The organism is Microcystis protocystis FBCC-A270 (genome assembly GCF_050500235.1).
Lineage (GTDB): Bacteria > Cyanobacteriota > Cyanobacteriia > Cyanobacteriales > Microcystaceae > Microcystis > Microcystis ichthyoblabe_A.
Genome location: NZ_CP191407.1, coordinates 4,728,812 through 4,786,482 on the forward strand (window position 1 = coordinate 4,728,812; position 57,671 = coordinate 4,786,482).

The 57,671-nt window shown below is 41.7% G+C and carries 48 protein-coding genes and 2 pseudogenes (2 of these 50 running past the window's edge); 29 read left to right on the forward strand and 21 right to left on the reverse strand.

Going from position 1 to position 57,671, the window contains the following annotated elements:
* From ACQY1X_RS23125 to trpE, 3 genes are all read left to right on the forward strand, one after another.
* A protein-coding gene (locus ACQY1X_RS23125) for an ABC transporter permease (protein WP_002739216.1) crosses the window boundary here: on the forward strand, nucleotides 1-940 show its 3' portion. It extends 698 nt beyond the left edge of the window; 940 of the gene's 1,638 nt are visible here — the last part of the coding sequence; its start codon lies beyond the left edge, outside the window; its stop codon occupies nucleotides 938-940.
* Between the two features lie 168 nt (nucleotides 941-1,108).
* Nucleotides 1,109-1,534, forward strand: a complete 426-nt coding sequence (locus ACQY1X_RS23130; protein ID WP_002738785.1) for a photosystem I reaction center subunit II PsaD — start codon at nucleotides 1,109-1,111, stop codon at nucleotides 1,532-1,534.
* Between the two features lie 397 nt (nucleotides 1,535-1,931).
* Nucleotides 1,932-3,452, forward strand: coding sequence for an anthranilate synthase component I (trpE, locus tag ACQY1X_RS23135; protein ID WP_002738459.1), 1,521 nt, complete (start codon nucleotides 1,932-1,934; stop codon nucleotides 3,450-3,452).
* A gap of 55 nt (nucleotides 3,453-3,507) precedes the next feature.
* Here the strand turns inward: trpE and ACQY1X_RS23140 are convergent, their stop codons facing one another.
* Together ACQY1X_RS23140 and ACQY1X_RS23145 are read right to left on the reverse strand one after the other, a co-directional pair.
* Nucleotides 3,508-4,287, reverse strand: coding sequence for a PulJ/GspJ family protein (locus tag ACQY1X_RS23140; protein WP_430015188.1), 780 nt, complete (start codon nucleotides 4,285-4,287; stop codon nucleotides 3,508-3,510).
* 189 nt (nucleotides 4,288-4,476) lie between these two features.
* Nucleotides 4,477-4,608 carry a hypothetical protein gene (locus tag ACQY1X_RS23145; RefSeq protein WP_256094043.1) on the reverse strand — a complete coding sequence of 44 codons (132 nt, stop codon included), beginning with the start codon at nucleotides 4,606-4,608 and terminating at the stop codon, nucleotides 4,477-4,479.
* 101 nt (nucleotides 4,609-4,709) lie between these two features.
* Here ACQY1X_RS23145 and gloA point away from each other — a divergent pair, with 101 nt between their 5' ends.
* The gene (gloA, locus tag ACQY1X_RS23150) at nucleotides 4,710-5,120 is read left to right on the forward strand and encodes a lactoylglutathione lyase (protein ID WP_002738911.1); all 411 of its coding nucleotides are present in this window, start codon (nucleotides 4,710-4,712) and stop codon (nucleotides 5,118-5,120) included.
* A gap of 10 nt (nucleotides 5,121-5,130) precedes the next feature.
* Entirely contained in the window at nucleotides 5,131-5,598 is a 468-nt protein-coding gene (locus ACQY1X_RS23155) for a CYTH domain-containing protein (protein ID WP_002738505.1), read from the forward strand.
* A 24-nt stretch (nucleotides 5,599-5,622) separates the two neighbouring features.
* Here the strand turns inward: ACQY1X_RS23155 and nusB are convergent, their stop codons facing one another.
* Nucleotides 5,623-6,276 (reverse strand): transcription antitermination factor NusB, encoded by a 654-nt coding sequence (nusB, locus tag ACQY1X_RS23160; RefSeq protein ID WP_193978597.1) that lies wholly within the window; start codon nucleotides 6,274-6,276, stop codon nucleotides 5,623-5,625.
* Between the two features lie 137 nt (nucleotides 6,277-6,413).
* Complete coding sequence (locus ACQY1X_RS23165) at nucleotides 6,414-7,877, reverse strand: DNA phosphorothioation system restriction enzyme (RefSeq protein ID WP_430015189.1); 1,464 nt, start codon at nucleotides 7,875-7,877, stop codon at nucleotides 6,414-6,416.
* Nucleotides 7,878-7,901: 24 nt separating this feature from the next.
* Between ACQY1X_RS23165 and ACQY1X_RS23170 the strand changes: the two genes are divergently transcribed.
* Nucleotides 7,902-8,114, forward strand: coding sequence for a hypothetical protein (locus ACQY1X_RS23170; protein ID WP_002739415.1), 213 nt, complete (start codon nucleotides 7,902-7,904; stop codon nucleotides 8,112-8,114).
* A 103-nt stretch (nucleotides 8,115-8,217) separates the two neighbouring features.
* Here ACQY1X_RS23170 and hemJ read toward each other — a convergent pair whose 3' ends face one another.
* On the reverse strand, nucleotides 8,218-8,805 hold the full coding sequence (hemJ, locus tag ACQY1X_RS23175; protein WP_002739167.1) for a protoporphyrinogen oxidase HemJ: 588 nt from the start codon (nucleotides 8,803-8,805) through the stop codon (nucleotides 8,218-8,220).
* 291 nt (nucleotides 8,806-9,096) lie between these two features.
* Between hemJ and ACQY1X_RS23180 the strand changes: the two genes are divergently transcribed.
* Complete coding sequence (locus ACQY1X_RS23180) at nucleotides 9,097-9,954, forward strand: IS5-like element ISMae4 family transposase (RefSeq protein WP_420065461.1); 858 nt, start codon at nucleotides 9,097-9,099, stop codon at nucleotides 9,952-9,954.
* A gap of 736 nt (nucleotides 9,955-10,690) precedes the next feature.
* Here the strand turns inward: ACQY1X_RS23180 and ACQY1X_RS23185 are convergent.
* Both ACQY1X_RS23185 and ACQY1X_RS23190 read right to left on the reverse strand, forming a co-directional pair.
* Nucleotides 10,691-11,641 (reverse strand): hypothetical protein, encoded by a 951-nt coding sequence (locus ACQY1X_RS23185; protein ID WP_430015190.1) that lies wholly within the window; start codon nucleotides 11,639-11,641, stop codon nucleotides 10,691-10,693.
* Between the two features lie 7 nt (nucleotides 11,642-11,648).
* Nucleotides 11,649-13,013, reverse strand: coding sequence for a UDP-N-acetylmuramoyl-tripeptide--D-alanyl-D-alanine ligase (locus ACQY1X_RS23190; protein ID WP_430013636.1), 1,365 nt, complete (start codon nucleotides 13,011-13,013; stop codon nucleotides 11,649-11,651).
* 421 nt (nucleotides 13,014-13,434) lie between these two features.
* Here ACQY1X_RS23190 and purD point away from each other — a divergent pair, with 421 nt between their 5' ends.
* The 4 genes from purD (at nucleotide 13,435) to ACQY1X_RS23210 (ending at nucleotide 18,815) form a co-directional block, all read left to right on the forward strand.
* Nucleotides 13,435-14,700 (forward strand): phosphoribosylamine--glycine ligase, encoded by a 1,266-nt coding sequence (gene purD / locus ACQY1X_RS23195; RefSeq protein ID WP_430013637.1) that lies wholly within the window; start codon nucleotides 13,435-13,437, stop codon nucleotides 14,698-14,700.
* Between the two features lie 196 nt (nucleotides 14,701-14,896).
* Nucleotides 14,897-16,123 (forward strand): glycosyltransferase family 4 protein, encoded by a 1,227-nt coding sequence (locus ACQY1X_RS23200; protein WP_271939482.1) that lies wholly within the window; start codon nucleotides 14,897-14,899, stop codon nucleotides 16,121-16,123.
* Nucleotides 16,124-16,301: 178 nt separating this feature from the next.
* Complete coding sequence (locus tag ACQY1X_RS23205; protein WP_271939480.1) at nucleotides 16,302-17,858, forward strand: CPBP family intramembrane glutamic endopeptidase; 1,557 nt, start codon at nucleotides 16,302-16,304, stop codon at nucleotides 17,856-17,858.
* A gap of 246 nt (nucleotides 17,859-18,104) precedes the next feature.
* Nucleotides 18,105-18,815: a Uma2 family endonuclease gene (locus ACQY1X_RS23210; protein ID WP_271939478.1), complete on the forward strand. Its 711-nt coding sequence runs from the start codon at nucleotides 18,105-18,107 to the stop codon at nucleotides 18,813-18,815.
* Nucleotides 18,816-18,825: 10 nt separating this feature from the next.
* On the opposite strand, the gene sufR is transcribed toward ACQY1X_RS23210, so the two are convergent.
* Nucleotides 18,826-19,464 (reverse strand): iron-sulfur cluster biosynthesis transcriptional regulator SufR, encoded by a 639-nt coding sequence (sufR, locus tag ACQY1X_RS23215; RefSeq protein WP_016514657.1) that lies wholly within the window; start codon nucleotides 19,462-19,464, stop codon nucleotides 18,826-18,828.
* A gap of 223 nt (nucleotides 19,465-19,687) precedes the next feature.
* Here sufR and sufB point away from each other — a divergent pair, with 223 nt between their 5' ends.
* The 6 genes from sufB to rpsU all read left to right on the forward strand — a co-directional run bounded on the left by sufB (nucleotide 19,688) and on the right by rpsU (nucleotide 26,897).
* Nucleotides 19,688-21,130, forward strand: coding sequence for a Fe-S cluster assembly protein SufB (gene sufB, locus ACQY1X_RS23220; RefSeq protein WP_002738588.1), 1,443 nt, complete (start codon nucleotides 19,688-19,690; stop codon nucleotides 21,128-21,130).
* A gap of 87 nt (nucleotides 21,131-21,217) precedes the next feature.
* Entirely contained in the window at nucleotides 21,218-21,988 is a 771-nt protein-coding gene (sufC, locus tag ACQY1X_RS23225) for a Fe-S cluster assembly ATPase SufC (RefSeq protein WP_002795094.1), read from the forward strand.
* Between the two features lie 160 nt (nucleotides 21,989-22,148).
* Nucleotides 22,149-23,474, forward strand: a complete 1,326-nt coding sequence (sufD, locus tag ACQY1X_RS23230) for a Fe-S cluster assembly protein SufD (protein ID WP_430013641.1) — start codon at nucleotides 22,149-22,151, stop codon at nucleotides 23,472-23,474.
* Between the two features lie 55 nt (nucleotides 23,475-23,529).
* A complete protein-coding gene (locus ACQY1X_RS23235; RefSeq protein WP_430015191.1) occupies nucleotides 23,530-24,792 on the forward strand; it encodes a SufS family cysteine desulfurase in 1,263 nt (420 codons plus the stop codon).
* Between the two features lie 34 nt (nucleotides 24,793-24,826).
* Complete coding sequence (locus ACQY1X_RS23240) at nucleotides 24,827-26,332, forward strand: pseudouridine synthase (protein WP_430015192.1); 1,506 nt, start codon at nucleotides 24,827-24,829, stop codon at nucleotides 26,330-26,332.
* 382 nt (nucleotides 26,333-26,714) lie between these two features.
* A complete protein-coding gene (gene rpsU, locus ACQY1X_RS23245) occupies nucleotides 26,715-26,897 on the forward strand; it encodes a 30S ribosomal protein S21 (RefSeq protein WP_002738938.1) in 183 nt (60 codons plus the stop codon).
* 169 nt (nucleotides 26,898-27,066) lie between these two features.
* Here rpsU and ACQY1X_RS23250 read toward each other — a convergent pair whose 3' ends face one another.
* Nucleotides 27,067-29,694: a glycoside hydrolase family 10 protein gene (locus tag ACQY1X_RS23250; RefSeq protein ID WP_430013644.1), complete on the reverse strand. Its 2,628-nt coding sequence runs from the start codon at nucleotides 29,692-29,694 to the stop codon at nucleotides 27,067-27,069.
* A gap of 156 nt (nucleotides 29,695-29,850) precedes the next feature.
* Nucleotides 29,851-31,200, reverse strand: coding sequence for a UDP-N-acetylmuramoyl-L-alanine--D-glutamate ligase (gene murD / locus ACQY1X_RS23255; protein WP_002795100.1), 1,350 nt, complete (start codon nucleotides 31,198-31,200; stop codon nucleotides 29,851-29,853).
* Nucleotides 31,201-31,371: 171 nt separating this feature from the next.
* On the opposite strand from murD, the gene ACQY1X_RS23260 reads away from it, so the two are divergent.
* The 5 genes and pseudogenes from ACQY1X_RS23260 (at nucleotide 31,372) to ACQY1X_RS23280 (ending at nucleotide 34,838) form a co-directional block, all read left to right on the forward strand.
* Complete coding sequence (locus ACQY1X_RS23260; protein WP_002739380.1) at nucleotides 31,372-31,632, forward strand: ribbon-helix-helix domain-containing protein; 261 nt, start codon at nucleotides 31,372-31,374, stop codon at nucleotides 31,630-31,632.
* A gap of 2 nt (nucleotides 31,633-31,634) precedes the next feature.
* A pseudogene (locus tag ACQY1X_RS23265) lies at nucleotides 31,635-31,934 on the forward strand (type II toxin-antitoxin system RelE/ParE family toxin).
* Between the two features lie 203 nt (nucleotides 31,935-32,137).
* On the forward strand, nucleotides 32,138-33,250 hold the full coding sequence (locus ACQY1X_RS23270) for a DUF3747 domain-containing protein (RefSeq protein ID WP_430013645.1): 1,113 nt from the start codon (nucleotides 32,138-32,140) through the stop codon (nucleotides 33,248-33,250).
* Nucleotides 33,251-33,389: 139 nt separating this feature from the next.
* A protein-coding gene (gene prfB / locus ACQY1X_RS23275; RefSeq protein WP_192575066.1) for a peptide chain release factor 2 occupies nucleotides 33,390-34,515 on the forward strand; the annotation gives its coding sequence in 2 pieces (ribosomal slippage) (nucleotides 33,390-33,461 and nucleotides 33,463-34,515; 1,125 coding nt in all).
* 71 nt (nucleotides 34,516-34,586) lie between these two features.
* A complete protein-coding gene (locus ACQY1X_RS23280; protein ID WP_002739055.1) occupies nucleotides 34,587-34,838 on the forward strand; it encodes a hypothetical protein in 252 nt (83 codons plus the stop codon).
* Nucleotides 34,839-34,933: 95 nt separating this feature from the next.
* On the opposite strand, the gene hemH is transcribed toward ACQY1X_RS23280, so the two are convergent.
* Nucleotides 34,934-36,097, reverse strand: coding sequence for a ferrochelatase (gene hemH, locus ACQY1X_RS23285; protein WP_002738693.1), 1,164 nt, complete (start codon nucleotides 36,095-36,097; stop codon nucleotides 34,934-34,936).
* A gap of 119 nt (nucleotides 36,098-36,216) precedes the next feature.
* Between hemH and ACQY1X_RS23290 the strand changes: the two genes are divergently transcribed.
* The 3 genes from ACQY1X_RS23290 (at nucleotide 36,217) to ACQY1X_RS23300 (ending at nucleotide 39,385) form a co-directional block, all read left to right on the forward strand.
* Nucleotides 36,217-36,840, forward strand: a complete 624-nt coding sequence (locus ACQY1X_RS23290; RefSeq protein WP_002738717.1) for a class I SAM-dependent methyltransferase — start codon at nucleotides 36,217-36,219, stop codon at nucleotides 36,838-36,840.
* Between the two features lie 116 nt (nucleotides 36,841-36,956).
* Nucleotides 36,957-37,511, forward strand: coding sequence for a YqeG family HAD IIIA-type phosphatase (locus ACQY1X_RS23295; protein WP_002756104.1), 555 nt, complete (start codon nucleotides 36,957-36,959; stop codon nucleotides 37,509-37,511).
* An 878-nt stretch (nucleotides 37,512-38,389) separates the two neighbouring features.
* A complete protein-coding gene (locus tag ACQY1X_RS23300) occupies nucleotides 38,390-39,385 on the forward strand; it encodes a LysR family transcriptional regulator (protein WP_002747787.1) in 996 nt (331 codons plus the stop codon).
* Between the two features lie 40 nt (nucleotides 39,386-39,425).
* On the opposite strand, the gene ACQY1X_RS23305 is transcribed toward ACQY1X_RS23300, so the two are convergent.
* Together ACQY1X_RS23305 and ACQY1X_RS23310 are read right to left on the reverse strand one after the other, a co-directional pair.
* Entirely contained in the window at nucleotides 39,426-40,091 is a 666-nt protein-coding gene (locus ACQY1X_RS23305; protein WP_002778352.1) for an ImmA/IrrE family metallo-endopeptidase, read from the reverse strand.
* 5 nt (nucleotides 40,092-40,096) lie between these two features.
* Nucleotides 40,097-40,453, reverse strand: a complete 357-nt coding sequence (locus ACQY1X_RS23310; protein ID WP_002738811.1) for a helix-turn-helix domain-containing protein — start codon at nucleotides 40,451-40,453, stop codon at nucleotides 40,097-40,099.
* Nucleotides 40,454-40,628: 175 nt separating this feature from the next.
* On the opposite strand from ACQY1X_RS23310, the gene ACQY1X_RS23315 reads away from it, so the two are divergent.
* From ACQY1X_RS23315 to ACQY1X_RS23325, 3 genes and pseudogenes are all read left to right on the forward strand, one after another.
* Nucleotides 40,629-41,420: a PD-(D/E)XK nuclease family protein gene (locus tag ACQY1X_RS23315; RefSeq protein WP_130756330.1), complete on the forward strand. Its 792-nt coding sequence runs from the start codon at nucleotides 40,629-40,631 to the stop codon at nucleotides 41,418-41,420.
* A gap of 3 nt (nucleotides 41,421-41,423) precedes the next feature.
* Nucleotides 41,424-43,667 carry a Piwi domain-containing protein gene (locus ACQY1X_RS23320; protein ID WP_430015193.1) on the forward strand — a complete coding sequence of 748 codons (2,244 nt, stop codon included), beginning with the start codon at nucleotides 41,424-41,426 and terminating at the stop codon, nucleotides 43,665-43,667.
* 70 nt (nucleotides 43,668-43,737) lie between these two features.
* Nucleotides 43,738-44,321 (forward strand): annotated as a pseudogene (locus tag ACQY1X_RS23325) (hypothetical protein); the annotation flags it as partial.
* Nucleotides 44,322-44,396: 75 nt separating this feature from the next.
* Here ACQY1X_RS23325 and ACQY1X_RS23330 read toward each other — a convergent pair.
* The 8 genes from ACQY1X_RS23330 to ACQY1X_RS23365 all read right to left on the reverse strand — a co-directional run bounded on the left by ACQY1X_RS23330 (nucleotide 44,397) and on the right by ACQY1X_RS23365 (nucleotide 56,850).
* On the reverse strand, nucleotides 44,397-45,398 hold the full coding sequence (locus tag ACQY1X_RS23330; protein WP_430015194.1) for a hypothetical protein: 1,002 nt from the start codon (nucleotides 45,396-45,398) through the stop codon (nucleotides 44,397-44,399).
* A 266-nt stretch (nucleotides 45,399-45,664) separates the two neighbouring features.
* Entirely contained in the window at nucleotides 45,665-45,847 is a 183-nt protein-coding gene (locus ACQY1X_RS23335; protein ID WP_002747805.1) for a hypothetical protein, read from the reverse strand.
* Between the two features lie 162 nt (nucleotides 45,848-46,009).
* A complete protein-coding gene (locus ACQY1X_RS23340) occupies nucleotides 46,010-48,676 on the reverse strand; it encodes a hypothetical protein (RefSeq protein ID WP_430015195.1) in 2,667 nt (888 codons plus the stop codon).
* Between the two features lie 95 nt (nucleotides 48,677-48,771).
* Entirely contained in the window at nucleotides 48,772-50,823 is a 2,052-nt protein-coding gene (locus tag ACQY1X_RS23345) for a hypothetical protein (RefSeq protein ID WP_430015196.1), read from the reverse strand.
* Nucleotides 50,824-51,039: 216 nt separating this feature from the next.
* Nucleotides 51,040-52,857 (reverse strand): hypothetical protein, encoded by a 1,818-nt coding sequence (locus tag ACQY1X_RS23350; RefSeq protein ID WP_430013651.1) that lies wholly within the window; start codon nucleotides 52,855-52,857, stop codon nucleotides 51,040-51,042.
* Nucleotides 52,858-52,922: 65 nt separating this feature from the next.
* Nucleotides 52,923-54,764, reverse strand: a complete 1,842-nt coding sequence (locus ACQY1X_RS23355; RefSeq protein ID WP_430015197.1) for a hypothetical protein — start codon at nucleotides 54,762-54,764, stop codon at nucleotides 52,923-52,925.
* A 547-nt stretch (nucleotides 54,765-55,311) separates the two neighbouring features.
* The gene (locus tag ACQY1X_RS23360; RefSeq protein ID WP_002789552.1) at nucleotides 55,312-55,728 is read right to left on the reverse strand and encodes a DUF29 domain-containing protein; all 417 of its coding nucleotides are present in this window, start codon (nucleotides 55,726-55,728) and stop codon (nucleotides 55,312-55,314) included.
* A 336-nt stretch (nucleotides 55,729-56,064) separates the two neighbouring features.
* Complete coding sequence (locus tag ACQY1X_RS23365; RefSeq protein ID WP_002738520.1) at nucleotides 56,065-56,850, reverse strand: hypothetical protein; 786 nt, start codon at nucleotides 56,848-56,850, stop codon at nucleotides 56,065-56,067.
* A gap of 537 nt (nucleotides 56,851-57,387) precedes the next feature.
* Here ACQY1X_RS23365 and ACQY1X_RS23370 point away from each other — a divergent pair.
* Nucleotides 57,388-57,671, forward strand: partial view of a glycogen debranching protein gene (locus ACQY1X_RS23370; protein ID WP_430015198.1) — the beginning only. Its footprint extends 2,092 nt past the window's final position; only the first 284 of its 2,376 coding nucleotides appear in the window; the start codon lies at nucleotides 57,388-57,390; the stop codon falls past the right edge of the window.

Consider the following 57,671-nt stretch of genomic DNA (forward strand, 5'->3'; position numbering starts at 1 on the left):
TTATAATACTTGGTTCGGTATGGGCGATCGCATAGCAGCGGGACAGTTATCCACAGTTTTAATGGTATTTATCCTCGTTTTAGTTTTCCTTGAACAATCCTCCCGTCGTCAAGCTCGTTACTATGAAATGACCAATCGTTTCCAGTCACCGACTAAGTACGAACTAGGATTTGTTCGCAGTTTTTTGGCAATGATCTCCTGTTTTGTGCTGGTATTTCTGGGGTTTATTGCCCCTGCTTTTTATCTAGCTTATCTAGCCTTTAATCATGCCCAAGAAACTTTTAATAATGACTTTTTTAGTTTGTCACTAAACAGTTTTTTTCTGGCTAGTTTAAGCGCAATTATTGCGGTAGTTTTAGCTTTAATTCTCGCCTACGGGGAAAGACTTAATCCGAATAAAACTCTTAAGGGTTCTGTGCGGATTGCGGCCGCTGGTTATGCTATCCCCGGCATTGTTATAGCCGTGGGGGTTTTAATTCCTCTCGGCCAATTAGATAACTTTTTCAATCAAGGATTAAATATCAATTTAATTCTGAGCGGCACGATTTTCTGTCTAATTTTTGCCTATATTGTCCGGTTTTTAGCCGTAGCTTTTTCCACGTTAGAATCGAGCTTAAGTAAAATTAAACCTAGTTTAGATGATGCTTCCCGCAGCCTTGGCTATGGCACTGGTGCCACTTTAATTAAAGTGCATATTCCTCTTTTGTCGGGGGGATTATTGACGGCGGCTATGTTAGTTTTTGTCGATGTGATGAAGGAATTACCTGCTACTTTGGTCTTAAGACCTTTTAATTTTGATACCCTAGCGGTGCGCGTTTATCAATACGCCAGTGATGAACGTTTGGTGGAAGCAGCAGCCCCGGCCCTGGCCATTGTCCTAGTGGGATTAATTCCAGTAATTTTTTTAAGTTGGCAAATTTCCCGACGGGCGATCGATTAAAGTGGTGGTCGATTCCTAGACCAGTTGGCGATCGGCCAGCAGCTTAGTTCTATAGTCTAGTACAAAATAATGTTACAGTTCTTGACAAGACTACTAGAGAGGGGGGGTGTCAGTGATAGGATTCCCTAAAACCCCTTTTCTTTATTTGTGTAGAGAGAACAACATCCTATGACAGAACTTTCTGGAAAAGCTCCCAAGTTCGGTGGCAGCACGGGCGGTTTACTCGCCAAAGCCGATCTGGAAGAAAAGTACGCCATCACCTGGACAAGCAGCAAAGAACAAGTCTTTGAAATGCCCACCGGTGGCGCCGCTATCATGAACGAAGGCGAAAATCTCCTCTATTTGGCCCGCAAAGAACAGGCGCTCGCTCTTGGTACCCAATTCCGGACGAAATTTAAGCCCAAAATCGAAGATTACAAAATCTATCGGATTTATCCCAGTGGTGAAGTGCAGTATCTCCACCCTGCTGATGGTGTCTTCCCCGAAAAAGTTAACGCTGGTCGTGAATTTTTCGGCAAAAAAGACCGCAATATCGGCAAAAACCCCGAACCAGCGACAATTAAGTTCTCTGGTGTCACTCCCTACGAAGCATAAATAAACCCTAAAATCGAGAGTGGGGAGTTAGATTTAGAAGCTATTTAGCCCCAAGATTTGACTTCCGACTCTCGATTTCTCTGATCGCAATCAATTGCTAGTTAGGGTTTGCTGAAAAAGTCTTTCTTGGGGTTAGGGGTCAGTATTCAGGAGATTGCTTTTATTTATTCTCCTAAGTAGCTGGTTATAATTAAATTAAACATGGATTTTAGATTCGATCCCCCCTGCCCCCCTTGATAAGGGGGGTGCCGATCCCCCCTTAATCCCCCCTTGATAAGGGGGGTGTCTGACAACTTTTAACACCTACCTACTTATCTCCCCTGATCCCCACTCCTTCATAATTCATAATTCATAATTCATAATTCATAATTCCTTCCGTTTCCTGAACCATCAAAATATGATCTTCCCCGACTTCGATCGCTTTCGTGAACTGGCTGGCCAAGGTAACTTTATTCCTGTCTATCAAGAATGGGTCGCTGACCTAGAAACACCCGTTTCGGCCTGGTATAAAGTTTGTGCCGATCAAGCCTACAATTTTTTATTAGAGTCGGTGGAAGGGGGCGAAACCTTGGGACGCTACAGCTTTTTAGGCGGCGATCCCGTCTGGGTATTGGAAGCGCGGGGAAACACCACCACCCAAACTTTTCGCAATGGTTCTCAAGAGATTTTTTCGGGGGATCCTTTCGAGATTTTAACCCAATGTTTAGCCCCGATTGTGCCGGTTAAATTGCCGCAATTACCCGCAGGAATAGGGGGTTTATTTGGTTTTTGGGGTTATGAATTAATTAATTGGATTGAACCGCGAGTGCCTATTTATCCCGCTACGGATGCGGATCTACCGGATGGTATTTGGATGCAGGTGGATAATCTGATTATTTTCGATCAAGTTAAACGGAAAATCTGGGCGATCGCTTATGCCGATATCCGGGGTAATAATCCCGATTTAGCAGCCGCTTATCAAGCGGCCTGCGATCGAGTGACACAGTTAGTTCTGAAGTTACGATTACCGCTACCAACTAATGCCAAAACCCTAGAATTATTACCAGTTGGTCAGGGAAAAGAATTAGTTTATGAAAGCAATACAACTCAGGAAAAATTCTGTCAAAATGTCCTAAAAGCCAAGGATTATATCAAAGCGGGGGATATTTTTCAGGTGGTTATTTCCCAGCGTTTAAATGCCAATTATCATGGTCATCCCTTCGATTTATATCGTTCCTTGCGTCTGATTAATCCTTCTCCCTACATGGCTTTTTATAACTTTAAGGATTGGCAAATTATTGGCTCTAGTCCTGAAGTGATGGTTAAGGCAGAACGGGACGAATTAGGTAAAATAAGAGCCACTGTCAGACCAATTGCTGGCACCCGTCGCCGGGGACAAAACTTCGGTGAAGATCAAGCTTTAGCAATAGATTTATTGCAAGATCCCAAAGAAATTGCCGAGCATATTATGTTAGTGGATTTGGGTAGAAATGATCTAGGCCGGGTGTGCGATCGAGGTACGGTCAAAGTGGATGAATTAATGATAATTGAACGTTATTCCCACGTTATGCACATTGTTAGTAATGTGGTGGGGGATTTAGCAACCAATAAAAGTGCTTGGGATTTATTAAAAGCTTGTTTTCCGGCGGGAACTGTCAGTGGGGCCCCGAAAATTCGCGCTATGGAAATTATTCATGAATTAGAACCCTGTCGTCGTGGTCCCTATTCAGGGGTTTATGGTTACTACGATTTCGAGGGACAGTTAAATAGTGCCATCACAATCCGCACTATGATTGTTCGTCCCCAGGGTAATCAAAATTATCTGGTTTCTGTGCAAGCGGGAGCGGGGTTAGTAGCCGATTCTGAGCCGGAGAAAGAGTATGAAGAAACCCTCAACAAAGCCAGGGGTTTATTGGAGGCAATTCGCTGTTTAAGTTAGATTTTTTAGCCCAGGATCGTCCTTCTCTATTTAACCTCATGAGGAGGAAAAATATTTAATCGGTAGCTCTAGGGGAAACTCTGGTACTGACAGAGTATTTAACTTTATCTTTATCGGTATCTCCAGTAGTCAGATTTACCTCAGCGTTGGCATTCAAAATCACTTGACCACCACCGTTGCGAACACAGGCAAAAAAACCGTCCACATCGCCAGGATCCGCGGCGATTAGTTCAAAACCCTCATGGTCATCACAAAAATTGGGGTTATTAGCAGTCGCTGCTAACATATCGGTGACGGGGGAAGGTTGCCAAGTAGCAATATTGTCGGGGGTGATGTAGTTGCCATCTTCGTCCAAGTTTGGACCATAGCGCCACAAGACTAGACCGGTCAAGCTATCTCCAGTCTGACTGTTTTGGGTATAGTAAACGATCTGGTCGGGGAGCAGCTGACTGGGATTGTTGGGGTCGGGAATTTGGAAAGCAAGAACTGGTCGCGCTCCTGCTGCTCGCGCTTGGGGTACTTTAGTCGTCACGATATTAGCTTCAGTCTCAACGATAATTCTTGCCCGTTTCACGTCGTCTGAAACAAACTCTAGAGTCCGATTAAGATTATTTTGGATTTCAGTACCAGCATTAGCTCGATAGTTACTTCTGAGCAGGTTAGTTACGCCAATTCCCGCCACCGAGATGGCAATCAGCATCATCGAACTTGCTAGTAAAACCTCTGTAATTGTAAAACCTGCTTGTCGAACCAGTTGGTGAGCTTGTCGAACCAACCGAGCGGATTTTTTTGGTAAACGGCCTAGGTGATTGATGTACCCTAAATAAAAACGCATAGTTTTAACCCGTGCCAATTTCTCTGTTCTGTACCCCCCTAAATATTTGGTATTTATTGCAGTCACAGAGGTTTTATTCAACTATCGGTCAATCAACTCAAAAGGTGTTTTCGGAAACCACTGAAAACTTACTACCACCTACTGCCTTCAAAATTTCCCTAGAAAACTCCCGATCAAAAATTTCTTGACCTAACTAACTTCACCACTAACCACATCATAGCCTAAAAAAATCCCATAGATAGTAATTGAAGTATGGCCAGAGAGCTGATTTTGTTCACAGCTATTATGGGAGTAAGTGGTTTTACAGCTAATTCCGTACATTTGTATTAGTATAATTGTTGACCCTCAAGGAGATAAGAGGGCCCAAGGACTGGTTACAATCAAGGATAGGTAATTTTTCGATCGATGTCATCTAAATAATCATGCGTCTCTTACACACCATGCTCCGGGTCAATAACTTGCAGGAATCTCTACAATTTTACTGCGATGTGCTAGGAATGAAGTTATTGCGCCAGAAAGACTATCCCAATGGTCAATTTACCCTCGCTTTCGTCGGTTATGGCGATGAGGCTAATCATGCTGTCATCGAACTGACCTATAATTGGGGAGTCGATCGCTATGAGGTCGGTAATGCTTACGGTCATATTGCCCTAGGCGTGGATGATATCTATAGCACCTGTGAGAAAATTCAATCTCTTGGTGGCAATGTCACCCGGGAACCAGGCCCGATGAAACACGGTTCTACGGTGATTGCTTTCGTGGAAGATCCTAATGGCTACAAGATCGAGTTAATTCAACTAGGAACCCAGGGTGCTGCCGTGACTACGGCTTAATCAAAAACTTATGTCTGTTGAAATTGAACGGAAATTTCTGGTTAAAGGGGATGACTGGCGATCGCTTGCTCCTGGCAAGTTGTATCGTCAGGGATATATTCCTACCCAAGATGGATTGACAACTGTGCGGGTTCGTGTGGTTGGAGAGCGGGGTTATTTAACCATTAAAGGCAAGACTGAGGGCATTAGTCGTCAGGAATTCGAGTATGTAATTCCCCTAGAAGATGCGGCGCTCATGTTAGAAAACCTCTGTAAAAAACCTTTAATTGAAAAGATTCGTCATCGCATTTCTCTGGATAATTTAACTTGGGAAGTTGATGAATTTTTGGGAGATAATCAAGGTTTGATTATGGCTGAAATTGAGTTAGAACAAGAGGATCAAGTCATTACTATTCCCGATTGGATCGGCGAAGAAGTCACGGGAGATGAGCGATACTACAATAGCAATTTACAGAAATTTCCCTATAAAATGTGGTGATTGTAGTATTAATTTTCTCCCAGTTTAACTCTGGGTAGATAGGGCTTTTTCTGCTTCGTTTAGCTTATTCGTTACCCGTCGGAGAACGCCATTAATAAAACGATAACCTTCATCATCAGAATAACGTTTGGCTAATTCGATCGCCTCATTAATTGCTACTTTTTGAGGTATATCGAGATAGAGCATTTCTGCCACGGCAATTTGCAGGATATCTCGATCGATTCTTGGTAAACGATGCAGTTGCCAATCCACTAAAGCACCGGTTAATTCCTGTTCAATTTCCGCACGACGACGATAGACTGTACCGATTAATTCTAGGGCATATTCCCGCACTTCGTACTGACTAGATAACTGGACAATTTCGGGAAAATCTATCACGGTTCCTAAACGATTAATGGCATTGTGGGTAAGAGAAATTGCCTCTTTTACCATAGTTTGGGCGCTTTTTAGATTTGTTGCCTTAGTATCACTAGCGAGAATCCGTTCATTACCACGACTAATTTCAGCAGCAGCGGTTTCTAAGGTTTCTTGAATTTCTAGGGTTAAGGTTCTAACTGCGACTAAAATTAAATCGTTTAAAGTTTGCTGTTCTAGGTTTTCAGGATTGCCTTTAATCTGACTTAAACTCAAAAGGGCAAGTTCTCGAGCAATGCGACGGGGTTGTTGACGGGGAGGCATAGAAGTTTAGAAGGAGAGGAAAGAAAATTATACAACTTTATCGATCGCTATCTGGTTAGGTTGATTTTTCTCGGCGATCAATTCTTGTCCAACTTCTATTTTAGCATAAAAGCTGCCAAGATTTAACTTTTCAAGTTTTAATTAGATAAAAGACAATATCTATCTTGAATCTCCCCTAATTTAGTCTCAGCTTCTTGAGCATTAATAGCTAATTGAGCAAACTCTAGAAAGCGTTTTAATTCCTTGCGTAATAAATTCCTTTCTACTTCCCAGGTTTCTCGATCTAAGGTGGGTGGCATAATGATCATATCAAATAAAGTGGCCTGTTTTTTATCGGGATGGGGGCGCAATATTCGCCCGCGACGCTGAATAAATTGGCGAGGATTACCACTACTAGCCAGAATGACTGCGTTTTGAATTGATGGTAGATCTACTCCCTCATCTAAACATCTAATTGCCACTAATCCTTGCAGATAACCCTCCTCAAATTGTTGGCGAATTTTTTCTCGTTCTTCTAGGGAAGTTTCTGCGGTGTAGGTAGCAACTCGATAACCTAATTGATTGCCTAATAAATGAGTAACTGCCTCTACCTGACGACGATAATTAGCCGTATAATTTTCTACATAACCATCCCCACAATAAAATAAAGTATGATCCGTATCTAAACGCTCTTGCATCAATTGTTGTAAAGCCTGTAATTTATTACTCGCTGAACCAATTAATCGCGATCTTTGCATTAGCAATGCTGTTAAATTTTCATTGCCATTTAAATTACTATTTTTCTGCAAAGTCCAGCCGATTTTCTGGGTCAATTTTGCGTATAATAAAGCCTCATTATCGGTTAATTCAACCAAGACTGGATGATAAAAATAATTAACTAAAGCACCTTTGCTAATAGCATCAGCTAGGGTAAATTCTGGTTGTAGAATTTGCCCAAAATAATCAAGAATAGCGTCGGTTCCTTCCTCATCAAAATATCTTTCAGGAGTGGCGGATAAAGCCAATCTTAGACCTAAAGAACGGGGTAATAATTCTTCTAATCGGGGGGAACCTAAATTATGGGCTTCATCACCAACGATTAAAGTTTTATCGGGAAAAAATTTAATTTGTGATTGAAAACCCTCGCTAATAAAAGTTGAGTTAGTAGTTAAAATAGTGACAAATTTTTGATTACCCGCTTGCACATTATATAATTCTGTCGATAGTTGACTTTGCCATGTGTGGACACTTTCGTAGGCTAAAATCGGTTTAAGATTAAATTTTTCCGCTTCTCGTTGCCATTGATTGACTAGGTGACGATAGGGACAAATTACTAATAATACCTGCAGTTCTATCGCTTCGTAAAGTTCCATGGCAATAGCTAAAGCAGTAATGGTTTTACCGCTGCCGGTGGCCATTTTTAAAGTTCCTCGTCCCCGATTACGAAACCAACTGATAATCGCTGTATTTTGGTAGTCTCTCAACTCTAAATTGGGAGGAATTCTAGGAATACCAGAAGGATTGACTCGATAGAATCCTCGCAATTCAGCAACTTGCTTGATTTTGCGGGAACCGAGAAAATCCCTAGTTATTTTTTCCCAATCTATCCAGCAACTATTCATAGGACCTCTTGTAAAAATCAAAAATTGTTGTTAGGGTTAGTAGTCGGTCGTCAGGAGATTGTTTTTATTTATAGCGTTTCCTGTTCGCAAGAGGTTTATAATACTAAATCCTGTTTAAAAGGTATAGGATGGTGGGAAGTGGGAGAAACAATCCATAGCTTGGCAGTTCATCACAGTATTATAAATAGTTTTGGTATAAGTTTAAAAATAGCAAAAAGTCAAAAACCTAAAAACTAAAGGTTGCTCCCTATACAATTGGGATGGACTAAAAAGACCATCCCACAGCTATCAAACCAATCTTAACTGTTATCCTAGAAACCTAGGCAATTATTAGGATAATTTACCTGGTCGCTACTTCTTCTTTTTGGGGAGTATTTTGCCGAAGTTTTTCTTGATCTTGGCGACGTTTTTTAGCATAAAGTTGGATTGTCACTGCCATTAATACCACTAAAGCTACAATTAACCAAGTGGTCAAATCGAGGGGTAATTGATTCTTAAATACTGCCAAAAGGACAATAACTACCAATAACAGGGTTGGTGCTTCATTTAAGGCCCGAAATTGCTGTCCCGTCCAATTACATTCCCCTTTTTCTAGCTTTTTCATGATGCGACCACAGTAGAAATGATAGAGCAGTAAAAGAGCCACAAAGGATAATTTAATATGTAACCATCCCGATTTTAAAATTTCTGGTTCTGTGGAGATTAAACCGATCGCCATCGCCACGGTGACAATCATCCCCGGTGTGGTGATGATATTGTAGAGTCGCTTCTCCATGATCTCGTATTGTGCTTTCAGAATAGCTTGTGCGGGTTCCGTTTGTGTTGCTGCCTCCGCATGATAGACAAACAACCGTACTAAATAAAATAGTCCCGCAAACCAAACAACTACCCCAATCAGGTGAAATGCTTTAAACCAATAGTAAGCCATAGTCTATATTGTGATGTGAGTCCCGAATTAATTAGTCTAAGAGTTATCCATGCTTTCCCAGACCATCCCTATACAAAAGTTTAGACGGAAAATGGGGATTGGGGAGCAGGGAGAAGGGAGAGGGGTGTAGGGTGTGGGGTGTGGGGAGCTTTTTCAGTAAACAATAAAAGACCTCTTGCATAATTTTTTTATGGTATAATATAAGGTTTTGCTTTTTTCTCAATTCTTAGATTGAAGTGGAAAAAAGAATAAAATGTGATCTTAGGTCAGGAAATCATCTATAATTTTGCTATGTTTATTAGCAAAATTATGGATTATCAAAACTTATCAGATGAACAATTCAAACGCCGTTTCGGTGTGTACAAACAAACATATAGAAAGATGGTAGAATCAGTAAAAAGTGTTGAAGCCGACTCTAATTCACCATCTAAAAGGGGACCGAAACCTAAACTATCTATAGAAGAACAAGTTTTAGTAACGTTAGAATATTGGCGAGAATATAGAACATATTTTCACATTGGTACAAGCTGGGAACTATCAGAATCAACTATATGTCGGATTGTAAATAAGACGGAAAAAATGCTTTTACAATCGGGAAACTTCCGTTTAAAAGGAAAAAAAGCTTTACTCAATCAAGCAGAGATACCGGTCGTAACGGTAATGGATGTGACGGAAACTCCCATTGAACGCCCCCAAAAGAAACAGAAAGATTTTTTTTCGGGTAAAAGAGGTTATCATACTTTAAAATCCCAATTAGTAGCTGATCAAAATACCGAGGAAATTATCTGTGTCTTTTGTGGGAAAGGTAGAGGTCATGATTTTAGTTTATTTAAAAAAAGTCGAGTTCGTTTTCATCCTTTAACTACCAGCATAGAAGACAGTGGTTATCAGGGAATAGCTGCATACCATAGTAATAGTTATACACCGAAAAAGAAATCGAAAAATAGAAAATTAACAGAGTTAGAAAAAGAGTATAACAAGGCTTTAGCCAAAGAAAGGATTATCATTGAACATATAAATAGGAAACTCAAAATCTTTAAAATCTTATCCTGTAAATATCGGAATCGTCGTCGAAGATATAGTTTAAGAGTTAACTTGTTGGCGGCTATTTATAACTGTGAGTTAGGGATAGGTATAGCAGCTTCTTAAAAGTTGCCTAAAGATTAATCAAGTCAAGGAGAATTTATTCTCAATTTTTATAATTGAGATAGTTTGTGCCGCTTAAATAAAGAGGTTTTGATAACCAAATTAAAGCAGCTCTAAAGAGTTTTGAGTTAAAAGTTAAACTTCAAGTTTTCATTCAGGACGAATGTACTGATTAACTAATTTTTTGGGGAAAATTAGTTAACCCATCATTATAACATATAATTAATTTGCAAGAGTTCTAAACTAAAAACTCACATCTGATAACTGATAACTGTCTCCTAACCCAATGTTGGACAAAGATAAGCAAAAATTATTTATTGACTCCACAAACTTGAGAATATTTAAATTAACATTCCGCAATATTTACAAATTCTTAAAAATTAATTGAGAAAGATTTTTATTTAACAACGATGTTATGCTGGTTACAGCGATTTTACTGAATTTCATAATGGGTTTTTTCTGTGCTTTTTTGGGCAGCAACGGTTGAAACCCTTGCCACACCTAGAAGGTGATCCTAATTAAGACAGGTAAATGAGTCAATTTCACCCATAACGATGATCTTTTTTTTGTGTAGTTTTATTGCAAAAAAAAAGTTTTTTTGACAAAAAGCACAAATTATGCTGCGGTCTAGCGGATTTCTAGCTGCGAGTAATTATGGGAGAGAAGGGAGCAAGGAGAGAAAGTTCGAGCATTTGTACTAAAAATTCTCATAGGCAGTTTAAATTCAGTACAACAAACCCTAATTATCTAAGAGCAAAGGTCGCAGAAAACCGCCATAATTCTCGTCATCCGTACCGATAAAGACTTCTACTTCACCTCTAGGAGATTCTCTGGTAGTCACCGCTTCCACTTTCGAGCCATCGATTTCTGCAATTTTTTGGGGATTAGGGGCAAGAATTAGGCTATTATCGGCTGTAACTTGACCGATACGGTAAACAGCACTTCTAAACACTCCCGCACTATCTGGATCGTAAGCGGAAGCTATGTAGATATTACCTTGCTTATCTACGGCTAAATCGGAGATGGGGCGAATATTTTTACCGCTACCAAAAGGACTCCGAAAAGTTACCGACTGAAATTCCCCGAATTTTAAGGGATTGAACGAGATATCCGTCCAGCGAATCTTTGTACTCTCTTGACTATCGGCCCGTTCTGCGTAGATAAATAGATAACGATCGCCTTGCCGACTAACAGAGATCGCCTCTACATTGTCCACCGCGATCGGCCAATTTATTTGCTCAACTATCTTGACTTGTTGCTGGTTGTATGCTGCTAAAAACAGTCTTTGAAAAGGTTTTTTCTCGCCACTTTCAGCCAACAAAAATAAGTTAGTTTGAGGAATATGAGTAATACTTTCGAGATCGTTACTCAATCCCTCTGGATTTGGCCAATCTACCCTTAAAACCTGCCATAATAGCGGTTTTTCCTGGGTAGGTAGCTGTAAAAGACTCAGCCTTGCTTGAGATGGATCACTTTTTTCGCCCTTATTTTTGGCATCGTGAACCCCTAGAAAAATATCCGCTTCCACCCAAGCTAAACCACTGATATCTGGGAGATAAGTCTCCAGTCGTCTCGATTCTTGAGCAAAAGAGACTTGCACGGCCGAAAAAAAGAAAATTAGCGTTAAAATACCCGAAAAAACTGTTTTTAATCGGCTATTCTTGCTAAAAAATGCTCTATTCTCTAACATCTCTTCCCTAACTCCCAATATCACTGATTAACTTCTCCACCACCCGATTTAAACCGACGGAATGGGAAGCCTTGCATAAAATGCGATCGCCTGAATCAATCACTTCCTTTAAACGATTAATTAAATCTGCGTGAGTTTGAAAACATTCGCAATCGACCCCAGTAGCGGACTCAGCAATAAACTTAGCTTCTGGGTCATCCACCAAGACAAACAAGCGATCTATGCCTAGTTTTTGCACCCTCTCACCGACTTGGCGATGTAATTGCTCCGAAAAAGACCCTAACTCCTTCATCGTGCCTAAAACAGCAAGATGACGCTGACCGGGGGTAGCTTTCAGTAAATCCAAGGCCGCTAACATTGATTCTAGACCGGCGTTATAGGTTTCATCGAGGAGTAGGATATCTGGCTCTAATTGGTAACGTTTAGCCCGACCACTGGGTAAATTAACTTTAATTCCCTGTTGCAAAGAAGTCCAATCGATGCCTAAAATTTTCGCTACAGCCAAGGCTGCCATAAAATTTAAAGCGTGATGACGACCAGATAAAGGTAAGTTAAAATCTAGTCCATTGACTCGTAAAGTAGTTAAATCCAGTAATTCCCCGACTATATCGCCGCCAGAGAAGCCATAGGTAATTTTTTTCCCCTGCCATACCCGTTTAGCTGTTTCCGTAAGTAAAGGGTGATCGTAGTTAAGAACAGCTATACTACTAGAAGGAGACTCGGTCAATAACTCGCATTTGGCCTCTGCGATCGCCGCTTCTGAGCCTAAACGACCGATGTGAGCGGTTCCCACATTAGTAATCACTGCGATGGTCGGTTGGGCGATTTGAGCGAGCAGGGCAATTTCTCCCCGTCCCCGCATTCCCATCTCGATTACAACACTATCGTGAGTTTCATCCAGTTCGAGGAGAGTTTTCGGCACTCCGATCTCATTGTTATAATTAGCCAGGGTTTTGTGTACCTTTCCCTGGGTTGCTAATACGGAAGCGATTAATTCTTTAGTGGTGGTTTTCCCCACCGATCCCGTAATAGCAATCACGGGTATAGTAAATTGATTCCGCCACCAATGGGCTAATTGCTGATAAGTTTCTAGGGTATTCTGGACTAGGAATACAGGAATATTTTTAGAAGAATTTACCGAAACTGGCTGATCAACAATCAAGGCCGCTGCTCCTCTTTCGATAGCCATATCGATAAAATCATGACCATTAAAATTATCACCTTTTAAGGCTAAAAATGCTTGTCCTGACTCAATACTGCGGCTATCGGTATTAATGCCAGATACTAAACTATCGGGACTAAAACTTATGTCAGCTTTATCTTGTAAGGACAATAATTGAGCTAGTTGATTCAGGGATAAATGACAGGGCATAGACAGTAAAAATAATTAGAGTAAATTCCGAATAATCTGAAAGATAGATTGAGGTTTAACGGGGACTTAGATCAGATAAAATCGATTCTTCTTGGCTCTCTCAATCGCACCGTGTGCAATGTAGGGACGCAACGCTTGCGCCCATAATCTAATATTGTGAATATTTTTGACCCCATGTCCGAGAGAGCCAACTCGATGCAGTAGAATGACCCAAAATAGGGACAGCCTAAGAAGGGAGCATCTACTATCTAATCACAATTGACTCCTTTACAGCAGTTATCTGATCACCTCCGTAGGACTAGGGTTATTGCTCAACAGGTGGGGAGCGAGGATTAAAAAGTTAAGTAATCTCAACTTCTAGCCAATGGCACCCCAGAGCTAGGGGATAATTAAACCATCGTCATTTAGGCTGCGTCTATCCGTGAAAATTATCGTTATCGGCAGTGGTGGTCGAGAACACGCTCTAGCTTGGAAACTCCTACAATCGCCTCAAGTAGAACAAGTGTTCTGTATTCCAGGTAATGGGGGAACGGCAATTTTACCTCAATGTGAAAATATCCCCCTAGCAATGGAGGATTTTGCTGAAATTAGCCGTTTTGCCCAGGAAAATAGCGTCGATCTGGTGGTTGTCGGTCCAGAATATCCCCTCTCCCTCGGCATTACCGATTATCTTCTCGCCCAGGAAATTGCCGTTTTTGGCCCCACACAAACCGGGGCCTTAATTGAATCGAGCAAATCCTGGGCAAAAGAATTAATGAGCGAAGCCGGAGTTATCACCGCCACTTCCGAAACCTTTACCGATGCAGAATTAGCAAAAACTTATATCCGAGAGCAAGGAGCGCCAATTGTGGTGAAAGCCGACGGATTAGCCGCAGGAAAAGGGGTAATTGTCGCCGAAACCGTAGATATGGCCCTAGAAGCGATCGATGATCTTTTTACCAGTGGCTTTACTAAAGTCGTGGTGGAAGAATTCCTAGAAGGGGAAGAAGTGTCCATCCTCACCCTCACCGATGGGATCAGTTTTCGTTCCCTGCTACCCGCCCAAGATCACAAGCGCATCGGTGAAGGCGATACCGGCAAAAATACCGGCGGGATGGGAGTTTATGCCCCCGCACCCATAGCCACCGCCGCCATTATCGAAGCGGTAAACCGAGACATCCTCGCCCCCATCGTCGCCACCCTACAAAAACGCGGCATTGACTATCGGGGAGTCCTCTACGCGGGTTTAATGATTTCCCCCGCCGGAGAGCCAAAAGTTCTCGAATTTAACTGTCGTTTTGGCGATCCCGAAACTCAAGCGGTTTTACCCCTACTGGAAACTGCCCTGGCACCGCTGCTGCTGGCTTGCGCTCAACAAAAATTAACTGATTTCCCCTCTTTACAATGGCGATCTGGTAGTGCCGTTTGTGTGGTGGCTGCCTCTGCCGGTTATCCCGACCACTACGAAAAAGGCCAGTTAATCACGGGAATTAAGGCAGCTGAAACCGCAGGGGCGATCGTTTTCCACGCCGGCACGGTTTTAAAACACGGCGATATCTTTACCGATGGCGGCCGGGTTTTGGGTGTCACTGCTATGGGAGCTAATTTTAATCAGGCGATCGAACTTGCCTATCAATCGGTGAACAGGATACACTTTCAGGGCATCTATTATCGTCGCGATATCGGCCACCGGGTAAGGGAAAAATAAGGGTCAGTATTGAGGCAGGGGTAAGGGGGTTTTGAGGATTAATTTATTAGCCAATTGCCCCTTTTTTCCGCCTCTCTGACCGAATGCTCACCTCTTTCTAGGGTAATCCCTAACAAAGGTGCATCTGATTTGTCAAAAAACCAGCAACTATTGATAAAATCATGAAACTGAATCGCCTAACCAAATTGCCATCCCTATGCGAATTTTGCTCTATTCTTATAACTATTATCCTGAACCGATCGGCATTGCTCCCCTAATGACAGAATTGGCGGAGGGATTGGTTAAAAGAGGTCATCAAGTTAGGGTTTTAACCGCCTTTCCTTGGTATCCTAATAGTGAAATCGATCCCGAATACCGAGGAAAAATCTATCTGGAAGAAGAACGAAATGGTGTTAGAATTCAACGTTCCTACGTTTGGTCTCGCCCCCAAAGAAGTCTAAAAAATCGTATTTTATTTGAATTGAGCTTTGTTTTTTTGAGTTTCTTTCAGGCTCTCAAGGGTGAAAAACCTGATCTAATTTTCTTAACTGTCCCCGGATTACCCGTTTGCGTTCCCGCAGCTTTATTGAGTAAATTATATGGGGTGCCGATTATTCTAAATTTACAGGATATTCTGCCCGATGCGGCAGTTCATGTGGGATTATTAACTAATCGGAAAATGATTAAGGTTTTTAGTGGTCTCGAAAAATTTGCCTACAAAACTGCCAGCAAAATCTCGGTTATTGCCGATGGTTTTACCAAAAACCTTCTAACTAAAAATGTGCCGAGTCAGAAAATTATTGAAATTCCTAATTGGGTGGATGTGAGCTTTATTAAACCTCTGCCAAAAAACAATAATTATTTCCGCCAAGAAAATCATCTTGAGGGCAAGTTTATTGTTTTATATTCTGGCAATATTGCCCTAACTCAACCCTTAGAAACTCTGATCGATGCCGCAGTTCACTTAGTTAATATTCCTGAGATTCAAGTGGTAATTGTTGGTAAAAAAGAAGCACTTGATCGCCTAGAAAAGTATCGCCAAGAACAGGGGACCAGTAATGTGCTTTTATTACCCTTTCAACCCCGGGAAAAATTACCAGAAATGTTAGCCGCCGCTGATGTGGGTATGGTGATGCAAAAACATAACGTGATTTCCTTTAATATGCCGTCCAAAATTCAGGTATTATTAGCTAGTGGCCGTGCTATTATTGCTTCTGTTCCCGCCGCTGGAACTGCTGCTAGGGCGATCGAGCGCAGTGGTGGTGGTTTGGTGATTAATCCTGAAGATCCGGAGGCATTAGCTACAGCTATTTTAAAGCTATACAAAAACCCAGATTTAGCAACTATACTAGGAGAAAAAGGACGACAATACGCGGAAGAAAATTATGCCTTTGAAAAGACTTTGGATCAATACGAAAAGCTTTTTTCTCAAGTAATTAGTTAATAATTAGGGTAAGTAGTTATAATTAAATTGAAGATAGCTCCCCCCTTAATCCCCCCTTGATAAGGGTGGTATCTGACAATTTTTAATACCTACCTATAGGGAATAGGGGAATTTCAACTAAAACCCTAAAACCCTAAAACCCCATCAGCTAACCTCTAACTCCCACTTAACTATTTTCATGTTTGATAATTTCTCAAAAAAACTCCCCTGGCAAAGTCTCAAACAAGCGATCGCTTTTGTCTTAACAATTATTGCTTTAACTCCAGTGGTTACGGCTTTAATTTCTAGCGTTAATCAGCCCCAAATCCAATCGAATATTCAACTATATCAAACCAATCTCAACCTACAAGTCACGACTCTCAGCAGCGATGCTGACCCTAATAGCGAGGAATTTGCTAATCTTAAATTAATGCAAACTTCCCTGATCGGTGAAGATCCCTACAGCACTGCCGAGGAACAGTATTTATCAGCCCAGAAAAGTGCCAAAAAAACAATCACCGAACTAAAAAAATCAGCAGTTAATCCCGAACAAAAAAAATCTCTTGAGCGCGAAATCAATTCCTTAAAAGATTTAGAACTGAAATTAAGTCTCATTCAAGCTAGTCAAGGTGACTTGGATTCGGCACGGAAAATCTGGCAAGACATCAAGGAAAAATCAGCATTTGAGAACTATAAACCTGCTGTTTTACAAAATGCGCTGCTGTTAGAGGGATTGTACAGTGAACCCCCCGAAATTGCTGCCGATGCTGAAGCGAGAATCGAGCGCAATTTTCAAGGATGGTTTCGTTATACCATTCTGGAAAAATTATATAGTCTCGAAAATCGTCAAGAGGATTTACTCGCTTTAGAGGAAGAACAGAGTGAAGTGGCGGCTAATGCCTTAATTAAACTAATTTTAGTGGCTTTGTTGCCTCTTATCGGCGGTTTAATCGGTTTTGTGCTGTTGATATTTTTATTAGTGCAGTGGCTGCTCCGTAAACAGCGATCGCTGCTCTTTCTAGATGATAGTCTCGCTTGGCAAACTAAGTGGGGAGGAGAAACCCTCTGGTGGGGAATAATTATCGGTTTCTTTTTCGTCGGACAAATTGTTTTACCAGTAATTTTCGGGATTTTATCGAGTTTCTTGAGTCTCAATCCCGAACAATTTAACCTAGAAGCTAAAGCAATATACGTTGTAGTTAGTTATTTAGCCTTAACATTGAGCAGTTTATCGGTTTTATACCTAGCGATCAAGCCTTTTCGCCCTTTACCTCCCGATTGGTTTCGTTTTAAACTCTTTAGTCCTTGGCTTCTCTGGGGGTTAGCCGGCTATTTCGTCGCTTTACCCCTGGTTATTATCGTTTCTTTGCTCAATCAACTAATTTGGCAAGGACAAGGAGGCAGTAACCCGCTGCTGACTTTAGCCCTAGAATCCCAGAATACCTTCGCTTTAATCTGTTTTGGCTTTACTGCTTCCCTTGCCGCTCCTTTTTTCGAGGAAATTGTCTTTCGCGGCTTTTTACTAGCTTCTTTGACTCGTTATCTGCCTGTTTGGGGTGCAATTGCGCTTAGTAGTTTGATTTTCGCCCTTGCTCACCAAAATTTGTCAGAAGTGCTGCCTTTAACCGTACTAGGTTGTGTTCTTGGCTTTGTTTACACCCGCTCGAAAAATTTATTATCCTCGATGTTGGTTCATAGTCTCTGGAATGGTGGCACCCTGTTAAGTTTATTTTTATTGGGCAGCGGTGCGGGTTAGGTGAGGTCAAAAGTCTCTGGTTTTCGGGGTAGTCTAGGGATAATATCCAATACACTTGTACTTTATCTTGATGAGAGAAGGCTGTAATTTATAATTAAATATCAACCTAAGTGGGTGGGTGGAATTAAATATAAGATGAACGTAGGTTGGGTTGAAGCATGAAACCCAACGCCTGATTATGTTACGCTACCGCTAACCCATCCTACAAATAATTGTGCCTCCCTACTTATCTCTGTTGGACAAACCATGACTATCGCTCAAAGCTTACCCCTAGTGGAGTCTCATGTAAACCCCGAGATAATCTTCCCAGAAGGCGAATTTTGGAGTGATGAACCACCCTTGGAAAGTAACCTACATCTACAACAAATTATTTTATTAATTCAGTGTTTAGAATGGTGGTGGCGCGAGCGAGAAGATTATTTTGCCGCCGGCAATTTAACCATTTATTACAGTCCCAACCAGAAAAAGTCAGAATTCTGCCGTGGTCCCGATTTTTTCGTGGTTTTGGGGACAAATCCCAATCCTAACCGCAGAAGTTGGGTAATTTGGCGAGAAGAGGGTAAATATCCCAATTTAATTATCGAAATTCTTTCCGATAGTAGCGCCAAAGTTGACCGAGAGGAGAAAAAACAAATTTATCAAGATATATTTCGCACTCCCGATTATTTTTGGTTTGACCCAGAAAGCCGAGAATTTCAAGGATTTACCCTAATTAGCGGTCAATATCAACCGATTACCCCCAATCCCCAGGGACGGCTCTGGAGTCAACAATTAGGCTTATATTTGGGTTTATCTGCCAATAAATTGCGCTATTTTACCCCCGAAGGGGAATTAGTACCCACTCCCGCAGAAGCGGCACAACAGGCAGAAACCCAAGTTGAACAGGAAAGGCAGAAATCCGCAAAATTAGCGGCTAAACTGCGGGAATTGGGCATAAATCCCGATGAAAATCTCTAATCTTTCTCTGTCATCCCTTGCACTTAATTAGATAACCACATCGTTGCTCACCTTGATTGATCCAGTGAGTCCGTTCGATCGTACAATCGGGAAGCAGCATGGCAAACATTTCTAATTCATGGCCACAGATACTGGGATAGGAACCGGCGACCTCAGCAATAGCGCAATGATGCTCGGCCAGGATATAACTATTTTCTGCTTCCAGTGCCACTAATTCTGCCATATAACCCTCCTCTTGGCGAATTTCCAGCAATTTTCTCATTCTTTCCCCTAAAGAACCCTTGCCGAGGCGCAATTGATATTCTGCCGCTTTGCGTTGCCACTGTTTTTTGAGAATTTCCCCCACCTGTTGCTCTCCCACCGTCTCCACGAGAGTATTGAGGAAAGAAACAGCGAAATTATCGTAATTATGGGGAAAACGGCCACGACCTTGACGACTGAGACGATAAATATGCTGGGGTCGTCCTATCTTATTTTGTACCGCAAAATATTCGATCAGTCCTTCCCCCTCCAAATCCTTAAGATGGCGTCGCGTCGCTTGCGGACTAATGCTTAACTCCTCGGCCAAGTCTTGGGCAGTAGATTGACCGTTTTTGAGCAAATATTGTAGAATATCGTCTTTCGTCGAGGCGGGTTGAGTCGTGGTCATGATACCAAAAACAGAGGCTTTAGCGTACAATTGCTGAGGGTCAAGGAGCGGCCAATTACCCCTACAGAGTAACTTGAATAACAGAGGTTTATCAGCATCCTCTCAAATTTTCCGTGACTTTGACAACAGCTTTGTTGTTAATCTATTATATAATCAAGTTAAACAACAGGAAAGTTGTTTAACTGCCTCCCCTGCCTACCGCGTAGAGAGAACACTAACCCCCATGAGTGCAACCACCGTTAAAAACCTCGTTAACCAACCCTACAAGTACGGTTTCATCACCGATATCGAATCGGAAACCATCCCTCGCGGTTTGAATGAGGAGATTATTCGCCTAATTTCGGCGAAAAAGAAGGAACCGGAATTCATGCTCGATTTTCGTCTCCGGGCCTACCATCAATGGCAAAAGATGACCGAACCCAGTTGGCCGCACGTTTCCTATCCTGCCATTGATTATCAAAATATTATCTACTACTCTGCACCCAAACAGAAAAAAGCAAAACTCAACAGTCTTGAAGAAGTTGACCCCACTTTAATCGAAACCTTTGAAAAATTAGGCATTCCCCTTTCGGAACAAAAACGCCTTTCTAACGTCGCTGTCGATGCTATCTTTGATAGCGTTTCTATCGCCACAACTTTTAAAGAAAAACTAGCAGAACAGGGGGTTATTTTCTGTTCTATTTCGGAAGCTTTACAGGAACATCCCGACTTGGTGCAGAAATATCTCGGTACTGTGGTTCCCGTGGGTGATAATTATTTTGCCGCTCTTAATTCTGCCGTTTTTAGCGATGGTTCCTTTGTTTTTATCCCCAAAGGTGTCGTCTGTCCGATGGAATTGTCCACCTATTTTCGGATTAATAACGGTGAGACAGGACAATTTGAAAGAACTTTAATTGTCGCTGAAGAAGGGGCATCGGTAAGTTATTTAGAGGGTTGCACCGCTCCGATGTACGATAGTAATCAACTTCATGCCGCCGTCGTGGAATTAGTCGCCCTCGATAATGCGGATATTAAATATTCGACCGTACAAAATTGGTACGCTGGCGATGCCAATGGTAAGGGAGGTATTTACAATTTCGTCACTAAACGGGGTCTGTGTAAAGGAGTTAATTCTAAAATTTCTTGGACGCAGGTGGAAACCGGTTCAGCAATTACTTGGAAGTATCCCAGTTGTGTCTTAGTCGGCGATAATTCCGTCGGGGAATTCTACTCAATTGCCCTAACTAATAACAAACAACAGGCCGATACAGGTACGAAAATGATTCACATTGGCCGGAACACCAAGAGTACCATTATTTCTAAGGGAATTTCTGCGGGTAACTCCCAAAATAGTTATCGCGGTTTAGTGAAAATGGGACCGAAAGCCAAGGGAGCAAGAAATTACTCCCAGTGTGATTCTATGCTGATTGGAGATAATGCCGAAGCTAACACTTTTCCCTATATTCAGGTGGATAACAACAGTGCTAAAGTAGAACACGAAGCTTCTACTTCTAAAATCGGTGAAGACCAATTATTCTACTTCGCACAACGGGGCATTTCCGAAGAAGATGCTGTCTCTATGTTAGTCAGTGGTTTCTGTAAGGATGTCCTCAGTAAATTACCGATGGAATTCGCCGCCGAAGCTGATAAACTCCTCAGTCTCAAGCTCGAAGGAACCGTCGGATAACAGTTATCAGTTATCAGTTATCAGTTATCAGTGTTCGCTGAAATATAATTAGTCTCTAGAAATATTTGCAGTTGCCAACAAAAAAACATGAGTGAAGTAATTTTATCGGTAAAAAATCTGACCGCTAGTATTGATGGAAATCAGATTCTTAAAGGAGTTAACCTCGAAATTAAAGCGGGTGAAACCCACGCAATTATGGGACGCAATGGCTCAGGAAAAAGCACCTTTTCCAAAGTAATTGCCGGACATCCCGATTATGAAGTAACTGGGGGAGAAATAATTTATAAAGGTGAAAACCTTTTAGACAAAGAACCCGATGAACGAGCGCTTATGGGTATCTTTCTCGCTTTCCAATATCCCTTAGAAATCCCCGGCGTTAGTAACCTTGATTTTCTTCGCGTTGCCTATAATGCCCGACAAAAATATTTAGGTTCGGAAGAATTAGATAGTTTTGACTTTGAGGAATTAGTCGAGAAAAAACTAGAAGTTGTCCAGATGAATCCTAGCTTTCTTGGCAGAAGTTTAAACGAAGGTTTCTCCGGTGGTGAGAAAAAACGTAATGAAATCCTACAAATGGCTTTATTAGAACCTACTTTAGGAATTCTCGATGAAATTGACTCCGGTTTAGACATCGATGCTTTGCGAATTGTTGCCCAGGGAGTCAATCACTTAGCTACTCCCGATAACGCTTTTTTACTTATCACTCACTATCAGCGTCTGCTCAACTACATTGAACCCGATGTTATTCATGTTATGTACGATGGGCGCATTGTCACCAGTGGCGGTAAAGAATTAGCCCTCGAATTAGAAAGAACTGGCTACGATTTCCTCGATGAACAAGTATTAGCCGTTAAATAATCTAGTTATCAGTTATCAGTTATCAGTAGTCAGTCCCGATGAAAAAATTTTCACCACCAGAGATGAAAGAGGTTTCCTTCCCCACACCCTACACCCCACACCCTACACCCTACACCCCACACCCTACACCCCACACCCCACACCCCACCCCCTCTTACCAATGACAGCCATAATCACGAAACCTGAACAATCAGGAGAATTATTGTTAAAATTGTCGCGAGAAACGGTTCCCACTATCGATAACGGTAAAATTCTCGAATTAAGAGAATCGGGAGCCAGTAAAGCTCACGAATTAGCCATCCCTGGCAGAAAAGACGAAGAATGGCAATTCACCGATTTAAGTCAACTCTGGGCGATCGATTTTCGCGCTCCCCAAACCGTTACAATCGATAAAAATGCTCTGGCTGTTTTTTTACTGCCCGAAGCCAAAAACAGCCGTATAGTCTTCGTTAACGGCATTTATCAGCCTGAATTGTCCGATATCTCCGCTTTACCCCCCGGTGTCAGCGTCAGCAATCTCGCCAATGCACAAAAAGATGTTCTTGTCAACTATCTAGGGAAAGAAAAAACCCCCGAATTTTTTACCGCACTCAACCAAGCTGGACTAAGCGATGGGGCAGTAATTCACGTCACCGCTAACACCGTCGTCACAACCCCGATACATCTCCTATTTATCACCGTTGTGGAGGAAATTCCCCGCTTTTATCAGCCCCATAGCCTCATCGTGGCTGAAACGGGAGCTAGTGTCAATATTATTGAGAACTACGGAGCTTTAGCCGAACATTGCTCCGATTTACCTGTAAATTACTCTTATTTCACCAACGCTGTCACGGAAATTTACCTCGAAGCCAACGCCGAGGTTATCCATACCAGAGTACAACGGGAATCGGGAGATGGTTTTCACATCGGACGCACGATAATTGAACAAGGGCGCGATAGCCGTTACACTCTCAACGAGATAAATCTAGGAGCTAAACTCTGCCGTCATAACCTCGATATCCTGCAAAAAGGCGAACAAACCGAGACAAATCTGCACGGATTAGCCATGATTACCGGACAACAAACCGCCGATACCCACAGCGCCATCTATCTCAACCATCCCCACGGTATCAGCAACCAACTGCATAAATGTATCGTTGATGGTAGCGCTCACGCCATCTTTAATGGTAAAGTGTTTGTTCCCAAACCTGCCCAATTAACCAACGCCTCCCAGTTAAATCGGAATTTGTTAATTTCTAACAAGGCACGAGTCAACACCAAACCGGAATTACAAATTACCGCCGATAACGTCAAATGTTCCCACGGGGCAACCATTAGCCAACTGGAAGCCGATGATTTATTCTATCTGCAAAGCCGGGGCTTAAGCGCCGACACCGCCCGCAGTTTGTTAATTGATGCTTTCTCGGCCGAGATTTTAGCTAAAATTCCTCTAGAATCCCTCCGCCAAAGATTGGGGCAATGTGTCGCCTGTCGCAGTGTGGAATAACTCTGCCGGGGTGGGTGTCAACCTGCCCAAAGTACCCCTCTGACTCCTGACTAAAATGACAATTATCCAAGAAAAAACCCTCGCCCAAAAAGTCCGCGCCGATTTCCCTATCCTCCATCAAACCGTACACGATAAACCTCTTATCTATCTCGATAGTGCCGCCACTTCCCAAAAACCCATTCAAGTATTAGAAACCCTGCGAAACTATTACGAAAAAGATAACGCTAATGTGCATCGGGGGGCGCATACTTTAAGTGTCCGGGCAACGGAAGCCTACGAAGGAGCCAGAGATAAGGTGGCTAGGTTTATTAATGCCGCTTATCGTCAGGAAATTGTCTATACTCGCAACGCCACGGAAGCGATTAATTTAGTCGCCTACAGTTGGGCATTAAATACCCTGAAAGCAGGGGATGAAATTATTCTCTCGGTGATGGAACACCACAGTAATTTAATCCCCTGGCAAATTGTTTGCCAAAAAACGGGGGCGGTGATTAAATATGTGCAATTAACCAGCGACGAAAGCTTTGATTTAGAACAATATAAATCCTTGTTATCTGAGAAAACTAAATTAGTGGCTGTCCTCCATGTTTCCAATACATTAGGCTGTATTAATCCCGTTGCCGAAATAGTCAGCCTTGCCCATCAAGTCGGGGCGAAAGTATTAATTGATGCCTGTCAAAGTGTCCCCCATTTAGCCATTGATGTGCAGTCCATAGATTGTGATTGGTTGGTGGCTAGTGGTCATAAAATGTGCGCCCCCACCGGTATTGGATTTTTGTACGGCAAAGAGGCGATTTTAGAGGCAATGCCGCCCTTTTTTGGTGGTGGCGAAATGATTTCGGAAGTCTATTTAGACCATTTTACCTGTGCCGAACTGCCCCACAAATTTGAAGCTGGAACCCCCGCTATTGGCGAAGCGATTGCTCTCGGTGCTGCGGTAGAATATTTAATGGGTTTAGGGATGGATAATATTCATGCCTACGAAGAAGAGTTAACCGCCTGTTTGTTCAAAAAATTAGGAGAAATTGAGGGTTTAAGAATTTACGGGCCATCACCTAGTTTAACGGGCCAAGGTCGGGCTAGTTTAGCCGCCTTTAATGTGGAAGGGATTCATGCTAGTGATTTAGCTACTTTATTAGACCACGAAGGAATCGCTATTCGTTCCGGTCATCACTGTACCCAACCTCTACACCGCCTTTTTGATGCTTCCGGCAGCGCGCGGGCAAGTCTATATTTTTATAATACCCGCGAAGAAATTGATAGCTTTATTGTCGCTTTACAGGAAACTATCGATTTCTTTGCCAATTGTTTTTCTTAGGGGTATCTCTGGCCCCTTTTCCTGTTCTTAAAGAGTGAAGGAAGTTACTTATTATTATCAAGGAATTTGTCCCGAAACGGGCGAGTTATTGCGCTTGCCCCGCACTCTTTTGGCTGAAAAAATTGCCCAAGATTTGATGACAACTATCACCAATCCTGAAGGCAAAATGTATGGCATTTTGTTAGGAGAAAATGCCGCTGGCGAAATAGAAATTTTAAAAGCTTTTTCTGGACAGGGAGAAGCCACCGGCTGGGTTCCGTCCCTAGTGGGGAGAGAAAAAATTGTGCTGGAAGAAAAGCGAGTTTTGCAACTTTTAGAAACAATTAAACAGGAAATTATTACCCTACAATCAATTCCCGAACATAATTTATATCGACTCAATCAAGCAAATTTTGAGCGCAAAATACAAGCTTTACAGCAACAACATCAAAACCATAAACAGGAACGAGATAGGTTAAGAAATTTAGGAGATTTAAACCCAGAAGAATTAGAAAAATTAAATAATATCAGTCGTCAGGAAAAAAGAGCAAGAAAGCAATTAAAACAGGAACAAAAACAAGTTTTAGAACCCTTAATTGAGAAAATAAACTTAGCCAATCAGAGAATTATTGAACTTAAGCAACAGCGTAGAAACCTCTCCAAACAGTTACAGGAATTGCTGTATCAATCCTACTGTTTAAATAATTTTTCTGGACAATCTCTCTCCTTAGCTAAATTGATGGGCAGTAATTTGTTACCGACAGGAACAGGGGAATGTTGCGCCCCAAAATTATTAAATTATGCCGCTATGAAAGGATTAAAACCCATCGCTATGGCCGAATTTTGGTGGGGAGAATCGAATCGAGATAGAAAACAGGGAGAATTTTATGGCGCTTGTCAAGAAAGATGTCAACCTCTCATGGGTTTTTTACTCTCTGGTTTACGTTCATCTCTAGAAATTATCTACGAAGACGAGGGAATAATTGCTATTAATAAACCCCCAGGATTATTATCGGTAGCAGGACGTTATCAAGATAGTCAAGATGCTGTGGTTAATCGGTTTCGTCGTCAGGGAAAAAATGTCATTCCCGTTCATCGTTTAGACCGAGAAACTTCTGGTATATTATTACTAGCTAAAAGTTTAGATATTTATCGTTGTTTATCCCAACAATTTCAACGGCGAGAAGTGGAGAAAATCTACGAAGCTATATTGTCAGAAATTGTTGAGCAAGAATCGGGTATAATTGACCTACCTCTCTGGGGAAATCCGCAAAATCGACCCTATCAAACTGTGGACTGGCAAAGGGGAAAACCTAGTCAAACCTATTTTAAAGTTATCGGTAAAGAAGGCAATTATTCTCGCCTCGAATTTATTCCCTACACGGGAAGAACCCATCAAATTCGTGTTCATAGTCAAGCGGGATTAGGGATAGGAATTTTAGGCGATCGCTTGTATAATGGTAAGCAGTCCGACCGTTTGTACCTACACGCTAAACAATTATCTTTTCGTCATCCTCAGACCGAAAATAAACTTGATCTGATCATTCCCACTCCCTTTTGAGAGCTATAAAATCTCAACTTCTTGCGGAGCCAAAAATTTGCTGGCTCTCTTCGGTTTGGTGGGTAAAATGTATTCTAAGATGCAGTTATCCTGGCGAGCGAGTCGAACAAACCACAAAGACACAAAGGACACAAAGATCGCTCTCTCCTATATAAGTTAAACTGATCACACAAAGAATAAGAGAGCCATTTGCTGGCATTGACAATTATGAACTTGCTTTAGGCTATCATCAGGTGGCTGAATAAGACTTTTGCAGGATATCTCTTAAGATGCCTTCGCCCTAATTAAAGGCGGCCTTGATCGCTTTTTACGCTAGATTGTGCTACAATGAGAAGTTGGCATTTTTTAGGCAGAGAGCAGTTACAGGAGGTGAATTAGGTTAATGACCCAAGTGGTAGTTGGTCAGAACGAGGCGATCGAATCAGCCCTACGTCGTTTTAAGCGACAGGTAGCGAAAGCGGGAATTTATGCGGATATCAAAAAGCATCAATTTTTTGAAACCCCTCAAGAAAAGAGAAAGCGTAAAGCAGTAGCCCGAAGACGACAAAGAACCCGTCGTCGTTAAAATTCCGCCAGTCAGAAGCTGAACAAAGGCTTCTGGCTGTCTTTTATTTTCATCGGGTTTTGGGGGTTGGGAAACAGATTAGGGAGTAGGGGAGTAGGGATAAAACAACTGATGGCTGTCTCTTGCCAGAGTGCCTATCTCTACTGGGAAATTAATTCTGCACGACTACTTAAAACTCAACCCTTTGACCATAACTTAGGAGACTTTGTAGGGTTGCGAGGCGATTTTCCCAGACTTGTATTTGATAGGCAGATAAATCTTTTTGTCTGGACATCACAGATTTAAATTGATAGCTAAATCGCTTTAGAGCATTTTGAGTTAAAGTCAAATTGCGAGGGCTGGGATTATTAGCTAATTGCTCTAATAGATTAGCCATTTCGTCCACTTCTTGCCCCCAAGTTTTTAAGGTTCGCTCCTCCATTGCCCATAAATTATTAACTATTAAAAAACTCCACTCTTGACGCAGAGAATTAAACCGCGCTGCTGCCGTTTTAAAGGGTTGACGGTGGGGTAAAGGTTCAGCTTTTTTCGTAATTATCGATCCCTGAATGCGATTAAGAATTGTTTGCAGGTTGGGATTGAGATTTTCTGTGGCAAAAAGAGCGAATCCCGAAGTGGGAAGATTGCGAATAAATTGTAGTTGATCGATGGTGACTTGATCGGGTACTTTTAACAGACGGATACCGGGTATAATCAGAGCATTTCCTGCAATTTGGCGATCAAATAAAGACTGGGTTTTATCTTCTAAAGTCCCTGTATCGAGAGCATAAGTCATTAAAAATATTATATCTATCCATTGATTTTGTCCCCATTCTTCCCAGTTTTGCTGAATACGATATAACCGTTCTTTTTGTTCTAGGGGAAACACCGCCGCCGACATTTTTAATTGGGGGCGAATCTGTTTTAAACGAGTAGAAACCTGGGAGACAAAAGTATCAACCTGACGGATTTTAAAGCTAGTCCATTGTTCCCATAAAGCACCCCGGGGATTTAAAGTAATGGGATCAACTCCTGTCATTTGTTTAAATAACCAACGGCTGGATTTACCATAACCATAGGTTTGATTAGAATCTTGACTCTGGAAAGGATAACGAATATAATCTAACTGCAAGCCATCCACATCGTAATTCTTGACAATTTCCTCGTAAAGAGATAAAAGATAGTTCTGTACTTCGGGATTAGCAGGATCAAAAAAGGCCTTTTTCGTGCCTTGACTGTAATCAAAAGAACCACCACTTTTATTAGTTGCACCCCAATCGGAATTACGCGATAAAACTGGACCGAGATAATTTAATGGTTGCTCTAATACTTTATTATGAGCTTGATTAGCCGCCGCAAAAACCCACACCCAGGCGTGGATTTCCATATTGCGTTCATGGGCTAATTTAACGGCAACTTTGAGGGGATCCCAACCTCTAGTTAAAGGGTTTTGTTCGGGGGCAACTTGACTGGGATAAATAGTATAACTAGCATTAACTGTCTCGAAAAAGACCACATTAATACCCGCTGCCGCCATGCGATCGAATACTTTAGCTAAATCCTCCTCGTTTTTAGCTTGTACGATCGTGCCTCGATCTAACCACATTGCTCGTATTTCTGGTTGGGCAAATTGTCGATTAGTGGGATAATTATCCCAAAGATTTCGCCGCGCTTGTAACCAATATTCCCGCGCTTGGGTATAGTCCCCCTGAGCGATTAAATTCTGAAAATTATTTAAGGTTCCTTGGGCATTTTCTAGGGCTAAACGGAATCGTCTCGCCCCATCCGAGGTGGGGGAATTTTTTGCCCGATTATGAAATGCTTGTGCTAGGGATTTATCGGTAGTTAAAGTGTTATTATTACTGGCTTCTAAAGCTAAGAGAGTCGCCCCATAACGCCCGATTAATCCCTGCAATTCTGCCGTCATCTGGCTAATTTGTTGAGAAGTTAGGCTCGCTCTGGGGGGAATTGCCTCGGTACTCGGACTTAATCTCGCCGTTTCCCTGGGGGGATTTTCTGCAATCTGGGGTAGAGGGCGACGGGGTGCGGTCGCCATTGGTGTATTATTAATATTATTAACTATTGTTGATTGCCCTTGACAATAGGGCGCAATTGTGCTAGGAGAAGAACTGCGATTAATGCCGTAGCGTTGCAGAGCGGTTTCTAGCCAAGCGCTATCGAGGGCGAGATTAGCCACGGCATCGCTGCCCCAGCGCCAACCGAGAAAGATCGAGTTATTATTGAGGACAACGGCAGGGGGATTATTGCGCGCTCCCCAGACGGCTACGGTTTGGCTATTAATTCCCGTGGGGATAACCACACCACCGAGGAGACTGCTGGCTAAAGGTTTTTGGTTTTTCAGTTCACCTAAATTAGTCGGTCGCAGGGTGTAAGCTTGAGGGTGGGGATAGGCCCAGTAAGCCCCGAATAGCGATCGCAGTTGATTCCGCACAGCAGGTTCCGAAAGATTTCCCGCCGGACCGGTGACGATAATTTTACCACCGCGATTCAGCCAACGACTCAAGACACTAGCTTGTAAACCGGAAATAGTCTCGACGTTGGGGATGATTAGAACCTTAATTTTATTCAAATCCGCGTCGCTTTGCCACTGATTACTCTGGAGAATGCAGTAATTAACCCCGACATTTTGCAAACGATTGGTTATATCTGTCCATTGATTGGCATTTTCCTGACTTTTTAACACTGCCACTGGTGTCGCTAAAACTGGGATTGGTAGCAAGACACCCACACAGGACAAAAGACAGACAATTAGGGGCTTGTTAAAAAGATGATCACGACGGAAGGACGATCCCAGCACGTTTTTTTCTCTTAATTTTTTTGGTTAACTCCTCCTGATCTTACCCAACTTAGCCAAAAAATAGTATCTTTGGCAACAAAAATTACGTCTTAGCCGTCCGCAACGGGGTTTTAGGGTTTTAGTTGAGTTTCCCCACTTCCCCATTCCCCCATCTCCCTACAACTGTAAGGACAATTGCCGAAAGTGATCGCCGCGATGTTCAAAACTTTGGTATTGGTCAAAACTAGCGCAAGCTGGGGATAATAACACCACTTTAGCCTCTTTTGCCAGTCCTAATTCAGCCGCACGTTGAACTGCCCTGTCCATCGTCTCTACACATTCATAATCTTGATAACCTGCTGACTGTAAACGACGGGCAAAATCGGCGGCAGCGTCACCAATCAGCAGCACAGTGGCGACTTTTGCCTTAATTTCAGCGATCCAAGCCCGATCATCCCCTGCTTTCGCTTCTCCTCCCGCGATTAAAATCGCTGGACTAGGGACTGATTGTAAACCCACGGCGGCGGCATCGTAGTTAGTTGCTTTACTATCATTAATAAAGTCTAGTCCTTTATGAGTACAAATGTACTCTAAGCGATGGGCAACCCCGGGGAAAGTGGCGATCGCTTCGGTAATGGCTTTTTTCTCGATTCCTGCCAATCTAGCGGCGGCCACAGCCATAAGCAAATTCTGCTGATTGTGACTACCCACCATTTTCAGGAGATTAACCGGGGCAATTAACTCCCCAAAAGCCACGATCCAGTTATCTTGCAGATAAACACCACGACTAGGATCGCCCAAAAGCGCCTCTTTGCCTTTCACAGAAGTCCAGTAAGCTTGTTGCCATTGACTAACACCGATTTGACGCAGATAGGGATCATCACCGTTGAGGATTTGGCGATCGCTTCTTTGCAGTAAAGAGGCTTTAATCTGATAATAATTTTCCAGGGTTTGATGACGACTGAGGTGATCGGGGGTAAAAGTTGTCCAGATGCCGATTTTCGGCGCTAAATCCCGACTGGACTCGATCTGATAACTACTAATCTCCGCAATAATCCAATCGTATTTATCGGCTTTTAAAGCCAATTCACAGGCAGCATAGCCGATATTACCGCAGGAAGGGGCATTTAACCCCGCTTTTTGAAAAATAGCGGCACAGAGGGCGGTGGTGGTGGTTTTACCGTTAGTTCCCGTAATCCCCAACCAAGGGGAAGATTGCAGATAACGCCAAGCTAATTCTAATTCTCCGATCGTCTCGATGCCTTTTTCTCTGGCAGTAATTAAAATCGGGGCATCCCAAGGCACGCCGGGGCTAACCACGATAAGATTAGGCAAGTCTGAAGCCTCTAGACTGAGATTTTGACCAAGATTGACCATAATTCCTTCTCTTTCCAGATTGGTTTGCAGTGCTTGTAAACTGGGAGAATCAGAGCGATCGCTTAATGTCACCTGCCAACCATCCCGTTTTAAGCATCTTGCCGCTGCTATTCCCGATCTTCCCAATCCAATAATCGCCGCTTTCGCCATCTTGTTGCCACTCTACTCAAGAGTCAATTTTTCGCAATCTCTATCCTACTGTGGATTGTTACCTTATTTCTGCCCCTAGATCAGCGATAATCTTAGTCTATTCTGTCTGCTCCTTGCAGTATAATAAAATGGAATGCTTATAATTTAGTCCTTAAACTAACAAAAATTAGTATGAATATTCAACTAAAACCAAATCAAGAAAAATTTATCGAAGAACAGTTAAAAAGTGGCAGATTTGATAATGTAGAGCAGCTCATAGATACCGCTTTACACTTGCTGTCCAACATCAATGAAGATTATTTAGAATGGCGAGAAGAAACCGGTCATCAAATTGATATTGCTGTAGCTGAATTAGACAATGGGGAAGGATTAGAGGTCGAAACAGTTATCAACAATATTTTAAAAAAATTTCAGAAAGAGCGTCAATCCTAATCATGAATCGTTATATTATTGCCCCATCAGCCAGTCAAGATTTAAACAAGATTGCTGATTATTTTTTAGCGGTAAACGTGGAAGCTGGGGAAAAACTATTGATAAAATTTTCCCAAAAGTGTCAACAATTAGCACAATTTCCCAATTGAGGACGTAGTTACAGTCATATTAGATCGTCCTTGAGAGGGTTGCCTTTAGATGGATATATTATTTTCTATCGAGTTACTGATGACACAGTAGAGATTTTAAGAATAGTTAGCGGTCGTCAAGACTTAGAAGCTTTATTCTCCGAGATAAAATAAATCCCTAGCAAAAATCCAGCAGAATTGAGCAGACTCCAAGACCTTTCAATTGGCCTGATTGCCTTTCCTAGCTGATGGCTGAAGGCTGACGGCCGACGGCTGAATTATAAAACTATTTCCCCTAGGAAAACAAAATTCTCTGACTTGCGTCTAAATCGATAAAATAAATGCAAGTACGATCCCCATAACAAGGCTCCCTATTTATGAATCTAAAATCATCCCTAAAATTTACCCTACTGTTTTCACTTCTGGGGGGTTGTCTCCTGACGACACCCAGTCAAGCAACTCTCTTTGAACAACGAGAAGTTAATCAAGAGGATTTTATCGCTATTGCCCGTCCCTACGGTAACGGTAAATACGATTTGCTGATTTTGCAACAAATTCCCAGAAAACGCCAATGTTGGGCGGTAAATGGCAGAGAACCGACCATTGTTCAGCCTCTCCTCCTCGATTTCGATTTTACCGGCAGTTGTGAACGAGCCACCGACAGTAACGGTTATTCCCTTCGCATTCAGGGCAAAGATTACGGTTTAGAATACCTGCTGCGTATCGTACAACGCAACGGGGAATTAGTCCTCGTGGGAACTCCCCGCAATCCCAGACAATCAGAGGTAATTATTGGACGGACAAAAGGTTTAGGGACCGGTTTAATCCAAATTTATCTCATCGATGGCTGGCGCTTTACTAAACGCAGTCTAGCCGGTCAAAATCTCAGTCATATCTATCTAACTGCCGATAGTCCCAGTTTCAATCCTCCCCCGGAATTACTCGCGGGTAATAGTTATTCCCTCCCCAGAGAATCCGTCAAAGCAGAAACACCGGTTAATCCTTCCGGTGATCCCGAAGTGCGAGAATATACCTTTACCGCTGCAGAAACAGCAGTAGAGAGCAATCCTCAGCCAGTGGCCACTAATCCGGTACCAAAGCCAAATTTAACCCCACCGTCCCCAGTTACCCCTAATTTACCCCCCCTAACTCCTCCCAATTCCCAGAATACTAATGCAATTGTACCACCACCGCCGCCGCGCAACCTAGGCAATCAGAGAAGTTTATCGGATGTGATTACTTTTAATCGACCAGCTGCTAATCCCAGTAGTGGTAATATGAGCAATAGTGGCCGCCAAGGTTTTAAAGTAGTAATTGAAGCCAAAACCGAGAGCGATCGCAGCAAAGTTCGTTCTCTCTATCCCGACGCTTTCCCCACTTCCTACAAAGGTCGTTCCCTCTGGCAAATAGGCGCTTTTAGCAGTCGTGATAAGGCTGAAAACGCTTTACAAAGTCTTGCTCCCCTGCGCGGATCGATCGTACCATTTTAGCCGTTAAAAATTGTTAGATGCCCCCCTTATTAAGGGGGGATTAAGGGGGGATCGGCCCCCCGTTTATCAAGGGGGACGGGGGAGATCAAAGGCAAAATCTATCGTCTATTTAATTATAACCACTTACTTAACTGATAACATGGAAATATCGGAACTAAAAAAAGGTATCGAGATAGTAGGATCGCGCCTGGGTAAAACCCAGGACTATCTTTGACTTACCCACTTTAAAGGCCAAAATTAAAGACTTAGAACAGGTGGCAGCCGTCCCCACTTTTTGGGATAATCCCGATACTGCTCAAAAAACCCTGCAAGAACTAAACGAATGTAAATCTTCTTTAGAAACCTATCAGGGTTGGTGTGAACAATTAGAAGATACCAAGGCAATTATCGAGTTATTAGAATTAGAATCCGATCGAGCTTTACTAGAAGAAGCAACGGACAATTTAACTCATTTACAGCATGACCTCGATCGCTGGGAATTGCAACAGCTTTTAAATGGTCCATACGACGCAAAAGGAGCGGTTTTAACGATTAATGCGGGGGCCGGGGGAACCGATGCCCAAGATTGGACAGAAATGCTCCTGAGAATGTATTCTCGCTGGGCCGAGAAACAGGGTTATAAAGTCACTTTAGCGGAAATATCAGAAGGAGATGAAGCGGGAATTAAATCGGTGACAATTGAAATTGCTGGAACTTATGCTTACGGTTATCTAAAAGGAGAAAAAGGCACCCATCGGTTAGTCAGAATTTCCCCTTTTAATGCTAATGGTAAACGTCAAACCAGTTTCGCTGGGGTGGAAGTGATGCCAATTTTGGGCGATGATGCGGTGAGGGTAGAAATTCCCGATAAAGATTTAGAAATTACCACCACTAGATCTGGGGGAAAAGGTGGACAAAATGTTAATAAAGTGGAAACTGCCGTGCGTGTAGTTCATCTTCCCACAGGTATCGCTGTACGTTGTACCCAAGAGCGATCGCAATTACAAAATAAAGAAAAAGCCCTAGCTTTATTAAAGGCGAAATTGTTAATTATTGCTCGGGAACAACAGGCTCAAGCGATCGCTGAAATTCGCGGCGATATGGTGGAGGCCGCTTGGGGCAATCAAATCCGTAACTATGTTTTTCATCCCTATCAATTGGTTAAGGATCTCCGTAGTAATGTGGAAACCACCGATGTTACTGGGGTAATGAATGGGGATTTAGATAGCTTTATTGAAGCCTATTTACGTTTAGGGGGGAACAGTGCGGGTTATACTGATTCCTAAGATGAGAGCAGCTCTATTTTCTTACAAATTCTGTTCTTATGCTATTTGTCCTCTACTAAGAAGAAAAATCAATGGTTATTATCGAGATTACCAATGTGGAAGAAATATTGAGCGCAAAAATTGGCTCTTTCGCTGCTAAAATCGTCCAAGCTCTAGCAGATGATGAGGGGAAAGTGGAAGAGGTTCTCATCAAAGAATTACAGGCTAATTTTCAGGAAAGGGGGATTAAAGCTAATCTGTTTAGCGTCACTGGGTTAGATATGCTCGGCAATGGTAGGCTAGAAGTTAACGTTAATGTTCGTTCTGCTAATATGATGTCCTAAGAGAAGATAAAATCGCCAAAGGTTGGGTTAAATATAGTTAAACCCAACCTTATTTTGGTAGTTACCATCAAAAGCAATGGCAACGAAGCTTGAGGTTATAATAAACCAACAAAATGTAACGGTCCTTGACCGGTAATTAATTCGATAATAATTGCCAGAAAACCGATCATCGCTAATCGACCATTCCACACCTCGGCTGCCGTTGTCATCCCCCATTCCCAACGTTCCTGGGGATACATTTTCATATTCGCTTTCGGATGGGTAATTTGCTCGAAAGTGGTGGGTTTTTCCTCTAGGGATTTGACCACTAACTGGGAGAGAGATTCGATAAACATCGGGTGAGTGTTAAGAGCCGGTACTCGCTGAAAATGTTCAATTCCCGCTTCTTCCGCCACTTCTCGGTACTCTATATCGATTTCTTGCAGGGTTTCGATGTGTTCCGAGACAAAGCTAATCGGCACGACCAATAAATTCTTAATTCCCTGCTCTCCCAACTCTTTTAAAGCATCTTCAGTATAGGGTTTTAGCCATTCCACCGGACCGACGCGACTTTGATAGGCTAAAGTGTACTGATTGGGTCGGTTTAGAGTACGCATGATCGCCCTAGTGCATTCTTCAATTTCCCTTTGATAGGGATCTCCCGCTTCCTCCACATAACTTTGGGGGACACCATGGGCGCTAAAAAAGATATGTACTTGGTCAGGATTAGCACACTGCTCTAATTCTCGCGCAATCAGATCGGCCATAGCACTCAGATAAGTGGGATGATCGTACCAAGAGGGGATGAGAGTATATTCCGTTAAACGCAGATAGGGATCCTGCTGCCACATTTCCTCCAGCACACGAAAACTGGAACCACTGGTGCTGATGGAAAATTGGGGATAAAGGGGGAGAATAACTAATTTTTTGATATGGTCTCGTTTAATCCGCTCGATCGCTTCTTCGGTGAAGGGATTCCAGTAACGCATCCCGATATAAACGCTCACCTCGCGGCCCATTTCCGCGAGACGTTGTTGCAGTGCCGTGGCCTGTGCTTCCGTAATCTTGAGTAAAGGGGAGCCACCACCAATCTGACGGTAATTTTCCTGGGATTTACTCGCTCTTAGCGTCGATATTAACCAAGCTAACGGTTTTTGTAATCCTTTGATCGGTAAACGGATGATCTCTGGGTCAGAAAAAAGGTTAAATAGAAAAGGACGCACATCCTCTAACCGCTCCGGCCCACCCAAATTTAATAATAAAACCCCAACGCGACCCATAGTGTTAACAGATAATTTTTAAATTTTCAGATTCTTTACCAAGTTTAACAATATATCGGTGGAACCGTTAAAACAAATTACAGGCTACAGAGAACTTAATCAAATTTTGGAGGTTGATCTTGGCTACTATTTTACGTCCCCTCAGTTATCAATATCAATGGCTTTACGATGGTATCTCCCGTCTGGCTGCCCTAGCAGTGGGTGGGGAGTCCTGTTTTCGGCAATTAGCTCTAGAAGGTTTAAAAATCGCTAAAAATGACCCTATCCTCGATCTCTGTTGTGGTGCGGGTCAAACCACCCGTTATTTAGTCCCCCTATCCGATCACTGTACCGGTTTAGATGTCTCTCCTGTGGCTCTGGAGCGAGCTAGTTTAGCGGTGCCGCAAGCGCATTATGTGGAGGGATTAGCCGAAAAAATGCCCTTTAATGCCGGAGAATTCGCCTTTGTGCATACTAGCGCCGCTCTCCACGAAATGGAACCAGAGCAGTTAGAGGAAATTCTTAAAGAAGTGTATCGAGTTCTCAGACCGGGGGGAATTTTTGCCCTCGTGGATTTTCATCGACCCACTAACCCGCTTTTTTGGCCTTCTTTAGCCCTATTTTTGCAATTATTTGAAACCGATACCGCTTGGCAGTTTATCGATCGGGACTTGATCCGATCTTTACAGGCGATCGGTTTTCGTGATTGTCAACAAAAATTATACGCTGGTGGCAGTTTACAGGTGATTCAAGCGGCCAAGTGAAGAGATAGGCCAGGCAAGATTTTCAGGGGCAGTCGGTCATTTATACTAAATAAGGCAACGGTTTTTTAATCAAGCTGAGTTCGATCGACTCGCTGCCAGTTATTTTTGAGAAGTTAATGACTAGAGCAAAAATTCTACAACCCGATTTAATTTTAGGGGATACGATTCTCGGTCTCACTCCGGAGATTTTGAGTCAGCATCAGATTAAGGGATTGATTCTCGATGTGGACGATACCCTTGTTCCCCTTCAGGAAACGACGGTTTCTGACGATTTACAGCGTTGGGTCGATTCCTTGCGTCTTTATCTACCGATTTGGTTGGTAAGCAATAATCTCAGTGAAAATCGCATCGGTGCGATCGCTGATAATTTACAACTTCCCTACCTTCTCGGTGCGGTGAAACCCTCTCGACGCAAACTCCGGCAAGCGATGGCAGCCATGGGACTCCCCCCCCAACAAATTGCTATGGTTGGCGATCGCTTGTTTACCGATGTTTTAGCGGGAAATCGTCTGGGAATGTTTACCATTCTGGTGAAACCAATGGTAAATCCCTTGACGGGGGGGGCAGCTTATCCAATCCACGATTTTGAGGTGTGGGTATCACAAATTCTCGGCGTTTCCCTGCATCCGCAGCATTACTTAATAAAACCTGACCAATCCTCACAAAAGTAAATATTAAAAAATACTTAACTATAGAGGTAAATGGCGAAAAGTAGGAAATACTATAGAGAATTTGAAATGAGGTCAGCCGAGATAAAGACCTTAACGAAAATATGGCACGGGAATTCCCCACCCTGAGCAAGCGCACTGGTGGGGATCCCCCGACCGCCTTGTTTACCTCCGATCAAAGCCTGTACTATAATAGACCTCTTGTAAAAATCAAAAATCTTCCCTTAGGTGAGGAGCCAGTAGTCAGTATTCAGGAGAATTAAGAATGAGAATTAATCAATTAAATGCTCTGTTTAGGGATTTTATGCAATTTTACGCCTATTTTTCTCATTTTTGAACTCTCAAAAATTAATTAGGCAAGAACTCTCATCTCAAAAGCTTAGTCAAGTGATGGGAGCAGTCTGGTGGTGGGATTATCTCAGGTAGCTCTCAACCAGGTTTGACCAAAGCTCAAAAACGAAGAAAAAACAGCCTGGTTAGGAGAATGTTACTCGCAGGTTTTGCAGCCAACGACTATTTAGGCATTGAGAATAAATAAACTTTACAGATAAAACTCCTTCTACCCTTTTGAGAAAAGGTGAAACAGGATTAAGTGTAAAACTTATTTATGCTTACTGCCTAACGATTAAGTAGTATGTAAAAGTCAACCCGATAATTGCTGAGGCAGCCTTTTTCAGTTATCAGTTCACTGATAACTCGCATCTGATAACTGGTAACTGATTACTGATTCAGGGCTGAGGACTAAAATAAGCGATCATCGAACTAGCTGAAGTATTGATCCCCGTGGTGTGGTACTGTCAATTCAGTGTATTTATCTGCACTGACTTAAGATTTGTCGCTGTTGTCATCCCCTTCTCCTGTCGATGTTTTTGAGGCTTTCTATGACCGACATTCCTTTCACCCTAGACCAACTGAGAATTCTCAAAGCGATCGCTGCTGAGGGAAGCTTTAAACGGGCGGCAGATACCCTGTATGTATCCCAGCCGGCGGTCAGTCTTCAGGTACAAAACCTCGAAAAACAGCTAAATGTGCCGTTATTTGACCGAGGCGGTCGGAAAGCTCAATTAACAGAAGCGGGACACCTACTCTTAAACTACGGCGAAAAAATTATCACTCTCTGTCAAGAAACCTGTCGGGCGATCGAAGATCTACAAAATCTGCAAGGGGGAACCCTAATCATCGGTGCTTCCCAAACCACGGGGACTTATCTTCTTCCCCGCATGATCGGACTGTTTCGGCAAAAATACCCAGAAGTATCCGTACAGCTACAAGTTCATTCCACCCGTCGCACCTCTTGGGGTGTTTTTAACGGTCAAGTGGATTTAGCCATTATCGGGGGAGAAGTTCCCGCCGAATTACAAGAAACCCTGCGGATTATCCCCTACGCAGACGATGAACTGGCTTTAGTCCTGCCTATTTTTCATCCTCTGTCTAAGGTAGAAATGATTCAAAAAGAGGATTTATATCGACTAAAATTTATCACCCTCGATTCCCAATCGACGATTCGCAAAGTCATTGATAAGGTTTTAACTCGTTGCGAGATCGATACCAAACGCTTAAAAGTGGAGATGGAACTGAACTCGATCGAGGCGATTAAAAATGCCGTACAATCCGGTTTAGGGGCGGCTTTTGTCTCGGTGACAGCGATCGAAAAAGAACTACAAATGGGCGTGATCCACGCTACCAGAATTAAAGATGTGGAGGTACGTCGCACTTTGTCGGTAATTATTAACCCGAATCGTTATCGCTCAAAAGCGGCCGAAGCTTTTACCCTAGAAATACTACCCCAATTCTCCACCTATCCGGAATATCTGGCTGACGACCACAACTTTGAACCGATTCCTAACTCACAAACCGCCGAAATTATGAGTAAATAAGTCGATCGAGATGGGCAAAATCTTCCTCGGAACATTGAAGCTATTTCTTGGGAAAATTACTGCCGGGATAAATTACTTTTTTATCGACTTTGATCCAATGGAGACTTTCTAAACGACTTCTAAGATTAGTAATAGTTACTCCCAACTCGTCGGCGATCGCATACAGATGTCCCCATTTAGTCAAGTCACGGCCCTTGATGGCTTTCTCTAACTCACTCATCGCCATTAGTAAACAACTGGCAAAATATTGGGCTTGCCATTCAATTCTTTGGCTAGAATCAACTGTCCGACATAGAAAAGGTTGAATTGTCTCTAGGGAATCTCCCTGATTGATTCGATCCAAAAAGTTAGAGACGGCTGTTTGATTAATATGAAGGACAAAATGACCAATTTCATGGGCTAAACTCGAATTTTTAAAACCTTCTTTTGCTAGGGATGAATTTTGAGAATCTCTTAAGAATTTTACATCTTCATTGAGAATAATTTTCTTTTCTGTGGGAATAATCATTGCGGCGATTTCTCCCTCTTGATCTGGCTTTATGTCCGTCCATTCAATAGCCAAATCAAAATAATCAGCCACTGCTTCCGCAATATCGCAATTTTTTAAGGGACGACGACGATTAGCTTTTACTTTCTTGAGAATATTGTCTGCCTGAGCTTCAATCACTGTTTTGGGAATAAAACTATAGGGTTTAATAATATCCAAGATATTTACTCCTCTGGTTCTAATTTTGTCGCCTCAGAAATAATTTTTTGGGCAAAATTGGGATTGTCTTTCATGCGACGCAATAAAATTGGCATTTGCTGGTATTTTTGAACTAACTCTTTGAAGACTTTTTGATCATCTGAACTCAGTCGTCCTGCTAATTCTCCTAGAGTTTGAGCATTTAATTTTAAATGAGTCGCTAAGGACTCAATAACCTGCTGACTAGGAGGATAACCCGCATGATCATTTTCTAGCTTCGATAGATAGGTATAGTCCACCCCAATCAACTTAGCTAGTTCTCTCTGACTATATTCCTCCTCTCGACGAGCTTTGCGGATAACCTGTCCAAATGTTTCTGACACTGCTTTTCTCCCAACCGCTCAAAAAAATTATATCAAGGGTTGACTATTTCAGTCAACATAGGCTAAAGTTAGTTCATTGGCGTTGATTATTTTAGTCAATGTCATCCTAGCATTATCCTGACCGAGGGAAAAAATCTTGTCCTGCCAGTCCCCCAAAAAGCCTTGGTATCCTCCGATGAGCTATAGTCTTTGGCGATCACTAAAACCAGCGATTGGCTATGAGAATTGGCATTGTCAGACAAAACGGGGGTTTGAAAAAGCGCGAAACAAAGAACCAGAAGTCCAAAGATTATTATCAGAAGATAATCAACCGCAAAAAATTGGTAAGTTGGCACAAAGGGGAGTTTTTGAGTTTCATCAAGAGCCAGTGAGATTATCAGGTTCCCATGGGGTGGAACAAGTGGCAGAAATCCTGCAATTAAATCAAGAATCGCCAGAAATTCAAGCTAGGGTTTTAGTAATTTTAAACAATTACTATCAACAACCAATTTTATTGAATCAAGAGATTATTAATTTATCTAGAGGCGATGAAGGTTATCCAGAACCTATTGTTATCGAGCAAGGCAAATATCGGTTTAATTTGTCCGCTGCCTTTGATTGTATTTTCAGAGAAGCTGATGACACTATACATATTTTAGATTTGAAAACTGGTCAATCTAATTTTGATCGTCGTCAGGCTCATGTTTATTTACTGGCGGCTAGTTACCGTTATCCTCAGAAAAAAATTGTCGCTTCTTTTTACAATTTAGAAACCCAAACAAGCTCAGAAAAAATATCCCTGTCTTCTGAGGCAATAGAAGCAGTTAAAATCGAACTAGCTTCCCTGGCCAAAAAACATCAGCAACAACTACAAAAATATAAAGATCACCCCAAAGATTTTTATCATATTTTTCCGCCTCAAAGTGGCTATGTCTGTCGTTATTGTCCGTTTACATCGATTTGTGATTATGCAAATAAGGAGGTTTAGATCATGAATTACACAGAAACTAAAACAGCCAACTCTCCAATATTTTTGAGTGAAATTAGTTCCTTAACCCTCAAGAATAATTGTTTAAATTGTTTTAAGCTTAATCATCAAGTTACTAGAAAAATAGGTAATCGTTTTGGTTGGCAATTCAGTCGGAAGTTTCCTGCTGTGGTGGTTATTTTTGAAGATAATTGTTTTTGGGTATTAGCTAAAGATGAAAAATCTCTTCCCTCTCCACAACAGTGGAAAGAAGCTTTATCAGATATTCAAGAGGTTTTACGAGAAGATATTGGCGATCACTATTATTCTATTCATTGGCTAAAAGACTTTCAGATAACAGCTTTAGTTACAGCACAATTAGCAGTTAGAATTCTGAAAATATTTGGTAAATTTTCCTATCCAATAGTTTTTCCCAAAGATAGTCAGATAAGTGAAAACCAAGTACAGGTAAGGAGAGAAGTTAACTTTTGGGCAGAAATCATCAATGACACCGATCCAGCTATTTGTTTAACTCTTGAAAGTAGTATTGTCTATAGTGGAGATTTAGAACAGTTTTATGAAAATCATCCCTATAGACAAGATGCGGCTAAATTATTAGTAGGTTTAAAGGTTAAAACTATAGAAACTAATGGGACAGCTAAAATTATTAGAATAGCGGGTACAATTGGGGAAAGAAGAGAATATTTATTAAAAAAAGCTACGGGTTCAATTAGTCGAAGAAAATTAGAAGAAGCTCATCTTGGGCAGCCAGTGGTGGCGGTACAATTTGGCAAAAATCCCGAGGAGTATATTTATCCATTGGCAGCTTTAAAACCCTGTATGACAGATAAAGATGAGAGTTTATTTCAAGTCAATTACGGAGAGTTATTAAAGGAAACAAAAATCTTCTATGCTGAACGACAAGAACGATTAAAGTTATATAAACAGGAAGCACAAAATACTTTAAATAACTTTGGGTTTCAGTTAAAAGAAAAAAGTATTAACAGCCAAGAATACCCCGCATTATTTTGGACTCCTTCTATTTCTCTTGAGCAAACTCCCATCTTATTTGGTAAGGAAGAAAGGGGAGAAAAAAGAGAAACTCTCAAAGGATTATCGAAGGGGGGTGTATATCAACGTCATCGAGAATATGAGGATCCTGCTCGTAAAATTCGTTTAGCTATTCTGAAACCAGCTAATTTGAAAGTGGGAGATTTTAGAGAACAATTAGAAAAGCGATTAAAACTTTATAAATTTGAGACCATTTTGCCAGCAGAGAATCAAATAAATTTCTCTGTTGAAGGTGTAGGATTTGAAAAAAGAGCTAGACTGGAAGAAGCAGTTGATCAATTAATTGGAGGAGAAATTCCTGTAGATATTGCTTTAGTATTTCTTCCTCAAGAGGATCGCAATGCTGATAATACTGAAGAAGGAAGTTTATATTCGTGGATTAAAAAAAAGTTTTTGGAGCGTGGAGTTATAACTCAAATGATTTATGAGAAAACTTTAAATGATAAGAGCAACTATAAGAATATTCTCAATCAAGTTGTCCCCGGAATCCTAGCCAAATTAGGAAATTTACCCTATGTCCTTGCTGAACCTCTAGAAATTGCCGATTATTTTATTGGTTTAGATGTGGGAAGGATGCCTAAAAAAAATCTTCCGGGGAGTCTCAATGTTTGTGCAAGTGTGCGACTATATGGAAAACAGGGAGAATTTGTTCGCTGTCGGGTAGAAGATAGTTTAACCGAGGGAGAAGAAATTCCTCAACGTATTCTGGAAAATTGTTTACCGCAAGCTGAACTAAAAAATCAGACAGTTCTCATTTACAGAGATGGTAAATTTCAAGGAAAGGAGATTGAGAATTTACTAGCAAGAGCTAGAGCGATTAATGCTAAATTTATTCTCGTAGAATGTTATAAAACTGGCATTCCTAGACTTTATAATTTTGAGCAAAAACAGATAAATGCTCCCTCAAAAGGATTAGCTTTTGCTTTATCAAAGCGGGAAGTTATCCTGATAACGTCCCAAGTGTCTGAACAAATAGGTGTTCCTCGTCCCTTGCGCTTAAAAGTTCATGAATTAGGAGATCAAGTAAATTTAAAACAGTTAGTTGACACTACGTTAAAATTAACTTTACTTCACTATGGTTCTCTCAAAGAACCCCGTTTACCTATCCCTTTGTATGGAGCGGATGCTATTGCTTATCGACGCTTACAAGGAATTTGTCCTAGTTTATTAGAAGATGATTGTCAATTCTGGCTTTAGAGAGGAAAATTATGTAAATTCTCCTAAGTACAGGACAAAAAGCTGGAAAAGTAGGCGGGAGTAGGGTTTTATCAAAAATAGCACTAATCTTGAAACCCCTAGGAACCAATATAACGCATTGAAACAAGCTCTCAAACCTCCTCAAGGGATGGCACGGAGCAAGACTCTCTTTCCTCGCTCTCTTCTTACTGGCTCTGTTGAAAGTAAAAACCGTCAACCTCAAGGAATTAGCTCTAGGTTTTGAAGGTCGGGTATTGGTAGAGTCCCATTACAAACGATGACAACGCTTGTTTGGGGACTTCGAGAGAGATTATACCAATTCTCCAAAGTCTGACTACAGAAGTTTAATCCCCCTAAATCCCCCTTAAAAAGGGGAACTTAAAGGGGGATTTAAATTCGATGTGTAGTTTTCATTTAGAGAAATGGTATTACTCTCAAATAGCTCCCATTGTAGTCCAGTGGCTCCATATCTCTCAACCCTGGGTATTGAGTATTGACCGCACCAATTGGTCATTTGGTAGTCATCACTACAACATCCTCACAGTCGGCATTGTCCATGAAGGGGTAGCTATACCCATTCTCTGGTGGATGCTCAAGAAGAAAAAAGGCAACTTAGACAGCGATGAACGGATGCGAACGGTTACTTTCTTGATCTCCGCAATTATTTTGCCCACTGCTGTTATTGTATGTCTTGAATCCGCAAAAGTCCGTATAATTTAGCCAAGAAAATTATTTTTCTTTTTCAATTAATCCAGATTCAGTTTTTTTAACTAAATCTGAGGCAAATCTTTCACTAAATCCCACTAAAAAAGCACAGGAAAAGATAAATAAATCCTGACGGGCTTTGTTTGTTATTAAACTAGAAGAATTTTGATCCTGGGTAATCATAAAATCAATTTTAATCAACGTATCTGAGCTAATTAAACTAAAGATAAAAATACCGAAAATTAGACCAATTAAGGGTCTAAACAAACCAATAAAAAAAGGAATGAGGGGGTCGTCATATTCTTGGTCTGTAAAGTCGATAATTCTGAGTAAAATACTGGCAACACTTCCCAACACTCCTGCTGTTGCCGCATAAACTAAACCATAAAATATATGCCGATTAGGATTTATCGTATCACTCGATGATTTTAACTGTTCTGAATAACTACTAGAAGGAATGGGTACTGGGGAGTTTGCTTGAGGTAATGGTTTTGAAATAAGTGCCTCCTTTTGAGAGGATTTCTGGTGTAAATTATCATCAAATATGTAAATTTCTTGAGCAGAAAATTTGAGGGCAATAATAGATAAAAAAGTTGTAATAGATAAACCTAAAAATATTTTGAATGGGACTGATCTTGTAGAATAGATAGAACTAAATCCATTTAAAATATGTCCCCACAAAAAATAGCGACTATTATTAATTTCCTTTTCTAGATTAATTCTGAATACTCGAATAGCATCAACCCCGACTTTATTGGTTTTTGCCATGAGCAATATATATTTAATTTCCTCTAATAACAAAATAAATTTAGTTGGATCATTGTTAAAAATAAACCAACCAATTTTCCAGCTATTACTTTTTTTATAAATCAAATAATTCAGATGATGAATCTGTTGAACTAAGTTAGCAATTTCTAGTTGTAATTCAGGAGAAATTATCGGCAAAACCTCTAATAAAACTTCCCGAATATCCGCATTTAAGGCGTTAATATCGTCATTTTTTTTGACTGGAGTGGAAGTTATCATATTTTTTGGGGACTTTTTAGATTGATTAATAGAATGAAAAGGGGCGTTGCTGAATCAAGGTATGAATGACAACTTTGCACCCATCCAAAAGTTAGTTTGGGTCTAGGGTTTAAAAATCCCACAAGAGAAGATTCATATCTCAAATTAGCAACGCCTGAAAAGGCTATCTCTCCTCCGTATGCCTTCTGGCGACTAATTCAATTTTGTTGATACATTTTGATTATCTCAGATTTTGGATCATTTTTTCTGGGGAGTACTCTAACACTTTAAGAGGAGGAAACAGGAACAGACGAACTGTTTTCTTCGTGCTGTTGATTACGAGCAACGGCTGTATAGCCATTACCTGAGATCATCACATCACTACAGGCGATCGCTGTATTAACGAATAGCGAAAAACTGATGAGTACAGTAATAAAAAGATCGAGAATTTTGGTAATGTTCTTGCTCATTATGTTGTAGATGCCATTTTTAAAAAGATAAACTTAAAAAATAAACTTGGTTGCTATGAAGGCGATCGCATTTTCAATTAGGAGATAAATAAGAGCGATCGCCTGATCGAAAACAGTAAAGATTACGGCCTTGTTTAGGGAATTATTTGAGATTTTGGTAGCCTACAGAAATAAAAGCCACAAACAATCGAGGGCAACATCAGCACCGGCATCGAGGGCAACATCAGCACCAACATCAACGGCAGCATCAGCGTCCACAGCTAATCCGGCAGCATCGGCGTCAACATCGGCGGCATCGGCAGCAGCATCGGCAGCATCACCAGCATCACCGGCGTTTGTTGTTCCAGGGTCGGAGGGTTCAATCAGTTCTGGCGGTTTAGAGAAATTAATGGGAGTGCCAACATTAGTAAAAATCCCAGTCGCATAATCGGTTATATCCGCCACTTCAATTCCTTCTGAGGCTAATGCGGTTACTGCGGTTTCCTCTGAGGAGAAAATCTCCGAAATGACCTCAAATACCCATTCGGTAAAGGCTTCACCTACTTCCATTGCTTTATTTTGAAGATACATTCGGATAATTAATACAGTAACTTTCTTAATATCTCCGAGAATAACTTGCCAAGTTGTGGGAATAGTTGAATTAGCATAATAAAATTCTCCCATTTGTCCAGAGAAGGAATAAGTTCCTGCTTGAAAAAATGTTACCTTTTCGTTTAAGGTGAGAGTTCCATCAAAATAATTCCCGATGTAGCTACTGCTAGAAGTTGGGGCGGTTTGAGTTCCAAATTGAACAGTTCCGGATGTATTAATCGGCATAGAACCGGTCCAAGTTAGGGTATTTGTCGCCTGATTAAAATTACTTGTGGGAATAGTGGTGGTTGTATTATTATTACCAAAATTGAGAGAGACTTGAGGGGTATTACCGCTCATAGAAACGTCTAACTCTGGTCCCATAATCGGATTAGAATTAGAGTTAGAACTAGAAGATGAAGGCGTTAAAACTGTCACCCCATAAGAACCGATCCACTCAGATAGATCCTGTGGTTGAGATAATTCTCCGGCAAAAGTTCCCGACTGAGTGAAGCTACCACTACTATTGAGATTGGTTTGTAATTTCCCGGTAAAAGTCGGTCCTGAGTAGCTATTTTGACTATTTGCCGTAGCTTGATCAAAGGTTAAAGTAGCAGCAGAATTATTACCAACGTTAGAAGTCCAAGTCAGTTGATTGTAGACAGCATTGTAAGACCAATTATTAATAACTACGCCATCGAGAAGAATCTGTAATGTGCCGGATGGATCACATTGAATGGTTAAAGAGGGGGGTTGCGCCCAAGGAGAATAGGAAGTAACACCATAGAAACCTGTCCAATTTTTGAGGGGGAAACTAACAGGATTGCCAATTTCTCCATAATAGGTTAACGTTTGGGTTTCTCCTTGATAGGAAACGGTTATTGTACCTTGAAACCAAGGACCTGTATAGCCGGTGGGTTGGGTAGAACTCAGAGAAATCGGAGAAGTATAATAGAATTGAACTTGTCCGGCGGTGGTATTTCCTCCGGTCATTGGCCAACTTAAAACACCATTATTAAAGGTGTAGTTTTCTAGCGTGACACCACATAATTGAGGAATAGCTTGATTATTGGAATCAAGAACAATAGCCAGTACAGGGGCAGTATTTTGAGTAATATTTCCTTGGGGAACAACTTCAGTTAATCCATAAACTCCTAACCAGAAAAGCAGATCGGTATAGCCAAATTGGAGTAAGGCTTGATAAAGGGCTTGGGGAGTGGTATCATAGCCCTGTTGTTGAAACCAACTGGTTAAATTTTGGTTAGCGGTGTTAATAATTTCGGTGCTAGTTGCGCCGTTTTGTTGTTGGGTTTGAGCATTGGTGGCAAGGGTTTCTAATTCAGTGTTAAACTGTTGAGCAATGGATGAATTTTCTAAGAGAAATTGTAGAAAACTTTGGGCTGATTGATCCGTAGAAGTTTCGGCAATTTGCCCAGAAAATGTGCCAGATTGACTAAAGCCACCGCTTCCATTAGGATCGGTTTGTAAAGTCCCTGTAAAACTTAGACCAGAATAGGCATTAGGACTATTAGCAGTGACTACGGAAAAAGTTAGAGAAGCGGCGGATCCATTGCCACCGGAGGTTGTCCAAGTGAGTTGATTATTTGAGGCATCAAAAGACCAATTATTAATAACAATATTCTCAAAAATAACCTCTAATGAACCGGTATTATTGCCTTGAATTGTGAGAACGGGGGGTTGGCTCCATTCGGAGTAAGTTGTGGTTCCATAATAGCCGATCCAATCCCATAAAGGATCCGGATTTAAACTGATAAAAATATTGTTAGTTGTTGGACTATTCTCACCGCCGTTAAGGCTAACTGTATAGGCACTACAGGCAATCACATTATCAGTTGAACTATTAGTCGGTTCGGTAAATCCTGAAGGAGTGAGTAGATTAATATAGGGAGTAGAACCCCCCGACCAAAACCAAAAATCTATTGTTGTTCCGGCAATGGTTATTAAAGGAACACTGCCCTTTTGTATGGTTTGATTGCCAGATCCATTGGTTAAATAAAAGCTGGCTACATTATATAACCCCGGTGTAACGACTCCCGATTGTGCCCCTTGAATCCATTTATAATCTTTACCAATAGCTTCTAGAACACCACTAAAGTCATAGGACATATTATAACCATTGTTACTGGGGAAATAATTGACGAGATAAAAGGTGTAAACAATTTCACCGGTATCTGGTGGTACTGGTGCATAACCATAAACTTGTTTAGGGGGATCATAACTATTTTTAAAAGTAACCATTTGACCTTTTTAGTGATTCAATTTCGTTAATTTTGCCAATGGGCGAAAAAACTTTCTTTCGCCCATCTATTGCGATTAGTGAAAGGGTTTAGCCCTTAGAAATCCTCCCCCCCGCCATAAAATGGAAGTTCTTTCATATCACTGTCCTCATCCTCATCGTCATCATCATCGTCATCACCGCTAGTTTGCTCAGTATCTTCACCCGCCTGAGCTATCTCATTGTCACTAGGGGGACCAGCATTTGAGCTTCCCCCCCCTGTATTTGTAGGTTCTTCGAATTGTGTACCACTTCCACTCTGAGAAGTGTTAGGGGATTGCTCGTTGATTACGAGGGGCTTCGGTGACTCTGTTGTGTTAGTAGTAGTGGTAGTAGTAGTGGTAGTAGTAGTGGTAGTGTTAGTGGTAGTGTCGCCGCCCTCATCGCTGTCTGAGTCGTCGTCCTCATCGTCATCGTTTCCTGAACCTGATTCTGTTCCCCCTTGTTCGGATTCACCTCCACCTGAACCTCCACTTGAGCTACTTTTTTGTTCAATTTCCGGTTGTTCCTCAGCATTCAAACTATCCTCCCCAGAGGGAGCATTTTCCTCATTCATTGACTTTTTAGTGACTAAAGAACTGATTTTGCTATAAAGCCATTTAGCCGGTAGCTCTATGAAAAGAGTAAAAAGACCCTCAAAAACCTTCATACCCATTCCATTGAAAAATCCCATTACAATGCCCTGCTCAATTTGTTTCCATGTGATAAAAGGTTGTTTAGCAGGGGAAGTGGAGGAGGGAGGCGGCTCGCCAATTTGACCACTATAGGAGTAACCTCCGGCGTTCAAGCTACCGACTGAGGTAGATAAGGTTAAAGTTCCACTAAAATAATTACCGATATAACTACTACTGGACGTTGCGGCAGTTTGTTGGCCAAATTGAATCTGTCCAGATGTGTTAATTCCACTGGAACTTGTCCAACTTAAGGTATTGGTTGCTTGATCGAAAGAATCGATCGCCGATGGAGGAATCGTAGCGATCTGATTATTGCCAAAGTTGATCTGAACTTGGGGAGAATTGTTACTGAGGTAGAGATTTAATTCTGGACCCAAAACATCATCACTATCGTCATTACTAGAACTGGGAGAGAGAACCGTTACCCCATAACTTCCTACCCATTGGTTCAAAGATTTAGGAGTGGAAAGAATTCCATTGTAGGTGTAGGTTGTCCCCCCATCGGTATAAGTTCCGGTAAAACCGGGTCCGTTATAGGTTGATGAACCACTAGGTTGTACTTGAAGAAAAGTCAGATTTCCTGCTGTTGAATTATTAGTAGTGGTCCATGCTAATTGATTGAGAGCGCAGTTATAAGTCCAATTCTGAATCGTTTCTCCGCCTACGGTTACGGTAAATCCTCCAGAACCATCGGGTTGAAGAATCAAAGCTTGTCCTTGAGAGGATTGACTACTGCCGGAGGGGGTGAAAGTAGTCGTGCCGTAGTATCCTGTCCAAAAGCTGAGGGGAAAACTCACAGGTTGACCGAGTTCTCCGATATAGTTCCATTGAGTTCCATTGATGGTTATAGTACCTTGAAACCAAGTCCCCCCTCCGGAAACGCTCTCGACAGTGTAATTACCTCCTGAAAAATTGCTAGGAATGGGGTTAGGAAGGGGGGGGGAAATCGTAAAAGGAAGATAGTAGTAAAACGTGATGTTAACACCATAAGTATAACCATACTGAGAAACCGTAAAGCTCAGACTAGGATAAGGACTGGTATTCGTTCCGGGGGTAAAGGTAAAGTCAGAAGTAGGAATAATGGATCCACCCAAGATAGGGTAAGCATTCCCCGTATTAGAATCGATAGCGATGGTTAAAACCGGTCCGTTTTGGGTGTTGTTAGAATTGCTAGGATCGCTGAGTTGACTCAAACCATAGACTCCCTGCCAAAAACCTAACTCATTTTGAAGACCAAATAGGAGAGCTTGATAGACTTGTAGGGAAGTGGTTTGATAACCATTCTGTGTTAACCAAGTTGTTCCGGCTTGAGGATTGCCATTGCCATTTTTAATTGCCGTTACATACCCGTTTATTAGGCTAGGATTGTTAATCACTGCTGCGAGAAAACTTTGTCCTTCGGTATAGGGATTGGTTGTCGGTTGATTAGCTGTCATTTGTGTACCTCGTGTTAGAAAAATTTACTAATTTGCCCTCTATCTTGGGGGCAGGGCTGTTAGATTCGAGTTGTTAACTCGCCTCGCAATAAATTGACGAGGCTAATAGAAAACATTCGCTGAATTGAACTATAAAATCCAAGTTTTAACCAAGAAGGAAACAGCCTTGGGGGGGATCTTGGGGGTTGAAAGGGTAGTCCTTTTCCTCGCAACAGATTATTTTCCCTCCTCACCTTCAATCTCATCACCACCATCATTAGAATCTTGATCACTAGATTGGTTTTTCTGCTCAACCTGCTGGATTTTTTGATCAGATAAGGGGTTTGGCTGTGATTGTTGGGAGGTTGAGCCTTTTTGATTCACATCTACCTTTTGGCTGGTTGGTTGTTGGGTAATCTTAGGTGGAGTAGGCACAGTTGATTGATCTATACCAGAATTTCCATCATCAAGATTTTGAGAAGCATTTGGAGCATTATTGTCAGGCTGAAACTGAGAGGGAGGCTGGGGGTTTTCGCCGAATTTCTTGTCAGCAAATTGATCCTCTGAACCTTGCTGATCATTCTTCTGGTTCTTTAGTTCTTCTTTCTGCCTCTTTACTTCTTTCAGCTTTTCCATTCTCTGGGGCTTTATTTCTTCCCAATTTTTGATTAACTCTTGACGTTGTTTTGATCTCAGCCATTGATCACGACTTGTATACTTAATGTCTTCCAAAGCTTTAATAAACCGATGTTCTGGGTTGTTCTGATCAAGACGATCATAGTTTCCGGTTTTAATGTATTTTTTCAGAGGTGATTTATAGTCGTCAGCCCCGTTGTCAGGCTCAGGCTCAATAGCAGAGGACATTTGATTCAATATCCCTCTTATCTGTATTTCAGCGTTAGCGAAAGCACTAGGATCCTCACTGTTGTTAGCATTGTTCCAAATTTCCGCCATTTTTGGAAATGCTTGATCCATCATTGCTTTAATTTCCTTTGGTGAGGCCAGTTTATTATTTTGGGGTTGATCTTCTAACTGTTTTTGTTCATTCCCAACCTCTTGCTTAATCTCTGGCTCTAAAGATCGAATTTCTGCATCATATTCTTCTTCTTTTTCGATATTTTCTAGGGATTCCTGTTCTTTTTTCTTCTGATCCTGCTTTTCATACCACTGCTCAATCACCGCAGCATCATATTGTTTGTCTTGAAAGTCGTCCTCAATCTTTTGCCGTGCTTGCTCACGCTCCTGTTGGCATTGTTGTATAGACTGGTAAGCCCATCGCGCCAGCTTGTAACCCCCATAGATCAAGCCAACGGCAACAACTAAACCACCTATCCCGACTCCAACCCATGCCGCAGGATGAGCGTTGAGCCATGCTATCGTCTTTTTCCACCAACTTTCTGATTGCTCTTGCTCTGTTTCCTGTTCGGATAAGCTGACAGTGGGTAAAGCCTCCGCATTCGCGGAACCGAGCGCCCCGAAGAAACTCTCTTGAGGAGCATTTGCACCAGTTTGTAAAGTGCCTTGAAACCAGTTTCCTGTATATCCTGTGGGGGGATTAGGGTCTGTATTCACTTCGGGAGTATAGTAAAAGGTAATCTCTCCAGCGGTGCTATTACTCTCCAAGCCCCAAGATAGGATAGGATTAAAGTTCCCATCAGATTCCACGCTCTTAAAGGTATAGTTCACCAGTGCTACCCCGTTTAGATAGGGGGTGATATTCCCGTTAATATCCGGCAAAATGCAGAGGACGGGGGCATCAGTGCTGATAGTTCCGGTTTGCTGATAACTCTGTCCATAAATCCCTAGCCAATAGCCTAGAGCGGTATTTTGCACAGCGACTAAAGCCTCATAGATTAAAGCCGGAGTGGTATCATAACCTTGGCCGTGTAACCAGTCAGTGAGCATAGCGGGGGCGTTGTCCTGTCCGTTAGCTTGTTGAGCTATATTCAGGTAGCCTTGAGCAAGAGTGTTATTAGTTAGGAGTTCTTCTAAAAATCGGTTAGCGGCATCCCATTGAGCTTGGGTGGGAAGGGTTGGGGTTGAGGTGGTGGTCATGGTTATTCTCTGAATTTTACAAAAATGAACTTAAAAACCTTAAAGGGTACCGAGTTGATTGCAGATTATTCTCCCCTCTCATCACTGAACTGATCATCATCATCAGGATTTTGCTCATTAGATTGGTTTTTCGACTCAACCTGCTGGATTTTTTGATCAGATAAGGGTCCTTGCTGTGATTGTTGGGAGGATGATCCTTGTTTATTCACATCTACCTTTTGGCTGGTTTGTTGTTGGGTAATGGTAGGTCGACTAAGCATAGTTGATTGATCTATACCAGAATTCCCATCCTTAAGATTTTGAGAAGCATTTAGATCATTCCCAGAAATGTCTTGGGAGGAATTCCCGTCATTAAGATTTTGAGAAGCATTTAGGTCATTATCATCAAGATTATTAGGCTGAAACTGAGAGGGAGGCTGGGGGTTTTCCCCGAAAGAAACCAGCCTATTTAACCTTTTACCTAAGTTTTCTTGTAATTGTTGTTGATAGTGAGGACTTAATAGATGCCATTGCTCTGCTTTAGGTAAATCTAGCACTCTCTGAGGATATGAGGGAGGGTATTCTATCTTTTGTTCTAGATGATCTATATTTTGATTTTCAGCATTCTCACTCAAGATGAGAGATTGTAAAAGAGGTTCTTCTTGATTAAGATAACTAGGAAATTTAGCACTATCTTGAATCCCCTGTAAATCCGATTCTCCCTGATGGATATAAGCATCAGGATTCTGAAGATTGCTTACTGAATCTAAGTTTTTAAGTTCTGGTTTTTGCAGTTGGTTTTGTGCCTGTTGAAAAATACGGGTCTTTTCAACGTCCTTAAGTGTCATTCGTGGGTTGTCAAAAACATTTGGATACCTTTCGGCTGGTTGTTCTTCTAACTGTCTTTGTTCATTCTGAACTTCTTGCCTAATCCCCTGCTCTAGAGATTCAATTTCTGCATCGGATTCTTCTTCTTCTTCTTCGTGGATAATTTGTTGTTGGCGCTGTCTTGGTTGATTCTCAACCCTTACCCTAATCCCCTGCTCTAGAGGGTCAATTTCTTCCTGTGAGTCGTTTTGAAAGTCGTTGTTAATCTCCTGCCGCGCTTGCTCACGCTCCTGTTGGCATTGTTGTATAGACTGGTAAGCCCATCGCGCCAGCTTGTAACCCCCATAGATCAAGCCAACGGCAACAACTAAACCACCTATCCCGACTCCAACCCATGCCGCAGGATGAGCGTTGAGCCATGCTATCGTCTTTTTCCACCAACTTTCTGATTGCTCTTGCTCTGTTTCCTGTTCGGATAAGCTGACAGTGGGTAAAGCCTCCGCATTCGCTGAACCGGGCGCCCCGAAGAAACTCTCTTGAGGAGCATTTGCACCAGTTTGTAAAGTGCCTTGAAACCAGTTTCCTGTATATCCTGTGGGGGGATTAGGGTCTGTATTCACTTCGGGAGTATAGTAAAAGGTAATCTCTCCAGCGGTGCTATTACTCTCCAAGCCCCAAGATAGGATAGGATTAAAGTTCCCATCAGATTCCACGCTCTTAAAGGTATAGTTCACCAGTGCTACCCCGTTCAGATAGGGGGTGATGTTCCCGTCAATATCCGGCAAAATAGCCAGAACAGGGGCAGCAATGGGGGGATTTTGTTGATAACTCTGTCCATAAATCCCTAGCCAATACCCGAGAGTGGTATTTTGCACGGCGACTAAAGCGCCATAGATTAAGGCTGGAGTGGTATCATAACCTTGCCCCTGTAACCAATCGGTGAGCCTAGTGGGGGCGTTGTCTTGTCCGTTAGCTTGTTGGGCTATATTGAGATAGCCTTGGGCAAGATTGTTATTAATGAGGAGTTCTTGTAAAAATTGGTTAGCGGCATCCCATTGAGCTTGGGTGGGAAGGTTTGGGGTTGAGGTAGTGCTAGTCATGTTTATTATCTCAATTGTACAAAAGTGAACTGAAAAACTTTAAATCCTGTAGATTACTCTGTTGGGTAGTTATTTTTAGGCAGCAGCAAATTCCCACAAAGCTTAAGCTTTTTCTCCTGTTGCCTAGGATAACTCCAATAGTGGATAATAACAACATACATACACAATCCCCCCCTGTCAAGTGCTATCCCTTATAGGGATCTTTCTTAACAATTTTGTCAGTAAGAACTCCAACCCTTATCCTGATTTGATTGCAGTTTTTTCTTTGTCATTAAGGGTGTCAACAAGGAATATTACAGATTGTTAAACGAGTCTTTAAAGTCCTGGGCTACAAAGGTTTGAAATCTTAAGAAAGATGTGACTAATGGACAGAAGTGGCCGAGACCAAAAATCAACTACCAAATCCGCTTGATAAAATCTAGTTTCGTAAGGGGGTGAGGAGTGAAGAGTGAGGAGTTATACCCCCACATTCTTCACTCTTAACTATTAACTTCTAACTCCTAACAATACCCTCTTTTTAAAGCCAGATTTGCTATAAGCTAGGTAGTTAAGGAAGTAAATCCTCAAGGTTGTAGGGACAAGTAGTTGGCAGATTTAGGTCATATTTAGCTAGGACAATTTCCACAGCATCCTGATAGATTTCAGAAAAATCTTTTTCGAGTTTGGGTTTCATTGAAGGACTTAACCGTCGTTTAATATTCTTCCTAAAAGCTACCATTTCTGAGCGCCAGTGGCGATCACACTCAGGTCGGTTAGCATAGTCTATTTTTAAACGATGTTCAATCTCTCTCATCAACAGACTAGCAACCGCACTGTAATCACTGCGTCCCAAGGCTTCGATCTCCTCAATGATGTTTTCCCAGTCCAATTCCTGGAAATTTTGCTCTCTTAAAGCTTGAGCTTGTTCGATTGTCCATTGATAGAAATCTGTCTCGTAAATCCGATCATTTGTTATCTGACTCATGGATTAAATAAACCCCAATAATCATTCTTTAATTGTTGTCAAAATCTCAACCCTTTTCCCCGTCCCCTTTTTCAAGCATCAGTTTAGCATACTAGGTTCGGTAGAGCTATTTTGGTTCTTCGTTACTTGGTCTGGTTTGATCGGGTGACATAAATCGACTAAATCCTTTAAATCCTTATCTAGCAAGAGTTCTATTGATTAGTTTGTTCTAGAGCAAAAACAATTGATAAAAATCGCAGCAATGTCTTTCTCTATAAGGATTTCATCTCTTATAACCCCGTCCATTGCATAGCACAAACCGAAGAGCCAAAATTAGCACCAGAAAGGTATTTATAGTTAAACAGGAAAAACTTTGATCGCTTTTTCGTAGTAAGCTTGACGATCAGCTAGTCCGTTAAGACCACCATTGACTCGTCGGGTGATTTCTTCCACTGTTGCACCGCGATCACAAAGAGCATTCATGTTATTGTTATGCCACCAAAAACCGCCACTGGTAAAAGGATAGGTGGTACTAACATAGTCAACTCCATCCATCACTTTCGGATCATGAATATAATTCGCAAAAGCTTGATAGTTACTGCGTCCCGTTAGTTGAATAACGCCTGCTCCCTTATATTTGGGACCATCTCCCGGATAAATATTTCCCAGGTCTTTCCGACCGTTATACTCCTCACCGCTACCGAGTTCTTTCATCCATTTCAAGCCACCACTTTCATGGGCAGTTTGGCTTAAAAAATGACACATTCGCGGGTGAGTGTTAATTTCAAAGCGATTTAAGCAAGAATTGAGATCTGCTAATTGTCCATCGCTAATGACATTACCATAGATAGATTCAGCTTGAGCTTTGGAGATTAAATTATTACCCCCCGGTAATTCTTTAAGTTCTAGTAAAAATTTCGCCGAAGATGCTCCCAAGGTATCCAATTCGCCTTCTTTGATTTTTTGTTTGAATTGTTCAAAGGCTTGTTTTGTTTGGGGTCCATAAATGCCATCAACACCATGAGCAGGAAGTAATCCGAAAACTTGCAAACGGGTCTGAACTTCTCGGCAAAGTTCCGAGTCTCCAGCTAAGGAATCAATGGGTTTAACGAGGTTTTGTTGAATGATGTCTTCTAATTTCATGGTGTTTATTTCCTGGTTCAGATTTTCCGATGGTGATCGCTGAGTTAATCAAGACTAAAAAACTAAGATAGTTGAGCATCCATTGTATCTAAATCCTGATCAGATAGGGTTAGAGTATCAGATAAATTGTTAGTCAGTGACCCCTCAATATTGGGGAACAATGTCTAAACTATTCTATAATTGGCTGGAAAGATTGAGTCCTGGCTCTGTCGTTTCATAGTAATTAGCCAAGTCTTGATCGCCAAGGGTCGCACCGGCAGAAAATTGCGTATAAACCTTGACTTGTTTGCCTTTTGGATTCCAGCTTGTCTGATTCTCATAATTAGATAGAGGATTGTCGGGAGGAGCAACTTTATGAGATGCTTAAGTTCTGCAGCTAAAAGTTATGCCTATGTCAGCCCCCCCCATCCTCAACCATTTGAGTAACTAAGTCAATGGATTAAGCCCAGAAACGTTGAATTTCGTCATAAAAATTTACATTCAAGAGCATACTAAATCTATACTTTAGACAGTCATAATCTGAGATTTATTAAACTTATGAAATCGGAGAGTGAGATCGGTCAAAATCATCCCCAATCTGGTAATTATGCCCCCCTAGATAGCCATCTTTGGGCCGATGCCACCTATCCCCTCGGAGCGCATTATCGGGGCGATAGCGTCACCTTTGCCGTCTATTCTAAAAATGCCAGTCAGATTCTTCTGGAAATCTACGATCGCCCGACGGGAGAAAACGCTAAGTATGATTACTGGTTGACAAAAAACCCCAATGATGATATATGGCGGGCAAAAATCGCCGGTATTGGCCACGGCAGTTACTATGC

What these genes read in the sequence shown, in the direction of transcription:
- ACQY1X_RS23130 (WP_002738785.1), top strand. Translation starts at nt 1,109, where the DNA reads ATGACAGAACTTTCTGGAAAAGCTCCCAAGTTCGGTGGCAGCACGGGC.
- trpE (WP_002738459.1), top strand. Translation starts at nt 1,932, where the DNA reads ATGATCTTCCCCGACTTCGATCGCTTTCGTGAACTGGCTGGCCAAGGT.
- ACQY1X_RS23140 (WP_430015188.1), bottom strand. Translation starts at nt 4,287, where the DNA reads ATGCGTTTTTATTTAGGGTACATCAATCACCTAGGCCGTTTACCAAAA.
- ACQY1X_RS23145 (WP_256094043.1), bottom strand. Translation starts at nt 4,608, where the DNA reads ATGTACGGAATTAGCTGTAAAACCACTTACTCCCATAATAGCTGTGAA.
- gloA (WP_002738911.1), top strand. Translation starts at nt 4,710, where the DNA reads ATGCGTCTCTTACACACCATGCTCCGGGTCAATAACTTGCAGGAATCT.
- ACQY1X_RS23155 (WP_002738505.1), top strand. Translation starts at nt 5,131, where the DNA reads ATGTCTGTTGAAATTGAACGGAAATTTCTGGTTAAAGGGGATGACTGG.
- nusB (WP_193978597.1), bottom strand. Translation starts at nt 6,276, where the DNA reads ATGCCTCCCCGTCAACAACCCCGTCGCATTGCTCGAGAACTTGCCCTT.
- ACQY1X_RS23165 (WP_430015189.1), bottom strand. Translation starts at nt 7,877, where the DNA reads ATGAATAGTTGCTGGATAGATTGGGAAAAAATAACTAGGGATTTTCTC.
- hemJ (WP_002739167.1), bottom strand. Translation starts at nt 8,805, where the DNA reads ATGGCTTACTATTGGTTTAAAGCATTTCACCTGATTGGGGTAGTTGTT.
- ACQY1X_RS23180 (WP_420065461.1), top strand. Translation starts at nt 9,097, where the DNA reads ATGTTTATTAGCAAAATTATGGATTATCAAAACTTATCAGATGAACAA.
- ACQY1X_RS23185 (WP_430015190.1), bottom strand. Translation starts at nt 11,641, where the DNA reads ATGTTAGAGAATAGAGCATTTTTTAGCAAGAATAGCCGATTAAAAACA.
- ACQY1X_RS23190 (WP_430013636.1), bottom strand. Translation starts at nt 13,013, where the DNA reads ATGCCCTGTCATTTATCCCTGAATCAACTAGCTCAATTATTGTCCTTA.
- ACQY1X_RS23200 (WP_271939482.1), top strand. Translation starts at nt 14,897, where the DNA reads ATGCGAATTTTGCTCTATTCTTATAACTATTATCCTGAACCGATCGGC.
- ACQY1X_RS23205 (WP_271939480.1), top strand. Translation starts at nt 16,302, where the DNA reads ATGTTTGATAATTTCTCAAAAAAACTCCCCTGGCAAAGTCTCAAACAA.
- ACQY1X_RS23210 (WP_271939478.1), top strand. Translation starts at nt 18,105, where the DNA reads ATGACTATCGCTCAAAGCTTACCCCTAGTGGAGTCTCATGTAAACCCC.
- sufR (WP_016514657.1), bottom strand. Translation starts at nt 19,464, where the DNA reads ATGACCACGACTCAACCCGCCTCGACGAAAGACGATATTCTACAATAT.
- sufB (WP_002738588.1), top strand. Translation starts at nt 19,688, where the DNA reads ATGAGTGCAACCACCGTTAAAAACCTCGTTAACCAACCCTACAAGTAC.
- sufC (WP_002795094.1), top strand. Translation starts at nt 21,218, where the DNA reads ATGAGTGAAGTAATTTTATCGGTAAAAAATCTGACCGCTAGTATTGAT.
- sufD (WP_430013641.1), top strand. Translation starts at nt 22,149, where the DNA reads ATGACAGCCATAATCACGAAACCTGAACAATCAGGAGAATTATTGTTA.
- ACQY1X_RS23235 (WP_430015191.1), top strand. Translation starts at nt 23,530, where the DNA reads ATGACAATTATCCAAGAAAAAACCCTCGCCCAAAAAGTCCGCGCCGAT.
- rpsU (WP_002738938.1), top strand. Translation starts at nt 26,715, where the DNA reads ATGACCCAAGTGGTAGTTGGTCAGAACGAGGCGATCGAATCAGCCCTA.
- murD (WP_002795100.1), bottom strand. Translation starts at nt 31,200, where the DNA reads ATGGCGAAAGCGGCGATTATTGGATTGGGAAGATCGGGAATAGCAGCG.
- ACQY1X_RS23260 (WP_002739380.1), top strand. Translation starts at nt 31,372, where the DNA reads ATGAATATTCAACTAAAACCAAATCAAGAAAAATTTATCGAAGAACAG.
- ACQY1X_RS23270 (WP_430013645.1), top strand. Translation starts at nt 32,138, where the DNA reads ATGAATCTAAAATCATCCCTAAAATTTACCCTACTGTTTTCACTTCTG.
- ACQY1X_RS23280 (WP_002739055.1), top strand. Translation starts at nt 34,587, where the DNA reads ATGGTTATTATCGAGATTACCAATGTGGAAGAAATATTGAGCGCAAAA.
- hemH (WP_002738693.1), bottom strand. Translation starts at nt 36,097, where the DNA reads ATGGGTCGCGTTGGGGTTTTATTATTAAATTTGGGTGGGCCGGAGCGG.
- ACQY1X_RS23295 (WP_002756104.1), top strand. Translation starts at nt 36,957, where the DNA reads ATGACTAGAGCAAAAATTCTACAACCCGATTTAATTTTAGGGGATACG.
- ACQY1X_RS23300 (WP_002747787.1), top strand. Translation starts at nt 38,390, where the DNA reads ATGACCGACATTCCTTTCACCCTAGACCAACTGAGAATTCTCAAAGCG.
- ACQY1X_RS23315 (WP_130756330.1), top strand. Translation starts at nt 40,629, where the DNA reads ATGAGCTATAGTCTTTGGCGATCACTAAAACCAGCGATTGGCTATGAG.
- ACQY1X_RS23320 (WP_430015193.1), top strand. Translation starts at nt 41,424, where the DNA reads ATGAATTACACAGAAACTAAAACAGCCAACTCTCCAATATTTTTGAGT.
- ACQY1X_RS23330 (WP_430015194.1), bottom strand. Translation starts at nt 45,398, where the DNA reads ATGATAACTTCCACTCCAGTCAAAAAAAATGACGATATTAACGCCTTA.
- ACQY1X_RS23335 (WP_002747805.1), bottom strand. Translation starts at nt 45,847, where the DNA reads ATGAGCAAGAACATTACCAAAATTCTCGATCTTTTTATTACTGTACTC.
- ACQY1X_RS23340 (WP_430015195.1), bottom strand. Translation starts at nt 48,676, where the DNA reads ATGGTTACTTTTAAAAATAGTTATGATCCCCCTAAACAAGTTTATGGT.
- ACQY1X_RS23345 (WP_430015196.1), bottom strand. Translation starts at nt 50,823, where the DNA reads ATGACAGCTAATCAACCGACAACCAATCCCTATACCGAAGGACAAAGT.
- ACQY1X_RS23350 (WP_430013651.1), bottom strand. Translation starts at nt 52,857, where the DNA reads ATGACCACCACCTCAACCCCAACCCTTCCCACCCAAGCTCAATGGGAT.
- ACQY1X_RS23355 (WP_430015197.1), bottom strand. Translation starts at nt 54,764, where the DNA reads ATGACTAGCACTACCTCAACCCCAAACCTTCCCACCCAAGCTCAATGG.
- ACQY1X_RS23360 (WP_002789552.1), bottom strand. Translation starts at nt 55,728, where the DNA reads ATGAGTCAGATAACAAATGATCGGATTTACGAGACAGATTTCTATCAA.
- ACQY1X_RS23365 (WP_002738520.1), bottom strand. Translation starts at nt 56,850, where the DNA reads ATGAAATTAGAAGACATCATTCAACAAAACCTCGTTAAACCCATTGAT.